Below are 56,147 nucleotides of genomic sequence, written 5' to 3'. Positions count from 1 at the left end.
TGCAGCAGTGCTACGACGAATGGGTCGCCTACAAGCAGCGACGCAACAATGCGCTGAAGAAGCTGCTGATCCGGCCCGAGGTGCCCAAGGGCGTCTATCTGTGGGGCGGGGTGGGGCGCGGCAAGTCCTTCCTGATGGACAGCTTCTACCACTGCGTGCCGGTGGTCAGGAAGACCCGCCTGCATTTCCACGAGTTCATGCGCGAGGTGCATCGCCAGCTCGAGGAACTGCGCGGCCGGCCCGATCCGCTGGACGAGCTGGCCAAACGGATCGCCCGCAAGTACCGGCTGATCTGTTTCGATGAATTCCATGTCAGCGATGTCGCCGACGCCATGATCCTGCATCGGCTGCTGGAGCAGATGTTCGAGAACGGCGTGCAGTTCGTGATGACGTCGAACTACCGCCCGGACCTGCTGTATCCGGACGGCCTGCATCGCGACCGCATCCTGCCCGCGATCGCGCTGCTCGAGCGCAAGCTCGACGTGCTGAACGTCGATGCCGGCATCGATTACCGCAAGCGCACGCTGGAGCAGGTACAGGCCTATTACACGCCGCTGGACGCCAAGGCCAGCGCGGCGCTGCGCGACGCCTTCGCGGCGCTGGCCGGCATCGCCGACGAATCGCCGATCCTGCATATCGAGAAGCGCGAGCTGCATGCCCTGCGCAAGGCCAACGGCGTGGTGTGGTTCGACTTCGCCACGCTGTGCGGCGGCCCGCGTTCGCAGAACGACTATCTGGAGCTGGCCGAGCGCTTCCACACGGTGATCCTGTCGGACGTGCCGAAGATGACGCCGCGGATGTCGTCGGAGGCGCGCCGCTTCACCTGGCTGGTCGACGTGTTCTACGACCACAAGGTCAAGCTGCTGATGTCGGCCGAGGTGCCGCCCGACGAGCTGTATGTCGAAGGCCAGATGGCCAACGAATTCCATCGCACGGTCTCGCGCATCATCGAGATGCAGTCGCGCGAGTATCTGGAGGCGCCGCGGCGCACCGGCGTCACGGAACTGGCCTGAGCGGCCGGAGGGCGTGCGGGCCTGAGCGGTCCGTACGGTCCGTGCGGCCAGAGCCCCCATGACGCCCACAGCGGCCACAGCGGCCATGGCGGCCAGAGCGGCGTGGGCTGCCCGGCCTACCTGAGCCGCTCCCTGGCTGCGACGCCTTGCACGGCGTACCGATTGCGTGCGCCTTGACCGGGATCAAATGGCCGCCCGGCCGCGATCCCTAGAATCGATCGGACATCCAGGACCACGATGCCGATCGCCTTCGCCCCTTCCTCCCACGCCGAACCATCGGCGTCCGCCACATCGGCGCACGCCGCGGCGGACGGCCCGACCGACGCCGCCTGCTGTTTCCATTGCGGACTGCCGACCGGCGCCGCGCGGGACGCGCTGCGCGCGGAGGTCGGCGGCATGCCGCGCGCCTTCTGTTGCGCCGGCTGCCTGGCGCTGGCACAGGCGCTTGATCAGGCCGGCTTCGCCCATCTCTATGGCGGCGAGTTCCGCTTCGGCCGGCCGCTGGACGCGGCGGCACGGGGCCGGCTCGAGCCGGTCTGGCAGGCCTACGACACCGAGGAGCTGCGCGCGCGTTTCGTGCGGCGGCTCGACGGCGCGGCGGAAGCGCGGCCGCAGGAACGATTCGAAATCACGCTGGCGCCCGACAATATCCGCTGCGCCGCCTGTGCCTGGCTGATCGAGCAGAAGCTCGCGCAACTGCCCGGCGTCGAGACCGCGGTCGTCAATCTGGCCACGCGCCGCGTGCTGGTGCGCTGGCGCGGCCGCGCGCTGACCGTGGCCGCTCTGCTGGGCGCGCTCGCCGATATTGGCTACACGGCCTGGCCGTTCGAATTCTCCGCGGCGGACCGGCAGGACAGCGCGGCAAGGCAGGGCCTGCTGATGCGGCTGGCGGTCGCCATGCTCGGCATGATGCAGGTGATGATGTACGCGTGGCCGGTCTATACGCATGAAGGCACCATCGCGGCCACGCATCTGCGCCTGCTGCAATGGGCCAGCCTGGCGCTGACGCTGCCGGTGATCGTCTACAGCGCGGCGCCGATCTTTGCGGGTGCGTGGCGCAGCCTGCGCCAGCGCCATGTCGGCATGGACGTGCCGGTCGCGCTGGGGCTGGCGGCCGCGTTCGGCGCCAGCCTGCTTGCCACCGTGCGCGGCATTGGCGAGGTCTACTACGACTCCGTCACGATGTTCGTCGCCTTGCTGCTGCTGGCGCGCTATCTCGAATTGCGCGTGCGCCAGGCCTCGCGCAGCGGCGCGGAGATGCTGGCGCGGCAGTTGCCGGCCACCTGCGAGCAATTGTTCCCGGACGGCACGGTGCGGCGCGTGCCGGTCGCGCGGCTGGCGCCGGGCGACCGCGTGCGCGTGCGCGCCGGCGAGATCGTGCCGGCCGACGGCGAGATCCTCGAGGGCAGCAGCGATCTGGACGAGTCGATGCTGAGCGGCGAAAGCCGGCCGGTGCCGCGTGGACCGGGCCAGCCGGTGCTGGCGGGCTGCTACAACGCCAGCAGTCCGCTGGTGATCGCCGTGCGGCGGATCGGGGCGGGCACGCGCCTGGCCGAGATCGTCGCGCTGCTCGAACGCGCGCTGGCCGACAAGCCGCGGCTCGCGGTGATCGCCGATCGCGTGGCGGCGTGGTTCGTCGCCGCGCTGCTGCTGATAGCGGCGGCCGTGGGCCTGCTGTGGTGGACCATCGTGCCGGAGCGCGCGCTGATGGTGACCGTCGCGGTGCTGGTGGTCAGCTGCCCCTGCGCGCTGTCGCTGGCGACGCCCGCGGCGCTGGCGGCGGCCGGCGCGGCGCTGTCGCGGCGCGGCGTGCTGCTGACGCGCGGCCATGCGCTGGAAACGCTCGCCGGTGTCACCGATGTCGTGCTGGACAAGACCGGCACGCTGACCGAGGGGCGGTTTGCGGTCGCCAACGTGATCGCACTCGGCAAGCTGGCGCAGGCCGAGTGCCTGGCGCTGGCCGGTGCGCTGTGCCGCGGCGGCGAGCATCCGGTGGCGCGGGCGCTGGTGGCTGCGGCGGAGCGCGCGGCGAGCCCTGGCGGTGTCTCTGGTTTCACCGCCGGCGGCCTGAACTTCGAACCACTGCCGACGCAACTGCGCAATCGCCCGGGGCAGGGCGTGGAGGCGCTGCTCGACGGCCGTCCGATACGCGTAGGGCGGCGCGACTTCGTCGAGGCGTTGGTGCCGCCGGCGCTGGTTCCGTCCGCGCTGGTTCCGTCCACGCTGGTTCCCCCCGCGCTGGTGCCGCCCGCGCCGGAGACGCCGGCGCTGGTTCCGTCAGGTCCCGCCGGCAACGAGGCGGCCCTCGATGCGCTGCGCCACCATCTGCACGACGGCGCCTCGCCGGTGTGGCTGGGCGACGAAGGCGGACTGCTCGCCGTCTTCGTGCTGTCGGACAGCGAGCGCGCGCAGGCGGCCGAACTGCTGGCGCGCCTGCGCGCGCTCGGACTGCGCTGCCATCTGGTTTCGGGCGACAGCCAGCCGACGGTGCGCTGGTGGGCCCGCCATTTCGGCATCGAAGCCGCGCAAGGGCGCATCAGTCCCGAGGGCAAGCGCGACTACGTGGCCGCCTTGCAGCGCGATGGCGCGGTGGTACTTGCGATCGGCGACGGCATCAACGACGGGCCGGTGCTGGCGCAGGCGCAGGTGTCGATCGCGCTCGCCAGCGGCGCGCCGCTCGCGCAGGTCGGCGCCGATGCGGTGCTGACCCACGACGGCATCGCCGACGTCGCCACCGCGCTGGCCATCGCGCGCCGCGCGCGTGCGGTGATCCGGCAGAACCTGGCCTGGGCCTTCGCCTACAACATGGTGGCCATTCCGCTGGCCGCCAGCGGCCATGTCAACGCCTGGATGGCCGGGATCGGCATGTCGCTGTCCTCGCTGCTGGTGGTCGCCAATGCCTGGCGCCTGCTGCGCGTGCCGAAGGTGCGCTAGCGATGGACACGCTGTTCCTGCTGGTGCCGATGAGCCTCGCGCTGGTCGCGCTGATCGCCGCGGCGCTGCGGTGGGCGCTGCGCGCCGGGCAATACGACGATCTCGAGCGGCCGGGGCAGGCGATCCTGCTCGACAACGACCGCCCCGATGCGAAGGCGGGCGCCGCGCGGCAGCCGGGCCGTTGCGATCTTCCCCACTGAGGTTCCCCGGGGCGCCATGCATCTGCACGGCGCTTGATCCGGATCAAGGGCGCGCCGCCCGACCCCCTCTACATTGCCTTCATCGCTTTCTTCTTTCCTGTTCCATATCCATCCTTGGGGGTCCGAATGGATGTCACCGCCGCCGGCCTGACCGGCACGGCCACGCCCGCGCGCGCCGCCGACACCTTCAACTATCACGTCGTGAGGCAATTCGCCGTCATGACCGTGGTCTGGGGGATCGTCGGCATGGCGGTCGGCGTGCTGCTCGCCGCGCAACTGATCTGGCCTGAACTCAATTTCGATACGCCGTGGCTGTCGTTCGGACGGCTGCGCCCGCTGCATACCAATGCGGTGATCTTCGCCTTCGGCGGCAGCGCGCTGTTCGCCACCTCGTACTACGTGGTGCAGCGGACCTGCCAGGCGCGGCTGTTTGCCGCGCCGCTGGCGGCCTTCACCTTCTGGGGCTGGCAGATCGTGATCGTCGCCGCGGCGATCACGCTGCCGCTGGGCATCACGACGTCGAAGGAATACGCAGAACTGGAATGGCCGATCGATCTGCTGATCGCGGCGGTATGGGTGGCCTATGCGATCGTGTTCTTCGGCACCATCGCCCGCCGCAAGACCCGCCATATCTACGTGGCCAACTGGTTCTTCGGCGCCTACATCCTGACGATCGCGATCCTGCATATCGTCAACAACATCGAGCTGCCGGCGTCGCTGTGGAAGTCGTACTCCGCCTATGCCGGCGTGCAGGACGCGATGGTGCAGTGGTGGTACGGCCATAACGCGGTCGGCTTCTTCCTGACCACCAGCTTCCTCGGCATGATGTACTACTTCATTCCGAAGCAGGCCGAGCGCCCGATCTATTCGTACCGGCTGTCGATCGTCCATTTCTGGGCGCTGAACTTCACCTATATGTGGGCCGGCCCTCACCACCTGCAGTACACCGCGCTGCCGGACTGGGCGCAGTCGCTCGGCATGGTGTTCTCGCTGATCCTGCTGGCCCCGTCGTGGGGCGGCATGATCAACGGGATCATGACGATGTCGGGCGCCTGGCACAAGCTGCGCACCGATCCGATCCTGAAGTTCCTGGTGGTGGCGCTGTCCTTCTACGGCATGGCGACCTTCGAGGGGTCGATGATGTCGATCAAGACGGTCAACGCGCTGTCGCACTACACCGACTGGACCATCGGCCACGTGCATTCGGGCGCGCTGGGTTGGGTCGCGATGATCACGATCGGCTCGCTGTACTACCTGGTGCCGCGCCTGTTCGGCCAGCAGCGGATGTACAGCACGCGCCTGATCGAATGGCACTTCTGGATCGCGACCATCGGCGTGGTGCTCTATATCGCCTCGATGTGGATCGCCGGCGTGATGGAAGGGCTCATGTGGCGCGCCACGCAGCCCGACGGCACGCTGACCTACGCATTCGTCGAAGCGGTCAAGGCCAAATATCCGTTCTACCTGATCCGTCTGCTGGGCGGCCTGTGCTTCCTCGCCGGCATGCTGGTGATGTCGTGGAACGTGGCGCGCACCATCGCGGGCCGCCGCGCCTTCGATCCCGTGATTCCGGCGGGGGCGACCGTCGGGACCGCCGTTGCGGCCTCCGCCGGCACCGCCGCCACCGCCGCCACCGCCGCCACCGCCGCCACCGCCGCCACCGCTCCCGCCGCCTGAACGCCATCCGGATTCCATCATGTCCCAACAACGACGCTTCTTTTCGCACGAGACGCTGGAGAAGAACATCGGCTGGCTGATCGTCTGCACCATCGTGGTGGTCAGCATCGCCGGCTTCGTGCAGATCCTGCCGCTGTTCTTCCAGCATTCGACCACGCAGCCCGATCCGGGCATCGTCCCTTACTCGCCGCTGCGGCTGATGGGGCGCGACATCTATATCCGCGAGGGCTGCGTCGGCTGCCATTCGCAGCAGGTGCGCACGCTGCAGGCCGAGGTCGAGCGCTACGGCCCTTACTCGACCGCCGGCGAATCGGTCTACGACCATCCCTTCCTGTGGGGCTCCAAGCGTACCGGCCCGGACCTGGCGCGCGTGGGCGGCCGCTACTCGGACGACTGGCAACGCATCCATCTGCGCAATCCGCGCGATGTCGTGCCCGAGTCGGTGATGCCTTCCTATCCGTGGCTGGCGAAGACCGTGCTGCCGACCGACGACATCCGCCAGCGCATGCGGACGCTGCGCACGCTCGGCGTGCCGTACAGCGACGCCGACATCGAGGCGGCGCCCGACGCGCTGAAGGGCAGGACCGAAGAGGACGCGCTGGTGGCATATCTGCAGGGCCTCGGCACCAATCGCCGCACCGTCGGCATCGAGGTCGCCGGCGTGGACCGCCGCGTAGACGGTAGTGCGGGCAGCAGCGCAGGCAGCAGTACAGACGGTAGCGCGGACGGCAGTGCAGACGGCAGCGCAGACCCCGCCACGGCAGGTGGCGCGCCGAGCGGGAGCCGATGACCATGGCGACCCTGACCGCGTTTTCCACGCTGATCTTCCTCGTCGTCTTTATCGGCATCGTCTGCTGGGCGTGGTCCGGCGGGCGGCGCCATGCCAATCGCGAAGCCGCCCGGTTGCCGTTCGCGCTGCCCGACGAGGCATGCGGCGGCGAGCCCATGGGGGAACGCAAGGACGTGCCGCGCGACGCCGCGCGTCCGCACGCCATCGAGCAGGGACATTGATGTCATGAGCGACTTTATTTCCGATTTCTGGGGCTACTACATCGCCGCCATTGCGCTGGGCGGCATCGTCTGGTGCGTCTGGCTGCTGTTCTCGCAGACGCGCGTGGCCAAGGGCGCGGCCGCCTCGGGCGCTGCCACTTCGGGCGCGGCCGGCACGGCGGGCGGCGCCGACACCGGCGCGGCGGCGCAGGACACCGGCCACGTCTGGGACGACGATCTGCGCGAGCTGAACAACCCGCTGCCGCGCTGGTGGATGTGGATGTTCCTGCTGAGCTGCGTGTTCGCGCTCGGCTATCTGGTGCTGTATCCGGGCCTGGGCGCGTACGGCGGCATGCTGGGCTTCACCAGCCAGGGCGAGCTGGCGGCGCAGCGGCAGGCCGCGCTGCGTGGCCAGCAGGCGGTGTACGGCAAGTACATGGACCTGAAGATCGAACAGGTGGCCGCCGATCCCGAGGCGCGCGAGATCGGCCAGCGGCTGTTCCTGAGCTACTGCGCGCAGTGCCATGGGTCGGACGCGCGCGGCAGCCGCGGCTTTCCCGACCTGACCGACCGCGACTGGCTCCATGGCGGCGACCCGGCCACCATCATGCAGAGCATCGCCAAGGGCCGGCATGGCGTGATGCCGTCGTTCGCCGCCGTCATCGACGAGAAGGCCGCGGGCGATGTCGCGCAATACGTGCGCTCGCTGTCGGGGCTCGCCTTCAACCCGATCCGCGCGGCCCGCGGCGAGCCGGTCTTCAAGACGACCTGTGTCGCCTGCCACGGCGGCACGGGCAAGGGCAACCAGGCGCTGGGCGCGCCCAACCTGACCGACAAGATCTGGCTGCACGGCAGCGCCGAGGCCAATATCGTCAAGGCGATCCTGCAGGGCCACGACAACCGGATGCCCGCGCACGAGGACATCCTGAGCCCCGAGCGCATCCGCATGCTGACCGCCTATGTGTGGGGCTTGTCCGCCGACACCGGCACGATGCCGGCCGCGGGGCGGTGATGGACATCGCTTGCGGCAACGGGTCAGCCATGCGGCCACTGCGAGGACAGCCATGAACGCCCCCGGCATCGATTCGACCGAGGCCTCGCTGTACGAGGTCCGGCGCAAGATCTATCCGCGCGCCGTCACCGGCGCGTTCGCCAGCTGGCGCGTCGCGATGGTGCTGGCCACGCAGCTGGTGTTCTACGGCACGCCGTGGCTGCAATGGAACGGCCGCCAGGCGGTGCTGTTCGATCTGGGCGCGCGCAAGTTCTATCTGTTCGGCCTGGTGCTGTGGCCGCAGGACGTGATCTACCTGGCCGTGCTGCTGGTGATCTCGGCGCTGTCGCTGTTCCTGTTCACCGCGATCGCCGGGCGGCTGTTCTGCGGCTATGCCTGTCCGCAGACGGTCTATACCGAGATCTTCCTGTGGATCGAGCGCAAGGTCGAGGGCGACCGCATCGCGCGCATCCGGCTCGACGGCGAGCGCTGGACCGCGCGCAAGCTGCGCGTCAAGGCCACCAAGCATCTGCTGTGGATCGCGATCGCGCTGTGGACGGGCTTCACCTTCGTCGGCTACTTCTCGCCGATCGATGCGCTGGGCAGGGCGGTGCTGACTCTGTCGACCGGGGCGTGGGAGACGTTCTGGATCGGCTTCTACGCGTTCGCCACCTGGGGCAATGCGGGCTTCATGCGCGAGCAGGTCTGCAAGTACATGTGCCCCTATGCGCGGTTCCAGAGCGTGATGGTCGACAAGGACACCTATGTGGTGACCTATGACGCGCAGCGCGGCGAGCCGCGCGGCTCGCGCTCGCGCAAGGCCGACCCGCGCGCGCTGGGCATCGGCGACTGCGTGGACTGCAGCATCTGCGTGCAGGTCTGCCCGACCGGCATCGACATCCGCGACGGGCTCCAGTACGAGTGCATCGGCTGCGGCGCGTGCATCGATGCCTGCAATCAGGTCATGGACAAGATGCGCTATCCGCGCGGGCTGATCCGCTATACGTCCGAGAACGCGATGCGGCGCGCGTTGTCGGCGGCAAACGCGCGCCGCCGCGTGATCCGCCCGCGCATCGTGCTGTATGCGGTGCTGTGGCTGGCGCTGGTCGGCGGCTTCGTCTGGTCGGTGGCGGTGCGCACGCCGCTGAAGGTGGACATCATCCGCGACCGCCAGGCGCTGGCGCGCGAAGTGGAAGGGCGCTGGATCGAAAACGTCTACCGGCTGCAGCTGATCAACACCACCGAAGGCGAGATGGACATCGCCATCGCGGCGGAAAGTCCGGGATTGCCGGGACTGTCGGTCGAATACGAGCGCGGCGCCGGCCATCTGGCGCCGACCTCCAACCGGCTGCTGCCGCTGCGGCTGCGCGTGCCGCTGGAGCAGGCGGCGTCGGGCACCCATGTGGTCGACATCGTGGTCAGCGGCGCGCGGGCCGAAGCCGGCGCGGGCACGGGTACGGGCACGGACACCAGTGGCGTGCAGGTGCGGCAGTCCACCCGTTTCATCATTCCCGACCAACCTTGACGAGGCATCGACATGTCCCAATGCAAACCGTGGTGGAAGGAACCGTGGCCGTGGCTGCTGATCAGCGGCCCGGCGCTGGCGATGATGGGCTGCGCGGTGACGATCTGGGTCGCGATGCAGCATGCGGATCGACCCATCGTCGACGGCGTGGTGCGTCAGGGGCTGGTGATCCGGCAGGCGGCGACGTCGGCGGGGGCGGTGACGCCGGCAGCTGCGATGGCGGCTGCAATGGCGCCTGCAACCGCGGCCGCAACGGCGGCTGCAACGGCGGCTGCAACGACGGCCGCAGCGGCGGTCGCCACGCAGCACGCGCGCGACGCAGTGAATTCCCACGCGGTGGCGCGGCCATGAAGGCGCGCTGGCTGATGTGGGTGCTGTGGCCCGCCTTCGTCGGCGCGGCGGTGGCGTTCGTGCTGGTGTTCTCGCTGATCGATCCGAGCGAGTTGCGCGTCTTCGGACGGCCGCTCGAGCTGTCGCACGGTGCGATCTACACGATCGGCTTCGGCGTCGCGTGGGCGGTGTGCGCGCTGTCCAGCGCGCTGACGCTGTGCATGCTGCCGGCGTCGATCCTGGCGCCGATGTCGTCGCCGATGTCGGCGGCCGACGAACTGGAGTAGGGCGATGGCGAAGCCGGCGATGCGAGCGAAGCGCGCAATGGGGGCAAAGCTGGCAACGGGGGCAAAGCTGGCAATGGGGGCAAAGCGGGCAAAGCGGGCAATGTGGGCGATGTGGGCGATGTGGGCGATGTGGGCAATGTGGGCGATGGCGGCCGCCAGCGCCATCGCCGCGCGGGCTTCAGCAGGCCGTCTTTCCCAGCAGCTGGCGGATGCCGTCCATGTCGACCAGCTTGACGTGGCGCTGGCGGATCTGGATCAGCCCGGCTTCGGCGAAGCGCGAGAACAGGCGGCTGACGGTCTCGAGCTTCAGGCCCAGATAGCTGCCGATTTCTTCGCGGCTCATGCGCAGCACGAACTCGGACGGCGAATAGCCGCGTGCCGACAGGCGCTCGGACAGGCTGATCAGAAAGCCCGCCAGCCGCTCCTCGGCGCGCATCGAGCCCAGCGTGATCAGCATCATCTGGTCCTGCGTGATCTCCCGGCTCATCAGCCGCATGAACTGGTGCTGCAGCGACGGCAACGAGGCCGACAGCGTCTGGATCTCGTTGTAGCGCACTACGCAGACCTCGGTGTCTTCGAGCGCGGTCGCGTCCGACGCATGCCGCATCTCGGTCAGCCCATCGAAGCCGACCACTTCGCCCGGCAGATGAAAGCCCGTGATCTGCGCGCGGCCGTCTTCCATCGTCACGTGGGTCTTCAGCGTGCCGAAGCGGATCGCATAGACCGCGTCGAGGGGATCGCCGAGGCGATAGAGCGATTCGCCCTTGCGCACGCGCACGCGTTCCTGCACCAGCGTGTCCATCTTTTCGACGTCCTGCGCCGACATGCCGATCGGCAGGCACAGCTGCCCCAGCGAGCAGGTGGAGCAGCGGGTCGATTGGTCGTTGAGGGGGATGGCGTTCAGCAATTGGAATCCGCGCGAAAGGAGGGAGTTGCCATCGGCATCGCGATGGGCGTCAAGCGTGCGGGCATTCTACCGTGCTGCTCCCCGTCGAGGGGAGCGTGAGATGGCAATCGGCGTACTGGCAAGCGTGTTTCTGCTGGCGCTGTTGGGCGGTGTCCACTGTGCGGCGATGTGCGGCGGCATCGCGCTGGTGCTCGAAGGCGATGACGCGCGGCGGGCCGCGCCGGTGTCGTTGTACCGCAGCCGCGCGGCGTGGGTCCGCGAACTGCTGGTGCTGCATGCCGGGCGCCTCAGTGCGTACGCAATGCTCGGCGCCTTGCTCGGCGCGGTGGGCGCGACCGCGTGGAAGACGCAGTATCTGCCCGTGCAGCGCGCGCTGTTCGCGGCCGGCAGCACCAGCCTGCTGCTTGCCGGACTATGGACGCTGGGCGGCGCGCAACTGGTGGGGAAGGCGCCGGGTGTGAACGCCGTGGCGCGGCGTCTGGCGGCAGCCTGGGCGCGTTGGGGCGGAAGGACCATCGCGCGGCAGGACGCGGGGCCGGTTACGCACGGCACCAGCCGGCGTCTGCTGCGCCGCTATGCCGCCGGACTTGCGTGGGGACTGGTTCCCTGCGGCATGGTCTACGCCGCGCTCGCGCTGGCCTTGCTGGCCGGCAGCGCGGCGTCGGGCGCGCTGGTGATGCTGGCCTTCGGTCTCGGTACGCTGCCCAATCTGCTGATGCTGTCGAGCCTGTCGGCCGGCCTGCGCGTGCTCGCGCGCCGCGCGTGGGTGCGCCGCGGGGTCGGCGCGGCGGTGGCGCTGTTCGGCGCGGCCGGTCTCGCGCGGGCCGCGATGCTGCCCGAAACGCTGGCCGCGCACGGCTTCTGCCTGACCCTCTGATGGCCGGCCGGCCCCTGCGTCCCAAGCCCGCGGTTGCAGGCCGGCGCGGGAATGCCATACAATCGCGGGAAGCCACGGCGACCGGGCCGCTTTCGCGCAGGTGTCGTGGTCGCCCGGTCGCGCTTGTTCCAGGCGTCTGTCACGGCACTCATGGGTTTCCATACCCATCTCCCTCCCCGCACTGTCCGGCTAGAACATCCGGTGTCGACATCGGCCAAGAATACCGGCCAGCGGCGTGGCAGCGAGGGGCCCGACAGGCTGCACGCCAGGCCATGACCAAGTTGTCTCGCAATCCGGACGGTCACGACCGCCCGGGCGTGTCGGCCGCAACAGGGGAGACGGCGCGACGCGCTGGTCCTTCCGCCGACCGATATCGGGAGACGGGCGGACGATCTTCTGCCGGACCGGACCGGCAATCGATGCACCGATGAGAAGCGCGCGGACCCGATGCGGCAAGCATCCCGGTCGGCAGCGCGATGAATGGCGGCAGGCGTCCCTGAAGCGGAACGCGCGCCGCTGAATCGACCAATCTCCAGCGCGTCCGGGTGTCACGGACGCAGATGCAAAGACAGGCCGCACACCACAACATGAATACCCAAGAGGCGAAAATCGTCCTCGAGACGGCGCTGATCTGCGCGCAGGAGCCGCTGCGCGTCGCCGATCTGCGCCGCTTGTTCGCCGACGACGTCGGCGCCGACACGATCCGTGTTCTGCTGGAGGAGTTGCGCAAGGACTGGGAGCCGCGCGGTGTCGAGCTGGTGGCGCTGGCAAGCGGCTGGCGCTTTCAGAGCCGTCCGGCGATGCGCGAATACCTGGACCGGCTCAATCCGGAAAAGCCGCCGAAATACTCGCGCGCGGTGATGGAGACGCTGGCCATCATCGCCTATCGCCAGCCGGTGACGCGCGGCGATATCGAGGAAATCCGCGGGGTCACGGTCAGCACCGAAGTGATCAAGAAGCTCGAGGACCGCAGCTGGATCGAGGTCATCGGCCATCGCGACGTACCCGGCAAGCCGGCGCTGTACGCGACCACCAAGACCTTCCTCGACGACCTCGGGCTGCGTACGCTGGACGAACTGCCGCCGCTGGAGGATCCGCAGGCGCAGGTCCAGGAGGCGCTGCTGAAGCAGGGCGCCATCGATTTCGAAGAGGTCGCCACGGCGGCCGGCGTCGACGAAGAGGCCTTTGCCGCGGCGCCGGAAGGCGTGGCGCAGGCCGATGGCATCGACGCCGCTGCGGTTCCTACGGCCGATGGGAGCGAAGGGCTGCATGGTGCCGATGCAGTTGATTCAGCTGATGCAGCCGATGCCGCCGATGCCGCCGATGAGGCGCCCCAGGATGTGGCGCTCGCCGAAGATGTAGCCGCGGCCGGCGTGGCCACCGGGGAAGGGTTCCCTGAGATGTCCGGCGAGGGGCAGCCACAGGCCGATGCCGATGACTCCGCCGAAGCCCCGGCGATGGCCGCGGCGGCGGGGTCCGAGGATGCCGCCGGCGCTGCCGAGGCCACCGACGCTGCCGAAGCCGCCGAAGCGCCCGAAGCCGCCGAAGCTGGCGCGAGTCCGCCGACCAGGCCGACGCCGACGCGCCCCAACTCGATGAACGCGATGCCGACGAGCATGGCACGCGCGTCCCGAACTAACACCAGATGCAACAAGCGAGTGTGAATACTTTGTCCGACTCTATCGATCAAGACGTGCGCGAGGCTGAGACGCCTGCCGAGGGCGCCGCGCCGCGCCGCAAGGGCCTGCGCCGTGGCCTGCGCAATCTGGTGGCCTCGCGCCGCCAGTCGGCGCAGGACCGCGATGCCGCCGAGCCCGTGGCCGGCGATGCCGGCGCGGCGGTGCAGCCAGAAGGCGGCACCGGCGGCGCCACGGCGGCCCCCGCGCCCGGATCGCGAGGCGGACGGGGCAGGCGCGCCAAGCCCGCCGAAGGCGAGGCGCCGCGCGAGAACGCCGGCAAGCGCCGCGGCCGCGGCAATGCAGGCCAGAACGCTGGCCAGAACGCTGGCCAGAACGCCGGCCAGCAAGCCGGCGCCAGGGCCGAGGGCGCACGGCCCGAGGGCGAGGCCGGCAACAACGGCCAGCCGCGTCCGGGCGGCAAGCGCAAGGGCGGCAAGAACGCGGCCCGGCCCGCCAAGGGCGCCGGCAAGTCTGCCGCGCCGACCGCCGACAAGGGCGGCGCCAGGCCGGCCGCGAAGGGCGACAAGAGCGCCGCGGCCGAGGACCTGTTCCGCTTCGTGATCTCGGGCCAGTACGACGCCGATGGCGGCGCTGCCGGGGCGGCGCGCAAGGCCAAGCCGGTGCGCGAGCTGTCCGCCGAGGACGATGCGCCCAAGCTGCACAAGGTGCTGGCCGAAGGCGGTCTCGGTTCGCGCCGTGAAATGGAAGAACTGATCCTGCAGGGCCGCGTGTCCGTCAACGGCCTGCCCGCGCATATCGGGCAACGCATCCTGCCGACCGACCAGGTCCGCGTCAACGGCAAGCTGATCCACCGCCGCGTGACCACCAAGCCCCCGCGCGTGCTGCTATACCACAAGCCCTCGGGCGAGATCGTCAGCCAGTCGGATCCGGAAGGCCGCCCGACCGTGTTCGACAGCCTGCCGCGCCTGAAGACCGCCAAATGGGTGGCCGTGGGCCGGCTGGACTTCAACACCGAAGGCCTGCTGATCTTCACGACATCAGGCGATATCGCCAACCGCTTCATGCATCCGCGCTACGGCGTCGAGCGCGAATACGCGGTGCGCACGCTGGGCGAGCTGGCCGAGGCGGATCGGCAGCGCCTGCTGCACGGCATCCAGCTCGACGATGGCCAGGCCAACTTCCTGCGCATCGTCGACGGCGGCGGCGAGGGGGTCAACCACTGGTATCACGTGGCGCTGACCGAGGGCCGCAACCGCGAGGTGCGCCGCATGTTCGAGGCGGTCGGCCTGACCGTGTCGCGGCTGATCCGTACCCGTTATGGCCAGTTCCTGCTGCCGCGCGGCCTCAAGCGCGGCCGCTGGCAGGAGCTCGAGCCCGAGGAGGTGCGCGCGATGATGGCCGCGATCGGGCTGAAGGCGCCGGCCAAGCAGGCCGGCGCGCCGAAGGGCGCGACCAAGGTGGGCGGGCGCAAGCAGCGCGAGCAGGCCGCGATCGAGGGCAAGCCGATGCCGACCGGCATGGATGGCCTGCCGCGCTTCAACAAGGAAGGCGGCCGCGGCGGCGCCAATCGCGGCCAGCCCGATCCGATGCAGACGTCGATGGGCTATATCACCGCGCCGACGCTGCTGACCTCGCACACGGGCAGGTTCGCGGCGGGCGTCAGCATGCCGCAGCAACCCGGCATGCGCGGTCCGGCCGGCGGTGGCCGCGGCGGTCCGCGTGGCGGTGCGCGCGGCGCGCAGGGGCAGGGCGGCCAGGGCCAGGGACGTCCGCAGCGGCGCGGCGGCGAGCCCAACGGCAATGTGATTCCGAAGGCTGGCAAGCCGAGCGGCCCCGGGCGGGGACGCCCGCGCGGCGGCAAGCGCTGAGGCGCACGCGCGCCCGGCCGCGAGGCGGCACGGGGTGAGGGCGGGCACAATTCGTGCCCCCTTCGCTCGGCTTTGCCTTTTGTGGCCCTAGCGCGTATAATGCGAGTCTATTCAAAAAGTCATCCTCCAGGGGATGGGCGAATGATGGGCGTTCCGCCCATTTTTTTTTGGTTCGTCCGATCGTCCGAACACGCGGAAAATCGCGATGTGGGGCTCCGCCGGAGATGACGGCAGGCAGCCGGCCATTCGCCGCGGCCTTGCCCGGTAGTTTGATGGCCATTTTTCGGAACGACAGTGCATCTGGCAGATTTGATCGAAACCACACTGACCGGCATGGGGTATGAGCTGGTCGAACTTGAACGCGCCCCAGGCGGGTTGCTGCGCGTCTATATCGATCAACCTGACACCGGCATTGCCATCGAGGATTGCGAGAAGGTCAGCCGCCAGCTGACCCACGTGCTGACCGTCGAGAACGTCGATTACGAACGGCTCGAGGTCTCCTCTCCGGGACTGGATCGTCCGCTTAAGAAACTGGCCGACTATGTTCGCTTTGCCGGCGAGGAGGCGCGCGTGACGCTGCGCCTGCCGATCGACGGCCGCAAGAACTTCGTCGGCATCCTGCAGCCGCCCACCGGGGAGCCCGGCGCCGAGAAGATCGGCCTGGAATTCGAGGGCAAGGATGGCCCCGCGCTGCTGGAATTTACCGTATCCGATGTCGACAAGGCGCGCCTGGTGCCGGTAATCGACTTCAAAGGAAATCAGAGAAAAGGGAACAAGCAATGAGCCGCGAAGTTCTGTTGCTCGTCGATGCGCTTGCGCGCGAGAAGAACGTCGACAAGGATGTGGTATTCGGTGCGCTCGAAGCGGCTCTCGCTTCGGCCACCAAGAAGCGTTTCGAGGAAGACGTCGATATCCGTGTGCACATCGATCGGGAATCCGGCGAGCACGAGACTTTCCGCCGCTGGCTGGTGGTGCCCGACGAGCAGGGCCTGCAGGAGCCGGACAAGCAGATCCTGCTGTTTGAAGCCCGCGAGCAGGACCCCAATATGGAACTCGGCGATTTCGTCGAGGAACAGATCGAGTCGGTCGAGTTCGGCCGCATCGGCGCGCAGGCCGCCAAGCAGGTGATCCTGCAGAAGATCCGCGACGCCGAGCGCGAGCAGATCCTGAACGATTACCTGGAACGCGGCGAGAAGATCATGACCGGCACGGTCAAGCGCGCCGACAAGAAGGGCCTGATCGTCGAGTCCGGCCGCGTCGAGGCGTTGCTGGGCCGCGACCAGATCATTCCGAAGGAAAATCTGCGTACCGGCGACCGCGTTCGAGCGTATATCCTGAATGTGGACCGCACCGCGCGCGGCCCGCAGATCGAGCTGTCGCGCACCTCGCCGCAGTTCCTGATCAAGCTCTTCGAGAACGAAGTGCCCGAGATGGAACAGGGCCTGCTGGAGATCAAGGCGGCCGCCCGCGACCCGGGCGTGCGCGCGAAGATCGCGGTGGTGGCGCACGACAAGCGCATCGATCCGATCGGCACCTGCGTCGGCGTGCGCGGTACCCGCGTCACCGCGGTGCGCAACGAGATCGGCGGCGAAGCGGTCGACATCGTGCTGTGGTCGGAAGACCCGGCGCAGTTCGTGATCGGCGCGCTGGCGCCCGCGCAAGTGCAGTCGATCGTCGTCGATGAAGAGAAGCACAGCATGGATGTCGTGGTCGACGAGGAAAACCTCGCCGTCGCGATCGGCCGCAGCGGACAGAACGTGCGCCTGGCGTCCGAACTGACCGGCTGGCAGATCAACATCATGACGCAGGAAGAATCGGCGCAGAAGCAGGCCGAGGAAAGCGAAGTGGTGCGGCGCCTGTTCATGTCCAAGCTGGACGTGGACCAGGAAGTGGCCGACATCCTGATCGAGGAAGGCTTCTCCTCGCTCGAGGAAGTCGCCTACGTGCCGATCAGCGAGATGATGGAGATCGAGGCCTTCGACGAGGACACCGTCAACGAGCTGCGCAATCGCGCCCGCGATGCGCTGCTGACGATGGAGCTGGCTCGCGAAGAGAAGGTCGAGTCGGTGTCGCAGGATCTGCGCTCGCTGGACGGCCTGACGCCGGAGCTGATCGGCAAGCTCGCCGAAGGCGATATCCACACGCGTGACGACCTTGCCGAACTGGCGGTCGACGAACTGGTCGAGATGACCGGGGTCAGCGAAGAAGAAGCCAAAGCGCTGATCATGAAAGCACGGGAACACTGGTTCAACTGAGGGACACGTTCGCATAGAGCGCGCTTTCCGCACAAGACTGTCCCGACGTAGAAACCGAGCATTGAAAGGGTTTGAATGGCAAGCACAACAGTTGCCCAACTGGCCGCAGAACTGAGTCGCAGCGCAGCTGCCCTGCTGGAACAATTGCAGGCAGCTGGGGTGGGCAAGTCCAAGCCTGAGGACGTGGTCACCGAGACCGACAAGGCCAGGTTGCTGGACTACCTGAAGCGTTCGCACGGTCAGGCCGATGACGGCTCGCGCAAGAAGATCACGCTGACCAAGCGCGAAACCTCGGAGATCCGCCAGGCGGATGCGACCGGGAAGACGCGCACGGTGCAGGTCGAGGTGCGCAAGAAGCGCGTGCTGATCAAGCGCGACGAGTCGCCCGCCGATGGCGCGGCCGACGGCCAGGAAGTTTCCGAGCCGGTGGTCGACCAGGCCGAGCTGGCGCGCCGCGCCGAAGAGGAACGCCGCCAGGCCGAATTGCTGGCGCGCCAGGAAGCCGAGCTGAAGGCCCGCCAGGAGGCGGCCGAACGCGAGGAGGCCGAGCGCCGCGCACGCCAGGAAGCGCTGGAGGCAGAGGAACGCCGCCAGGCCGAGCTGGCCGCCCGCAAGGCCGAGGAAGAGGCCGCGGCAACGCGCGCCGCGAGCGAGGCCAACGAGGATTCGGATCGCAAGAAGGCCGAGGACGACAAGACGCGCCTGGCGGCAGAACGCGCCGCCGCGCAGAAGGCCGCCGACGATGCCAAGGCCGCCGCCGACAAGGTGCGCGCCGAGCAGGATGCGGCCCGCAAGCGCCGCGAGGCCGCCGAGGCCGAGGCCCGCGCGATCCAGCAGATGCTCAATGCGCCGGCGCGCGTGCTGAAGGCACCGTCCGAGCGCAAGGCCGAGGAAAAGAAGGCCGAGCAGAGCGGCACGCTGCACAAGCCGGTCAAGCCGGCCGGCACGGTCGAGGCCAAGAAGGACGAGAAGAAGCCCGCGGTGGCTACCACGACGGTCGACAAGAAGACCGGCAAGGTGGTCAAGGGCTCCTCGACCTGGCAGGACGAAGGTTCGCGCAAGAAGGGCGGTGGCCTGAAGACCCGCGGCGATTCGTCGGGCGGTGTCGGCGGCTGGCGCGGCGGCCCGCGTGGCCGTGGCGGCAAGCATCAGCAGGACGATCGCAGCGGCTTCCAGGCCCCGATGGAGCCGGTGGTGCGCGAGGTCCATGTGCCCGAGACCATCTCGGTCGCGGACCTGGCCCACAAGATGGCCGTCAAGGCCTCCGAGGTCATCAAGCAGATGATGAAGCTCGGCCAGATGGTGACCATCAACCAGGTGCTGGACCAGGAGACCGCGATGATCGTGGTCGAGGAAATGGGCCACAAGGCACTGGCGGCCAAGCTGGACGATCCGGAAGCGCTGCTGATCGAAGGCGGCGAGGACCAGTCGGACGCCGAGCAGCTGCCGCGTCCGCCGGTCGTCACCGTGATGGGCCACGTCGACCACGGCAAGACCTCGCTGCTGGACTACATCCGCCGCACCAAGGTCGCGGCCGGCGAAGCGGGCGGCATTACGCAGCATATCGGTGCCTACCATGTGGAAACCGACCGCGGCGTGATCACCTTCCTCGATACGCCGGGCCACGAGGCCTTCACGGCGATGCGTGCGCGCGGTGCCAAGGCGACCGATATCGTGATCCTGGTGGTGGCCGCCGATGACGGCGTGATGCCGCAGACAAAGGAGGCGATCGCCCACGCCAAGGCGGCCGGCGTGCCGATCGTGGTGGCGATCAACAAGGTCGACAAGCCCGAAGCCAACCCGGACCGCGTCAAGCAGGAACTGGTGGCCGAGCAGGTCGTGCCGGAAGAGTACGGCGGCGATTCGCCGTTCGTGCCGGTGTCGGCCAAGACCGGCCAGGGCGTCGAAGAGCTGCTGGAACAGGTGTCGCTGCAGGCCGAAATCCTGGAGCTGAAGGCACCGGTGGACGCGCCGGCCAAGGGCCTGGTCGTCGAAGCGCAGCTGGACAAGGGCAAGGGCCCGGTGGCGACCGTGCTGGTCAGCAGCGGCACGCTCAAGCGCGGCGACGTCGTGCTGGCGGGCAGCGCCTACGGCCGTGTCCGCGCGATGCTCGACGAGAACGGCAAGCCGACCAAGGAAGCCGGCCCCTCGATTCCGGTCGAGATCCAGGGCCTGTCCGAAGTGCCGGCGGCCGGCGAGGAAGTGCTGGTGCTGCCCGACGAGCGCAAGGCGCGCGAAATCGCGCTGTTCCGCCAGGGCAAGTTCCGCGACGTCAAGCTGGCCAAGCAGCAGGCGGCCAAGCTCGAGACCATGCTGGAACAGATGACGGAAGGCGAAGTGCAGACACTGCCGCTGATCGTCAAGGCCGACGTGCAGGGTTCGCAGGAAGCGCTGGTGCAATCGCTGCAGAAGCTGTCGACCGACGAAGTGCGCGTGCAGATCGTGCACGGCGCGGTGGGCGGCATCACGGAGTCCGACGTCAACCTGGCCACGGCCTCGAAGGCGGTCATCATCGGCTTCAACGTGCGTGCCGACGCCGGTGCGCGCAAGCTGGCCGAGAACAACGGCATCGACATCCGCTACTACAACATCATTTACGATGCGGTAGACGAGATCAAGGCGGCGATGTCGGGCATGCTGGCGCCGGAGAAGCGCGAAGTGACGATCGGCCAGGTCGAGGTGCGCCAGGTGTTCCGCGTGCCGAAGATCGGCGCGGTGGCCGGCTGTATGGTCACCGACGGTCTGGTCAAGCGGGGCGCCTTCGTGCGCGTGCTGCGCAACAACGTCGTGGTTTTCTCGGGCGAGCTCGATTCGCTCAAGCGCTTCAAGGACGATGTCAAGGAAGTCAAGCAGGGCTTCGAGTGCGGTCTGTCGATCAAGAACTTCAACGACGTTCAGGAAGGCGACCAGCTCGAAGTGTATGAAATCACCGAGGTCGCGCGCACGCTGTAAGGCGGCGCGCCGCGGCGGCGAACCTTCACCGGTTTGCCGCCGCCGGCCCATCCACGCCGTCGGACCCATCGCCTTCGCTGGCGACGCCGCTGGCAAAGTCGTATCGCATGGCCAAAAAAGGCAATATCTCTTCCCGTAATCTGCGCCTGTCCGAACAGATCCAGAAGGATCTGGCCGAGATGATCCAGCGCGAGCTGCGCGACCCGCGCCTGGGCCTGGTGACGCTGCAGTCGGTGGCGCTGACCCCGGACTACGCGCACGCCAAGGTCCACTTCACGGTGCTGGGCGCCGAACCCGCCGATGCCGAGGCGATCCTCAACGAGAAGGCCGGCTACCTCCATTCGCTGCTGTTCAAGCGGCTCCATATCCATACCGTGCCGACGCTGCGCTTCGTGCACGATACCTCGGTCGAACATGCGATCGAGATGTCGAAGCTGATCGACCAGGCCAACGCCACACGGGCCAAGGACGAGTAAGTCCGTGGCGCCGGCGCGTCCTGCGTCGTCGCCTCTCCCGAGCCGCGCAGCCGGGTGGCACGCCGATATGGGTGGCACGCCGATATGGCAAGCGCATTGCCGCCACCGCTTCCACCGCTCTCGCCGCCGCTCCCGCCGTTTCATTCCCCATGACCGATACCACCGCTCCACGTCCGCCTCGGCTGCCGCGCCGCGACGTGCATGGCGTGCTGCTGCTCGACAAGCCGCTCGGGCTGTCGTCCAACGATGCGCTGATCCGCGCCAAGCGGCTGCTGCGCGCCAACAAGGCCGGCCATACCGGCACGCTCGATCCGCTGGCGACCGGGCTGCTGCCGCTGTGCTTCGGCGAGGCGACCAAGTTTTCGCAGGATCTGCTCGATGCCGACAAGACCTATGAGGCAACGGTGCGACTGGGGCAGCGCACCTCGACCGGCGATGCCGAAGGCGAGGTGGTCGCCGAACGTCCGGTCAGCTGCGATGCCGCGGCGCTGAACCAGGCGCTGGTGCGTTTCGTCGGCCCGATCGAGCAGGTGCCGCCGATGCATTCGGCGCTGAAGAAGGATGGCCGGCCGCTGTACGAATACGCGCGCGCGGGCCAGACGGTCGAGCGCGCGGCGCGCAGCGTGACGATCCACGAGATCGCCTTGCTGAGCTGCGAGCTGCCTGGGGCGCCCGTGTTCGCGATGCGCGTGACCTGCAGCAAGGGGACGTACATCCGGACGCTGGCCGAGGACATTGGCGAGGCGCTGGGCTGTGGCGCGCATCTGACCGCGCTGCGGCGCACCGCGGTCGGCGATCTGACGCTGGACGGCGCGGTCACGCTGGAGCAGCTCGGCGAGCAGGACGACGCGGGGCGTCCGGCCCTGCTGGCGCCGGTGGACGCGCTGCTGCAGCGCTGCGCGCCGGTGACGCTCGACGCCGCGGCGACGCAGCGCTTCCTGCAGGGCCAACGCATCGCCGGACGCGATCTGCCTGCGGCGGTATTCAAAGGTGCGGGATTGCGTGAAGACACGCTGGCGCGCGTCTATGGCGGCGAGCCGGCGCGGCTGCTGGGCGTGGCCAGATGGCGCGAGGGTGCGCTGCAGCCGGAGCGGTTGGTGCGATTGAACGCGCCCGACTGACGACCGCCCGGGATTCCCTCTGCCCGACCCTCTCCCGCGCGCGGGAGAGGGGGAACACCTGGAGAGGAGGGGACGCAGCAGGTTTGCTGCCCTCTCCCGCATGCGGGAGAGGGGCGGGAGAGGGGCGGGAGAGGGGCGGGGGAGAGGGCATGCAGCGGTCGCCGTTCTGCCGAGCCTGAGCGCCCGATCAACGCCTCATCGATGCGCCCTCAGTGCGCCCTCAATGCGCCCCCATGGCATCCGCGGACCCGCCGCCACCGCCCTTGGGCTTTGTCAGCCAGACGAACACGATCAGCCCGAAGAACATCACCCCCGAAATCCAGAAGATATCGTTGGCGCCCAGCATCGACGCCTGCTGCGAGATGGTGCGCTCGATCACGCCGACCGCCTGCATATGGCTCATGCCCTGCTGCATCAGGTGCTCGACCTGGGCGTTGTAGATCGGGTTGTAGGGATTGACCTGTTCCACCAGGTGCGCATGGTGCATCGCCGAGCGGTTCTCCCACACGGTGGTCGACACCGAGGCACCGATCGCGCCGAAGGTGATCCGCACGAAGTTCGACAGGCCCGAGGCCGCCGGAATCTTGTCGGGCGGCTGTCCCGACAGGATGATCGACGTCAGCGGGATGAAGAACATCGCCATCGCCGCGCCCTGGATCAGCGTCGGGATCATCAGCGTGGCGGTGTCCACGTCGATCGTGAACCGCGAACGCATCAGGCTGACGATGCCGAATGTGATGAACGCCGCGGTGGCGACCCAGCGCGGGTCCATCTTCGGCAAATTGCGCCCGATCACCGGCGACAGCAGGATCGCGAAGATGCCCACCGGCGCCATCACGATGCCGGCATCGGTCGCGGTATACCCGACGATCGTCTGCAGCCATAGCGGCAGGATCACCAGATTGCCGAAGAACAGCCCGTAGGCGACCGAGATCGCCACCACGCCCGCGCTGAAGTTGCGGCCGTTGAACAGGCTGATATCGACGATCGGGTGCTTCTCGTAGCGCTCCCACGCCAGGAAGAACAGGAAGCCCACCACCGCGACCACCGTCAGCGTGACGATCTCGGTCGAATGGAACCAGTCGAGCTCCTTGCCCTTGTCCAGCATCAGCTGCATCGAACCGACCCAGATCACCAGCAGCGCCAGGCCGATGGTGTCGATCGGCAGCACCCGCGTCGGCGTTTCGCGCTCGCGATAGATCGCCCAGGTCGCGTACGCGGCCAGGATGCCCACCGGGATGTTGATGTAGAAGATCCACGGCCACGTCATGTTGTCCGAGATCCAGCCGCCCAGCAGCGGACCCATGATCGGCGCGACCAGCGTGGTCATGCCCCATAGCGCCAGCGCCATCGTGCTCTTGTGCGGCGGATAGCTCGACAGCAGCAGCGACTGCGACAGCGGGATCATCGGCCCGGCCACCGCGCCCTGCAGGATCCGCGCGGCCAGCAGCACCTCCAGGTTGGGCGCCACGCCGCACAGCCACGACGACAGCACGAACAGCAGGATCGACGTGACGAACAGTCGCACCGCGCCGAAGCGCGTGGTCAGCCAGCCGGTCAGCGGCACCGAGATCGCGTTGGCGACCGCGAACGAGGTGATGACCCAGGTGCCCTGGTTCGGCGACACGCCCAGGTCGCCGGAGATCGCGGGAATCGACACGTTGGCGATCGACGAGTCGAGCACGTTCATGAACGTGGCCAGCGACAGCGCGATCGTGCCGACGATCAGCTTGGCGCCCGACAGCGGTTCCTGGTGCGCGGGGCGCGCAGGGGCCGCTGGCGATGTGGGCGCGGGTTCGGCGCCCTCGCGGGCGGTCAGGGTATCGGCCATGATCAGGCGTGCGTGGTCGCTTTCTTGGCGGTTGTCGCGGAACTGGCCGTCGACGCGCGGGCCGCCGAGGCCGGCGCCGCCGGCTCGGCGCCCTGGCGGCCGCTGTTGGTCGCGATGATGCGCGCGATCAGCGCATCGGCGTCGTGGCCGACCTTGTCATAGACGTCCGTCTGCATCGGCTTGCTGGCGGTGGTGGTCGTCATCGCCGCGCCTTCGGTCTTGCGCACGTCGACGGTGACGTTCATCGACAGGCCGATGCGCAGCGGATGGTCCTTCAGCTGCTGCGGATCGAGCGCGATGCGCACCGGCAGGCGCTGCACCACCTTGATCCAGTTGCCGGTGGCGTTCTGCGCCGGCAGCAGCGAGAACGCCGAGCCGGTGCCGGCCGAGAAGCCGGCCACCTTGCCGTGGTATTCGACGTCGGAGCCGTAGACGTCCGCATGCAGCGTGACCGGCTGGCCGATCCGCATATGCGTGATCTGGACTTCCTTGAAGTTGGCGTCGACCCAGACCTGGTCGAGCGGCACCACCGCCATCAGCGGCGCGCCGGCGGCCACCCGCTGGCCGACCTGCACCGAGCGCTTGGCGACATAGCCGGTCACCGGCGCCGGCAGCTGCGAGCGCGCGTAGTTCAGGTAGGCGGCGCGCACGTTGGCGGCGGCGCGCTGCACGTTGGGGTGCTTCTCGACGGTGGTCTGGTCGGTCAGCGCCCTGTTCGACGCGAGCTGCTCGCGCGCGGCCTGCAGCGCCGATTCGGCGGCCTGCAGCGTGGTGCGCGCATGGGCCAGTTCTTCGGAGGAAACCGCGCCCGAGCCGGCGATGGCCTGGCGGCGCTTCAGGTCTTCGCGGGCCCGCGCGACATCGGCCTGGCGCAGCGCCACGTTGGCCGCCAGCGAGCCGTTGTTGACGTACAGCGTGCGCACCTCGCGCACCGCCTGTGCCAGCTGTGCCTCGGCCTGGGCCAGCGCGACCTCGCTGTCGGCGCGGTCGAGCTGGATCAGCGGCTGGCCGGCGTTGACCAACTGCGTGTCGTCGGCGCCAATGCCCACCACCGTGCCCGGCACCAGCGGGGTCACCTGGACCACGTTGCCCGCCACGTAGGCGTCGTCGGTGCTTTCGAAATGCCGGGCATACAGGGCCCAGTAGCCGCCGTAGGCCAGGCCCGCGACCACCACCGCGGCGGTCAGCGAGAGCAGCAGGCGCTTGCGCTTGCCGTTGTTGTTGTCGGAGGGTTGCGTGCGGGTGGCCGCGTTCTGGTTCTGTTGTTGGTCGCTCATGATGTCGGTCGCTTGATGTCGGTCGCTTGAACGGTTCGACGTTGTCGTTGTTCTTCGCTGTCGTGTTGTGGCGGGGCGGTGGGGCGCGTCAGCCATGCGCCGCGGCGCGGCGCGGCGCGGGTGCGGCCGTGGTCGTGGCCGTGGCCGGCTTTCCAGCCTGTGCCGGCTCCGGATCGGCGGACTCGCCGGGCTCCTGGTAACCGCCACCCAGCGCCTTGACCAGCGCCATCTGCAGATCCAGCCGGCGCGCCTGCAGATCGGTGGCCAGGCGCCGCTGCTGCAGCACGTTGCTCTCGGCGTTAAGCACGGTCAGCTGCGTGCCCAGGCCCGCCTTGTAGCGCGTGGTCGCCAGCGCATAGGCATGCTCGGCAAGCTCCAGCGCCTCGCGTTGCGTCTGGATCTGCTGATCGACGCTGCGGATGCTGGTCACCGTATCGGCGGTCTCGCGCAGCGCATCGACCAGCGTCTGGTTGTAGTTGGCCACCGCCAGGTCATATTGCGCGTGCTTGCCCTTCAGGTTCGCGCGCAGCCGTCCGCCTTCGAAGATCGGCAGGCGCACCGCCGGGCCGAAGCCGAACTGGCGGCTGATGCCGAGCAGCAGGTTGGACGGATCGAGCGAGGCCAGGCCCGCGAAGGCGCTCAGCGTGACATTGGGCAGGAACTCCGCGCGCGCGACCTCGATGTCCTTCGACGAGGCCTCGACGCGCCAGCGCGCCGCGACCAGATCGGGCCGGCGGCCGAGCAGGTCGATCGCCAGGTTGTCCGGCAGCGTCGGCGTGGCATGCGCCAGCAGCGTCGGCCGCTGGATGGCCAGGCCCCGGTCCGGACCCTTGCCGAGCAGCGCCGCGATCTGGTTGCGCGCCAGCGCGATCTCTTCGTCGATGCGCTGCAGATCGGTGCGGGCCGACGCCACCGTGGCGCGGGCCTGCGTGGTTTCCACCTGCGTGTCGAGCCCGGCCGACAGGCGCTGGCGCGACAGCTCGGTCAGGTCGCCGCGCTGGGCGATGGCGCGCTCGGCCACATCGCGCTGCGCGAACAGCGCGGCCAGCCGCGCGTAGTTGCGCGCCACCGCGGTGGTCAGCAGCAGCCGCGAAGCCTGGCTTTCGGCTTCGGCGGCACGGTCGTCGGACAGCGCCGCTTCCAGCGCCGAGCGGTTCTTCCCCCAGAAGTCGAGGTCGTAGGACAGGCCGGCCTGCAGCCGCGACAGGTTCTGCCACGAGCCGGCACGCGGCGTGCCTTCGTACAGATCGGTCTCGGAGAAGCGCTGGCGCGACAGCGAGGCGTCCAGATCCAGATGCGGATACAGCGCGCTGCGCGTGGCGTCGGCCATCGCGCGCGAGGCTTGCACCCGGGCGAGGGCCGCCTGCAGGTTGGGGCTGTTCTGCACGGCCTCGTCGACCAGCGCGCGCAGTTGCGGATCGCCGAACTGGTCGACCCAGTCCTGCGACGGCCACTGGCCATGCTGGCCCGGCAGCGTCTGCGCGGTGGCCAGCTGCGCGGGCTCGGTCATGACCTGGGTGGTGTGGGAGTTGCCGAAGGCGGCGCAGCCCGCCAGTGCGGCCGCGGCCAGCGCGCTGAGCGCGAAGGCGCCGAGACGGCGGGCCGGTTGCCGCGCCGGAGCGCGGCGGGAAGTGCAAATTTGATGGTTCATGTTGGGCGACAACGAAATGCCGAAAATGCGAGGGCGGCGGTCGGGTGCCGATGGCACGGACCGCGGCGGCGAATCTGGCCGGCTGGCGGCGGGAGGCTGGCTAGGGCGCTATCCGGTGTTGTTGGCGATCACCCGTTGCAACATGTCGCGGAACTGGGCGATCTCGGCCTCGGTGAAGCCGCGGAAGCGCCGGTTCAGCACGCGGCAGAAGATCGCGGGCAGCTGGTCGACCAGCGCGTGGCCGGCCGGCGTGACGCGCAGGTCGACGATGCGCCGGTCGGCGTCGCTGCGCTGCCGCTCGACCAGGCCGCGTTTTTCCATGCGGCTGATCAGGCGCGTGACCGAGCCCATATCGGTGTTCAGCTCCCGGCCCAGATCCGTCACCGTACGGGCGCGGCCGTGAGCCAGCATCACCAGGCAGGAGGCCTGGGCGTGCGTGATATCCAGCGCGCCGACTTCCTGCTCGACGTCGCGCGACAGTTCGCCCTTGGCCCGCGCCATCAGATAGCCGACGCTGTCGCAGATCCGATAGGAGGCGGGATCGAAGGGGAAGGTGTCGTCGGTGCCCGGGGCGTTCATCATTTGCCTATGCAATCTTTGTCGTGGCAAATATATGCACGTGCTGAGAAAACCGCAAGAACGTCAATTCGTCATTTCGGATTTGGAAATAGTGCGCTGCAAGCCCTTGCAGCAACGCAATAGACCGACCGAACGGCCGCCCGCAGTTTTGCGTCGCAACATGCTAGAATGGCGGGTTGAATTTTTGATGCCCAGCTGCAAGCGAGAGCCGCAATGACCCGCGCAATCCGCAATATCGCCATCATCGCCCACGTCGATCATGGCAAGACCACCCTGGTGGACCAACTCCTGCGCCAGGCAGGCACCTTCCGTGAGAACCAGCAGGTTGCGGAGCGGGTGATGGACTCGAACGACCTGGAAAAAGAACGCGGGATCACCATCCTGGCGAAGAACTGTGCGGTCGAGTACAACGGCACCCATATCAATATCGTCGACACCCCGGGCCACGCCGACTTCGGTGGCGAGGTCGAACGCGTGCTGTCGATGGTCGACGGCGTGCTGCTGCTGGTCGACGCGGTCGAAGGCCCGATGCCGCAGACCCGCTTCGTCACGCGCAAGGCGCTGGCGCTGGGCCTGAAGCCGATCGTCGTGATCAACAAGATCGACCGTCCGGGCGCCCGTCCGGACTGGGTCATCAACCAGACCTTCGACCTGTTCGACAAGCTGGGCGCGACCGACGAGCAGCTCGACTTCCCGGTGATCTACGCCTCGGGCCTGAACGGCTACGCCGGCCTCACCGAGGATGTGCGCGACGGCGACATGAAGCCGCTGTTCGAGACCGTGCTCGACAAGGTGCCGGTCCGTAACGACGACCCGGACGGTCCGCTGCAGCTGCAGATCATCTCGCTGGACTACTCGAGCTACGTCGGCAAGATCGGCGTCGGCCGTATTTCGCGCGGCCGCGCCCGTCCGCTGCAGGACGTGGTGGTCAAGTTCGGTCCCGAAGGCAACCCGATCAAGGGCCGCATCAACCAGGTGCTGAAGTTCCGCGGCCTGGAGCGCGAGATCGTGCCCGAGGCCGAGGCCGGCGACATCGTGCTGATCAACGGCATCGAGGAACTGGGTATTGGCTGCACCGTCTGCGCGCCCGATGCGCAGGACGCGCTGCCGATGCTGAAGGTCGATGAGCCGACGCTGACGATGAACTTCTGCGTCAACACCTCGCCGCTGGCGGGCCGCGAAGGCAAGTTCGTCACCAGCCGCCAGCTGCGCGAACGCCTGGACCGCGAACTGAAGTCCAACGTGGCGCTGCGCGTGGCCGAGACCGGCGACGACACCGTGTTCGAAGTGTCGGGCCGCGGCGAACTGCACCTGACCATCCTGCTGGAAAACATGCGCCGGGAAGGCTACGAGCTGGCCGTGTCGCGCCCGCGCGTGGTGTTCAAGGAAATCGACGGCGTCAAGCACGAGCCGTACGAGCTGCTGACGGTCGACGTCGAGGACGGCCACCAGGGCGCCGTGATGGAAGAGCTGGGCCGCCGCAAGGGCGAACTGCTCGACATGGCGTCGGACGGCAAGGGCCGTACCCGCCTGGAATACCGCATCCCGGCCCGCGGCCTGATCGGCTTCCAGGGCGAGTTCCTGACGCTGACGCGCGGCACCGGCCTGATCTCGCACATCTTCGACGACTACGCGCCGGTGCGCGAGGGCGGCCTGGGCGAGCGCCACAACGGCGTGCTGATCTCGCAGGACGATGGCGAGGCCGTGGCCTACGCGCTGTGGAAGCTGCAGGATCGCGGCCGCATGTTCGTCAAGCCGGGCGACCCGCTGTACGAAGGCATGATCATCGGCATCCACAGCCGCGATAACGACCTGGTCGTGAACCCGATCAAGGGCAAGCAGCTGACCAACGTGCGCGCCTCGGGTACCGACGAAGCGGTGCGCCTGGTGCCGCCGATCCAGATGACGCTCGAATACGCGGTGGAATTCATCGCCGACGACGAGCTGGTCGAGATCACGCCGAAGAGCATCCGCCTGCGCAAGCGCTTCCTGAAGGAACACGAGCGCAAGCGCGCGTCGCGCGAAGGCGCATAAGCGCAAGCGATACGCTGCCCGCAAGGGGAAGGGCCGAGTCCTGTGGTGAACGGGACTCGGCCCTTGTCGTTTGTGGGCGCCGAGGCGGGGAGGACGCCGTCCTCAGAGGTGGCAGAGGATGTTCACCAGCCTGCCGAACGGATCGCGTACGAAGAAGCGCCGCACGCCCCAGGGCTCCTCGGCGATGCCGTATTCGATCCGCAAGCCCGCCTGCACGGCCCTGGCGTGGACCTCGTCGAGGTTGTCGACCTCGATCGACAGGTCGGGCACCGGGGTACCGGAGCCGCCCTCGGTCGCGATGCTGATCTGCGGCGTGGTGTCTTGCCCGGTCGCATAGGTCCGGATCCAGCCGTGATCCATCACGACTGCCATGCCAAGCAGGTCGCCATAGAAGGCCTGGGCCGCCTCGATGTTCGGGGCGGCGATGTTTGCGACGACTCGCTTGACGGTCATGGTGGCTCTCCGACGATGGAATCCGGCGATTCTACGGCCCATCGTCCGCTTCGATAAGCCGGCCGCGATGGGCAATGCGTGATGGGCAATGCGCGATGGGCGATCCGATTCGTGCATCCGCCGGATACACAGTCTTTCCTTTCCATGCCGTCAAGGAACGCGCCGGCGCGCCGTTGATAGCGGGGCGGCAAACATGCCGTGATCGCACGATAAGAACGGGGAGCTGGAATGTTTCGCAACACCACCATTGGCGCCAGATTGTGGAGCCTCATTGTCGTTACCAATTTGATCCTGATGATCGTCGGCGCCTTTGGCTGGCTCGGCATGTCGCGCAGCAACGACGCGACGCGCCAGATCCATCAGCATCAGCTGGCCGCCGCGATGCATCTGTCCGAGGCGCGCGCAAACCAGTTGCTGGTGCGCGTGCTGCTCGACCAGGCGACGTTCGCCACCGATCCAGCCGATGCGCTGGCGCGTGCCGATACCGCGGCCGGATTCGCGCGGGCCTCGGAGACGGCGTGGAAGGCCTATCTGGCACTGCCGCGCGGCACGGAGGAAGACCGCGCTGCCGAGCTGGTGTCGGCGCGCCGCGAGGCGCTGCACAAGCAAGGGGTCGAGCCGATGATCGCCGCGCTGAAGGCGGGCGATCGCGAGCGCGTGATGGCGCTGGTGCTCGAGACCATTCCGAAGCTCGATATCGCCTTCACGTCGGCCAATGCCGAGCTGAACAAGCTGCAGACGGCAGCGGCCGAGTCCGTCTATCAGGAGTCGCAACATCGCTATGCGAAGCTGCGCGCGTGGTCGCTGGTGCTGCTGGCGCTGGGCCTGGCGTTCAGCACCATCTTTGCGTGGCGGCTGCGCGGCTCGATCGTCGGCCCGCTCGAGACCGCGATCGCGCGTTTCGAGCGGATCGCGCGCGGGGATTTGAGCGCGGCGCGCGCACTCGATACGCCCGGGCAGCAGGGTCATCGTGCTGCGGATAGCGGGGCCGGCATCGCACAAGAGGTGAGCCGCAACGAGGTCGGCCGCAACGAGACCGGCCGCATGCTCGCCATGCTGGCCCGGATGGAAGCGAGTCTGGCGGGCATGGTCGGCGAGGTGCGTACCGGCGCCGACGCCATCGCCGCGGCGAGCCGGCAGATCGCGCTGGGCAACGCCGATCTGTCCCAGCGCACCGAAGAGCAGGCGGCCTCGCTCGAGCAGACCGCCTCGAGCATGGAGCAACTGACCGGCACGGTACGGCAGACCGCGGACAATGCCCGCGAAGCGAATGCGCTGGCGGGCGACGCCAGCGGGCTGGCGGAGCGGGGCGGGGAAGCGGTGACGCGCGTGGTCGACACCATGCGGGCAATCGACGCCAGCGCCAACCGGATCGTCGACATCATCGACGTGATCGAGAAGATCGCCTTCCAGACCAACATCCTCGCGCTGAACGCCGCGGTCGAGGCCGCGCGTGCCGGCGAGCATGGCCGCGGCTTCGCGGTGGTGGCGGGCGACGTGCGCGATCTGGCGCAGCGTTGTGCGACCGCGTCGAAGGAAATCCGCGGGCTGATCGACGAATCGGTGCGCAATGTTCGCGCCGGCAGCGATATCGTCGCCGATGCCGGCCGCGCGATGGAGGACATCGTCGGCGCGGTGCGCCGCGTCAGCGCGATCGTCGGCGGCATCAGCGCCGCCTCGATGGAGCAGTCGCAGGGCATCGAGCAGGTGAATCAGGCGGTCACGCAGATGGACGGCATGACCCAGCAGAATGCCGCGCTGGTCGAAGAGGCGGCCGCCGCGGCGACCTCGCTGGAGGACCAGGCGCAGCGGCTGACCGGCCTGATGGCGCGTTTCCGTCTTGCCTGAATTGGCCGGCATCCCCAGACATCCCCGGGGTCCCCTGGCATACCTCGGTATCCTCCCGGCGTTACGGACTGCGGGCCGGCATGGCTGGTGTACAGTGGCGGCCTGCATTTCGTCACCACAGGAACAGGAGACATGACCGAGTTTGTTGCAACCGAAGTCGTCGGCGGTGTCGGCTATCTGACGCTGACCCGGCCCCAGGCCCTCAATGCCCTGTCGCTCGACATGGTGCGCGCCTTGACGCAGGCGCTGGACCAGTGGGCGGCCGATCCCGGCGTCGTCGCCGTGGTGGTCGCCGGTGCGGGCGGCAAGGCCTTCTGCGCGGGCGGCGACATCCGTTTCTTCCATCAGGCCGCGCTCGCCGGCGATCCGACGCTGGACCAGTTCTTTGTCGAGGAATACGCGCTCAATCACAAGATCCACCGCTATCCGAAGCCCTATATCGCGCTGATGGACGGCGTGGTGATGGGCGGCGGCATGGGCATCTCGCAGGGCGCGCGGCGGCGCCTGGTCACCGAGCGCACCAAGATGGCGATGCCCGAGACCAATATCGGGCTGTTTCCGGACGTGGGCGGCGGCTGGTTCCTGGCCCGCACCCCGGGCCGCCTGGGCGAGTACCTGGGCCTGACCGGCAACGTGATTCACGCGGCCGACGCGCTGTACGCCGGCCTGGCCGACGCCTTCGTGCCGAGCAACGCGCTGGCCGAGCTGGTGGCGTCGCTGCGCGCCGGCAACTTTGCCAGTGGCGACGAAGTGCTGGCCGCGATCGATGCCTGCAGCGCCGGGCATCGCGCCGCCTGCGATCCGGCCGCGAGCATGCTGGCGCGCCAGCGCGAGGCAATCGACGGGGCCTTCGGCGCCGCCACGGTCCAGCAGATCGTTGCCATCGTCAGCGATGCCAGCGACGACTGGTCCGCTCAGACGGCCGCCGCCTTGCGTACCCGCTCCCCGCTGATGCTGTGCGTGACGCTGGAGCAGATCCGCCGCGCGCGGACCATGGCGCTCGAGGACGAGCTGCGCATGGAGCTCGACATGATGCATGACGTGTTCCGCTACGGCGACGGCGTCGAGGGCATCCGTGCGCTGGCGATCGACAAGGACCACGCGCCGAAGTGGCGGCCGGCCCGGCTCGACGAGGTCGAGCGCAACAAGGTGCTCGCCTTCTTCGACAGTCCGTGGCGCGCCGAGGCGCATCCGCTGGCCGGATTGCAGGCCTGAGCGGACGCGCGCGCCGGTGCGGGCTCCGTGCGCGCCGATGCCCTCGGGGCAGGCGCGCGCACGGCCGACGCCACATCGGGTTAGAGTGTGGTCTGGGCGCCGGCCGGAGATGGCCGGTCCCGCCGTTTTTCGGCAGTCTTTCCTTTCCCCGTCTCTCTCAGAAAAGGAAGCACGATGAGCACTCCACGCGACGTCGCGGTACTGGTGGGCAGTCTCCGCAAGGATTCCTTCAATCGCAAGCTGGCATTGGCGCTGGCGCAGTTGGCCCCGGCCGAACTCAAGCTCGACATCGTCGAGATCGGTCAGCTGCCGCTCTACAACCAGGACGACGATGACAACCCGCCGGCAGCCTGGACCGCTTTCCGCGACCGGATCCGCCGCGCCGACGCGGTGCTGTTCGTGACCCCCGAGTACAACCGCTCGGTGCCCGCGCCGCTGAAGAATGCCATCGACGTGGGGTCGCGTCCCTATGGGCAGAGCGCCTGGGATCGCAAGCCCGGGGCGGTAATCAGCGCCTCGCCGGGCGCCATCGGCGGGTTTGGCGCCAACCACCATCTGCGCCAGTCGCTGGTGTTTCTCAATGTGCCGGTGCTCCAGATGCCGGAGGCCTATATCGGTGGTGTCGACAAGCTGTTCGATGCGCAGGGCAATATCGGCAACGAATCGACACGTGCCTTTCTGGGCAAATTCCTGACGACCTTTGCGGCCTGGGTGGAGCGCAACGCCGCAAGCTGACCGTGACGGCGCGGCCGCCGCCTCGGCCCCCTCTCTCGTAGGGGAGGTCTAAAGATGGCGAAAACCGCGCCGACAATGCTGATATGGATGCAAGCGACAATTCCTCCGACTTCCCGGAAGGTGCGGCCAACGCCGAACTGGTCGGGTGCTGGGCCACTGCCTCGCCGCAGTTGCTGGCCACCGTGCTGAACCACGCCATCGACGCCGAAGACCTGTCCGGCTTCGCGGCGCTGCTGTCCGACATCGCCCGCGACCGCGGGCTCAAGGGCAACCGCGGAGCGCACCAGTCGATCTACGACATGCCGTATTCGAGCCTGCTGCCACGCCAGCAGCACCTGCTGGCCGATGCCTTCGACCTGTTCGTCAAGCTGGGGCTGGAACTGCAGCCGCGGCAGCAGCGCCTGAACGACTGAGCGCGCTGAGCCGCTGAGCCGCTGAGCCGCTGAGCCGTTGAGTCGCTGAGTCGCTGAGCCGCTGAGGGGGCTGAGGGGGCTGAGGGGCGGAGCAGCTTGTGTCACTGCGCCGACTTGCCTCCCGCCGGCGGCGCGGCGGCGCTGTCCCCGGGCGGCCCGTCCGACGCCCATTGCCGCGTGAAGACGGAGGGCGATGCGATGCGCCTCCGGGTGGTAAACTTCCGGGTTTTCCTCGTTCCCGTCGAAGGGCGGGATAGACGACCCAAGTCATGTCCGAATCGCTAGCCGCCAGCGCGGCGCCGGCTTCGGCAGGTCCGCAGAAAGTCAATCCGCGGCGCATTTCGGTGGCGCCCATGATGGACTGGACTGACCGCCACTGCCGCACCTTTCATCGCCACCTGAGCCGCCACACCTGGTTGTACACCGAGATGGTGACGACCGGTGCGCTGCTGCATGGCGAAGTCGCGCGCCATCTGGACTTCGATGCGGCCGAGCAGCCGGTCGCCCTGCAACTGGGCGGCAGCGAGCCGGCCGATCTGGCGGCCTCGGCCCGCCTGGGCGAGCGCTGGGGCTTTGCCGAGATCAACCTGAATTGCGGTTGCCCGTCCGAGCGGGTCCAGCGCGGGGCGTTCGGCGCCTGCCTGATGGCCGAGCCGCAACTGGTGGCGGACTGCGTGCGCGCGATGCGCGACGCGGTGTCGGTGCCGGTCACCGTCAAGCACCGGATCGGCATCGACACGATCGAGCATTACGATTTTGTCCGCGATTTCGTCGGCACGATCGCGGAGGCGGGTTGCCAGACCTTTATCGTCCATGCGCGCAACGCGATCCTGAAAGGGCTGAGCCCGAAGGAGAACCGCGAGATTCCGCCGCTGCGCTATGAGGTGGCCTACCAGCTGAAGCGGGAATTCCCCCAGCTCGAAATCCTGATCAATGGCGGCATCACGCGCTACGACGAGATCGACGCTCACCTGCAGCATGTCGACGGCGTGATGATCGGTCGGGAGGCCTATCACCAGCCGTTCCTGCTGGCGGAGGTGGATCGCCGCTACTACGGCGATACCGCGCCGTCGCCTTCACGTCTCGACGCCGAACTGGCGATGCAGCGTTATATCGGCGATCTGGTGGAGCGGGGCGGTTATATGGGCGCGGCGACGCGGCATATGCTCGGCCTGTATCGCGGCGTGCCCGGCGGGCGGGGCTGGCGGCGTGTGCTGTCCGACGCGCGCCGGATGAATGCAATCCGTACGCGGGACGGTGTCGATGCGCTGTTCGAGGAGGCGCGTAGCCATCTGCATGCGGAGCGGCCGCTGCAGGCGGCATGATTGGCGGCCGGGAGTCCGAGTCGGGAGTCCGAGTCGGGAGTTGGAGTTCGGAGTTGGCAGTCGGTGAGGGGCCGTTGCTGACAGGCAGTCGCTGACCGGTAGTCGATGATAAGGGGCCGCCGGTCACAAGGAGCCGGTGACAGGTACCGGTGACAGGTGATCGGCAGCCGAGCGGTCGGCGCTCGGCGGTCGAGCGGCGGTAGATGGCCGCCGCCGATTGGAGTGCAGATTCTAATTTCGAATCGGGCATGGTCCCGCACCCGCCGTGCCGCCGCGTTGCAGCCACTTTCCACGCCAGTGCAGGCGATGGCAGGCACCAGGAAAGGGATTCCCCTAGATAGCCAAGCCGATTCCGATTTTCTTAAACTGTCTGTGCCCTCGAATACAGGGCTTTCTTCAACTGATTTTGGAGCCCGCCTAGTGCGGGCTTTTTTTGTCCTGGAGCCGGGCGTGTCCGGGGTCGGTCGCCGGTCCTTTCGTTTACCCGAATAGTGCTTGGCGGCGATGACAGTTACATTGCAATTGCCTTCAGGGCATTGAGATCGCAAGAGTTTAAGAGTCCGCCGTGTGCGGACTTTTTTTTGCACCGCATTTCCCCGCCGCTTCCGCCTTCTGCTTTCCCTTCCTCCGCCGTCCGCCCCGTTTCCCTCCCGCCTTGCCGCTGCCGGCGTGATGCCGTCGAGCAACGTCCCCGCGAATCATTCTCGTTTGCCTGCTGCAAAGAGGTGACCCCCCAACCGGGTGATGGCAAGATGTAGCCAAAAACGACAAGAAGGTCTGGCCTCGGAGGGTGGAATGGAAGAAGACGGCTTGTTTGGTGTCGCGTTCGAAGGCTTCCGCGTCGTCTGGGTGGTCGAGCGGTTGCAGAACGGTACCTGGACCGCCCGCTACTGCTGGCATCGCGGCACGGATGCGGCCGCGGCCGCGGCACTGCAGACCGATGTGCTGAACGGCAGGAGCCGAAGACTGCCTGGTACGTATCAGTCCGAGGAAGAAACGATCGAGGCGATCCGCGAGGCGATCCGCCTCGAAGCCCGCTGGTCCTGATGCGCCGTTCGACTACGCACGAAAATTTTTGTGCGTAGTACTAGCCATCGCCAAACGAAGTTTGTATAATCTTGGTTTCCGTCGAGCAGTACTGACGACGGCGCTACGGTGGCTGTAGCTCAGTTGGTAGAGTCCAGGATTGTGATTCCTGTCGTCGTGGGTTCGAGTCCCATCAGCCACCCCAAGATCCCATGCAAACAGCCGCTCATCGAGCGGCTGTTTTGCTTTGTGGCGAGCATCATCGGGCGGGCCAGCGCCTCAAGTCGGTCCTCAAACCAGCCTTGCAGCGGCCTTGGTGATCGTCCACCCAATACCCATGCACAAGGCGATCCAACCCGCTGCGATCAGTGCCACGTCGTGCCAGTTCATGGTGCGGCGACCGGGGCGAAGCAGCTTGACGGTGTCGTCTGACGAAGGCATGGCCGTCTCCTTCGAAAAGCATGGGAACAGGCTAGGCCATGCGTTAACGAATTCACGGTCCGAGTTGTAAGGGTTTGTTGCGATGCGCGAGAGCCGTCGCTTTCGATCGGGCGGCCATATCCCGCGTCTCGCGCGGACGCGCGCGCAGGCGCTCAACGCAGTCGATCTTGTCGCTGCGATCGCACGAACGCGGCTTGCCTCGCACGTTCGAATTCACGCGCCAGACCTCCCGCGCTAGACCGCACGCGATCAACCTCACGCGATCAACCTCACGCATTCAACTTCACCCCCGGCTGATCGAGTTCGAGCATCCGGCAGATCGCCGCCATGCTGCCGACCATGGTGCGGCGCTGCGCGCCCTGGTAGATGCGGACACCTTTGGACTGGCGGAACGGCGTGGGCTTGACGGGGTAACGGGTCAGGGAGCGGTCGGCTTGCAGCATGGTGGTCCTCTTCGGTAAGGCGTCAGCGGAAGTCTTGCGGCAACACGGGGCCCTGCGGCTCGTGTGGCTGCATGACTGAGGTTGGCGCCAAGGCGGCGGCGCCTGCCGGATTGCTTCGTTGGGCTAGAAGCCGGACTGGCGGATCAGTCCGACGGCGATGCCTTCAAGCGAGAATTCCTCGCGTCCGGGCCGCACGATGATGTTGGCGAAGTCCGGGTTCTCGGCGATCAGCTCGATCGCGTCGCCGCGATGCTTGAGCCGTTTGACGGTCACGTCCTCGCCGATGCGTGCCACCACGATCTTGCCGTTGGCGGCATCCTGCGCGCGTTTGACCGCGAGCAGGTCGCCATCGAAGATGCCGGCGTCGCGCATGCTCATGCCGCGTACGCGCAGCAGGTAGTCGGGGCGTTCGTCGAAGACCGAGGCGTCGACCTGGTATTGGCGGTCGATATGCTCGGCCGCCAGGATCGGGCTGCCGGCGGCGACACGGCCGACCAGTGGCAGCGTCAGCTGCATCACGCCGGCCATCGGCAGCGAGAACTGGTCCGGCATTTCGGAGTCGCTGCGATTGACCTTGAGCCGGATGCCGCGCGAGGCGCCGGGCGTCAGCTCGATCACGCCCTTGCGAGCCAGCGCGCGCAGATGTTCTTCGGCCGAGTTCGGCGACGAAAAGCCGAATTCCGCAGCGATCTCGGCGCGGGTCGGCGGAATGCCGGTCTGCCGGATGGTGTTGCGGATCAGGTCGAAGATCTGCTGCTGCCGGGGTGTCAGAGTCGCCATGGCTTGTCCGTGTTGTTGTATCCGGTGGCGGTCCGGCCGGTGGCGCGCGCTGCGAAGCGTGCAGGCCGTCGGTGGCCGCCATGTGCAACACTGTACGTTTGAACAGTGTGCTGTGATTTTATACAGTATCGATCGAAGTGCAAGAGGAATTTGCATCCTCGTCCACTTTCGAGGCCGGACGGTCGGGCTGCGGGGCAGGGCAAGACCGTAGGGGAGCGGGCCGTCGCGGCGGGTACAATCGCCGCCTGTTTACGGATATCTCGTGCCCATGACCTTGCCTCGCGTGATCGTTCTTGCCACTGGCGGCACCATCGCCGGTTCCTCGTCCAGCGCCGCCAGCAGCGCGCGTTATCAGGCGGCGACCGTGCCGGTGTCGGCACTGCTCGAGGCTGTCCCGGCGCTGAAGGACGTCGCGCGGATCGAGGCGGAGCAGGTCGCGCAGATCGACAGCAAGGACATGTCGTTCGGCCTGTGGGCGCGGCTGGCGGCGCGGGTCCACCACTGGTCCACGCAGGACGACGTGGCCGGCATCGTGATCACGCACGGCACCGATTCGCTCGAAGAAACGGCGATGCTGCTGCATCTTGCCGGCGTGGCCAGCGTGCCGGTGGTGCTGACCGCGGCGATGCGGCCGGCGACCTCGCTGTCGGCCGATGGCCCCCTGAACCTGCTCGATGCCGTACGCGTCGCGGCGCATCCTGACGCGGCGGACAAGGGCGTGCTGGTGGTCATCAATCAGGAGATTCACGCAGGACGCGACGCGGTCAAGGCGCACACCTCGGCCGTCGACGCGTTCGCCTCTCCGGGCACCGGGCCGATCGGGCTGGTGCAGGACGCGCTGGTGCGCTTCACGCGTGCGCCGCTGCGTCTGCCCCGGCAGGCCCTGCCGCTGCCGCAGAACTGGCCCGCGGTCGAGATCGTCGCCAGCTATGCGCAACCGGGCCGCGTGGTGGTCGATGCGCTGGTCGGCAGCGGAGTGCGGGGCCTGGTGGTCGCGGCGGCCGGCAATGGATCGATCCACGAGACGCTGGTGGCGGCGCTTGTCGACGCGGCGCGCGCCGGTGTCGCGGTGGTGCGCAGCACGCGCACCGGTGCCGGTAATGTGATCGCCCCGGCGCAGCCCAATCCGTCGGCGGGCGCCTTCGTATCGGCCGGCGATCTGAATCCGTACAAGGCCCGGGTCGCGCTGCTGCTGGCGCTTGGCGCCGATCCCGCGCTGGCCGGCGATCCGGTGCGTTTGCAGCAGTTCTTCGCGCAGATCTGATGTAGGCGGCGCAAGCCAGAGCGCCGCAGATCCAGCCGGGACCTCATGCGGCTTGCCGCCGTGGCCGTTCCGGGCTATACTCGCGGGCTATTTAACCCTTGCTGCACCGGACTTGGCGCCCGGGCGGCTTATCCCAAAAGGAGCGTCAATGCGTCATTACGAAATCGTATTCATCGTCCATCCGGACCAGAGCGAGCAAGTGCCGGCCATGATCGAGCGTTACAAGACGCTGGTCACGTCGCAGAACGGCCAGGTGCACCGCGTGGAAGACTGGGGCCGTCGTCAACTGGCCTACATGATCCAGAAGCTGGCCAAGGCTCACTACGTTTGCCTGAACATCGAGTGCGGCAAGGACACGCTGGCTGAGCTCGAGCACGCGTTCAAGTTCAACGACGCCGTGCTGCGCCACCTGATCGTCCAGACGAAGAAGGCCGAGACCGGCCCGTCGCCGATGATGAAGGAAGTCCAGCGCGAAGAAGCCCGCAAGGCTTCGCAGCAAACCAGCGAAGGCCAGGCCGCCTGAGTGCGGTCTGCTGTGTGCGGTTCGCTCCGGCATGACCGGGGCGGCATGCGAGAGGCGGTGGCGCGATGAACCAGCTGAGGCTGCACGCCACCCTCGTCGAGCGCGACGCGTTGCGCTACACGCCGGCCGGCATCCCCGTCGTCAATTGCCTTCTGCAATACGGCGGCGAGGTGGTCGAGGCGCAGACGCCGCGGCAGGTCGAGTTCGCGATCGCCGCGATGGGCGTCGGTCCGGTCGGCCAGCACCTGGAGCGCACGCCGCTCGGCACGGTGCTCGACTGCGAAGGCTTTCTCGCCCGCAGGCACCGCAACAGCAAGGCTCTCGTCTTTCACATCACTGGATGTAAAGCATTCGTAAAGGATTGAACCATGGCATTCGTCAAACGTGACAACAAGAACAAGAAGCGCTTCCAGCAGCAGAACCCGCTGTTCAAGCGCAAGCGCTTCTGCCGCTTCACCGTGGCCGGCGTCGAACAGATCGACTACAAGGATCTGGAGACGCTGAAGGACTTCATCGGCGACAACGGCAAGATCACGCCGGCTCGTCTGACCGGCACCAAGGCGCACTATCAGCGTCAGCTCGACACGGCAATCAAGCGCGCCCGCTTCCTGGCGCTGCTGCCGTACACCGACCTGCACAAGAACTGATCGCCTGGTCGCTAAGGAGAAAACACGATGCAAGTCATTCTGCTGGAAAAAGTCGTCAACCTGGGCAACCTGGGTGACATCGTTCGCGTCAAGGATGGTTACGCCCGTAACTTCCTGATCCCGTCCAAGCGTGCCCGCCGCGCGACGCAGACCGCCATCGCCGAGTTCGAGGCCAAGCGCGCCGAGCTGGAAAAGGCCGCCGCCGAGAAGCTGGCCGCCGCGCAAGCCGAAGGCGAGAAGCTGAGCGGCCTGACCGTCCAGATCACGCAGAAGTCGGGCGTGGACGGCCGTCTGTTCGGCTCGGTGACCAACGCCGACATCGCCGAAGCGCTGGCTGGCCAGGGCTTCAAGGTCGAGAAGGCGCAGGTTCGTCTGCCGAACGGTCCGCTGAAGATGGTCGGCGACTATCCGATCAGCGTGTCGCTGCACACGGACGTCGCGGTCGACATCACCGTCTCGGTGCTGGGCGAGCACGTCTAAGCCTGCCGGCCGCGACCGGCGCGACATCCGTTCGCGCCGCCGCGGCCCGGCCAGGCCAGCAAAAGGCAGGAGCAGGCTGACAGCCGCTTCTGCCTTTTTTCTTTGTGGCGCCCGCACGCATGCGCGTTGTGCGCGGCGCCACCATCATCGGGTCCTCCGCCGGCCGAGATTCGCTCGGCCATGCGCGGGCGGGCCGCTATAATTGCCCCCCATGAACGCGCCCGTCGCCGATCCCCAACTCGACAATCTCAAAGTCCCGCCGCATTCCATCGAGGCCGAGCAATCGGTGCTGGGTGGCCTGCTGCTGGATAACGCGGCCTGGGACCGCATCGCCGATTTCCTGTCAGAGGCGGACTTCTATCGCTTCGACCACCGGATGATCTTCCAGAGCATCGCGCGGCTGATCTCGGACACCAAGCCGGCCGACGTGATCACGGTCTACGAGATGCTGCAGGTGGCCGGCAAGGCCGAGGAGGTCGGCGGTCTCGCCTATCTGAACTCGCTGGCGCAGAACACGCCGAGCGCGGCCAATATCCGCCGCTACGCCGAAATCGTGCGCGAGCGCTCGGTGCTGCGCAAGCTGGTCACGGTGGCCGACGACATCGCGACCTCGGCCTTTGCGCCGAAGGGCCGCGAGGTGCGCGAGCTGCTGGACGAGGCCGAATCCAAGGTCTTCGCGATCGCCGAGGAAGGCTCGCGCGGGCAGAAGGGCTTCCAGGAGATCCAGCCGCTGCTGACGCAGGTGGTGGAACGGATCGACGAGCTCTATCACCGCGACACCAATACCGATGTCACCGGCGTGCCGACCGGCTTTCTCGACCTGGACCGGATGACCAGCGGCATGCAGCCGGGCGACCTGATCATCGTCGCCGGCCGTCCGTCGATGGGCAAGACCGCGTTCTCGCTGAACATCGGCGAGCACGTCGCGGTCGAGCAGGGCCTGCCGGTGGCGGTGTTCTCGATGGAAATGGCCGGCACGCAGCTGGCCATGCGTATGCTGGGCTCGGTCGGCCGCCTCGACCAGCATCGCCTGCGCACCGGCCGGCTGCTCGACGAGGACTGGCCGCGGCTGACGCATGCGATCCAGCGGATGAACGACGCGCAGCTGTTCATCGACGAGACGCCGGCGCTGAACCCGATGGAGCTGCGCGCGCGTTCGCGCCGGCTGGCGCGCCAATGCGGCCAGCTTGGCCTGATCATCATCGACTATCTGCAGCTGATGTCGGGCTCGGGCGGCGGCGAGAACCGCGCCACCGAGATCTCGGAAATCTCGCGTTCGCTCAAGGGCCTGGCCAAGGAGCTCAACTGCCCGGTGATCGCGCTGTCGCAGCTGAACCGCAGCCTGGAGCAGCGTCCCAACAAGCGTCCCGTGATGTCCGACCTGCGCGAATCGGGCGCCATCGAACAGGATGCCGACGTGATCCTGTTCATCTATCGCGACGAGGTCTACAACCCGGACTCGCAGGACAAGGGCACCGCCGAAATCATCATCGGCAAGCAGCGTAACGGTCCGATCGGTACCGTGCGGCTGACCTTCCTGGGCCAGTTCACCAAGTTCGACAACTTCAGCGGCGGCCCGGCGTTCTTCGACAACGATACCTGACCGCGCGGGCGCGGCAGGCGGGTGGCGCGCTGTCGTGTTGCGCCACACAAAGCGTACGTCACGCGCCGACTACCCTGTAGAATATTGCTTTTCCGTGACAGCCGGCGGCAACGCCGGCTGTTGCGCAATCTCTCCCGCAATCCAGTCATTCCCAACGAGACGGCGCGCCAGCGCGCCGCGACAAGGAACAGCCATGTTCGGCCGATTCATGCCCACCGAGGGCAAGTTCTTCGAATACTTCAACCAGCACGCCGACTGCGCGGTCACCGCATCGCGCGAACTGGAAACGCTGATCAACGATCTCGGCAATGCCGAAGCCCACGCGCGGCGCGTGCAGGCCACCGAGAAGAAGGCGGACCGGATCACGCACGACACCATCGATCTGCTGCACAAGACCTTCATCACGCCGCTCGACCGGGACGAGATCCACAAGCTGATCACGACCATGGACGACATCCTCGACCTGATGGAGGACGTGGCCGAGACCATCACGCTGTACGACGTCACCAGCCTGACCGACGAGGCCCGCAAGCTCGCCTCGATCTGCGTGCAGTGCTGCGAACTGGTCAAGATCGCGGTCGGCCTGCTCGAGGACATGGGCAACGCCAGCACGATCCTGAAGACGGCCCAGCAGATCGATCAGCTCGAATCCGAGGCTGACCGGTTGATGCGCGGGGCGATTTCCAAGCTGTTCCGCGACGAGACCGACGTCAAGCGGCTGATCAAGATGAAGGCCATCTTCGAGCAGCTCGAGACGATCACGGACAAGTGCGAGGACGTGGCCAACATCATCGAAGGCATCGTGCTGGAAAACGCCTGAGCGCGCCCACCGGAACTCCGCATGCAGACTGTACAAATGAGCTTGTGGGTGATCGTCCTGCTGGTGACGCTCGCTCTGCTGTTCGATTTCATGAACGGCTTTCACGATGCCGCGAACTCGATCGCGACCGTGGTATCGACCGGCGTGCTCAAGCCCCATCACGCAGTGGCGCTGGCCGCCGTCTGCAACGTGATCGCAATCTTCGTCTTCCATCTGAAGGTGGCGGCCACGGTCGGCACGGGCACCATCGACGTCAATATCGTCGACCACTACGTGGTCTTCGGCGCCCTGGTCGGGGCGATCGCGTGGAACCTGATCACCTGGTATTACGGCATCCCGTCCTCGTCCTCGCACGCGCTGATCGGCGGCCTGGTGGGCGCCGCGGTGGCCAAGGCGGGCACCGGCGCACTGGTCGCCAGCGGCCTGCTGAAGACCGTGGCATTCATCCTGATCTCCCCGCTGGCGGGCATGCTGCTCGGCTCGCTGCTGATGCTGGTGGTCGGCTGGACCTTCTTCCGTACGCCGCCGTCGCGCGTGGACCGCTGGTTCCGCCGCCTGCAGCTGGTGTCGGCCTCGCTCTACAGCCTGGGCCACGGCGGCAATGACGCGCAGAAGACCATCGGCATCATCTGGATGCTGCTGATCGCCAGCGGCCACGTGATGCAGAGCGACAGCGCGCCGCCGACCTGGGTCATCGTCAGCTGCTACGTCGCGATCGGCATGGGCACGCTGTTCGGCGGCTGGCGCATCGTGCGGACCATGGGCCAGAAGATCACCAAGCTCAAGCCGGTGGGCGGCTTCTGCGCGGAGACGGGCGGCGCGATCTCGCTGTTCCTCGCTTCCACGCTGGGCGTGCCGGTCTCGACCACGCATACGATCACCGGCGCCATCGTCGGTGTGGGCTCGGTGCGCAAGACCTCGGCGGTGCGCTGGGGCGTGGCCGGCAACATCGTCTGGGCCTGGGTGCTGACCATTCCGGCGTCGGCCTTCATGGCGGCGATCGCCTGGTGGATCGGGCGGCATCTGCTGTGAGGCTTGCCCGCAAGGGCAGGCGATGAAAGACAAGGCCAGGCATTTGCCTGGCCTTTGTCATTGGGACTCCGTTTTTCGGCTGGGCGCCGGTCCACCGGCTCAGTGTGCCGTGGGCCAAGGCCAAGCGGCTCAGCGATTGGCGAAGGCGGCGATCGGATCGTCGTCTTCCGGGACCGGCGCCGGGGCGGGCGCCGGCGAAGGCGCTGCGGGCGGCGGCGGGGAGACGGGCACAGCCGGCACCGCCTGCGGAACCGGCGTGCTCGGCGCGACCGGTACCGCGGCGTTGGCGATGCGCCGCGCGCCGTTGTAACGCGACGCCCAATAGGACTTGGTCATGTCCTCCAGCCGCACGGTGCCGCCGCTCGACGGCGCGTGCACGAAGCGGTTCTGGCCGACGTAGATGCCGACATGCGAGTTCGCCCGCCCCGTGGTGTTGAAGAACACCAGATCGCCCGAGGCCACCTGATCGCGCGATAGCGGCGTGCCGCGCGTGCCCATCGCCTCGGTGGTGCGCGGCAGATTGACGTTGGCCGCGCGCGACACCACGTAGCGGACCAGGCCGCTGCAGTCGAAGCCGGAATCGGGCGTATTGCCGCCGTAGCGGTAGGGCGTGCCGACCAGCGACATCGCCTGGATCGAGATCTCTTCGAGGCCGGCGCTCGGCTCGACGATCGGCGCGCGCGGCGTGTTGCGGGCATGGCCGCCATGGCGCGAGGGCGGCGTGCTGGCGCAGGCCGCCAGCAGCAGGGCGAGGGCGCCCACCAGCAGCCGGCGCGTGTCAATCACCGCGGATCGAATCGACGACAGCGTCGAGGGAAGCGTCGAGGGAAGCGTCGAGGGAAGCGAAGAAGGAAGGCCGGTGCTGGTCGATCGCATGGACTGGTGGGCCAGCCGGTGCGGTCCTTCGACCGGGGCATCGCTGCGCGATGCCCGGATGGCTACCAGCGCAACTGCGCGTCGTAGGTGCCGGTGCCGACGGTCATGGACTTGGGCTGGCCGTTGTAAGTGGCGTGCACATTGTAGCGGCCCTCCGGCGCCTTGATCAGGCAGCGCGGCCCTTCGGTACGAAATCGCGCCACTTCGTGGCCTTTGCGCATCAGTCGGACCTCGACATCGGCCAGGTATTCACCGGTCGCGCCCTGCGTAAACAGCACGCCCATGTTGAACTGTTTCTGGCGTGCGGCCAGCCGCCGTTGCTCGTCCTCGCCGACGCCGCCGCAGACATAGCTGACCGCGCCGACGGTGCGGATCACCGGCTCGTTGACCGGTGGCGCGACCACTGGCGCAGGGGCTGGCGTGGGCGGCTGAACGGATGGCGGTACCGCGCCGGGCGCCGGCGCGGTCGCGCCCGGGGGCGGCGCCGCGGCCGGTTCGGAGATGGCCTGCGCACGCAGCAGCCCCGGCGCGGTGACCGCGCTGGCCGCCATCAGGCAGGGGATCAGCGCGCCGGAGGCGCGCTGCCAGCGATCGCTTCGCATCGCTTGCCTCCGTCCGCTCACAGCACGTCCGCCGCGTGGTCGGCCAGGCGCGAACGCTCGCCGCGCGCCAGCGTGATATGGCCGCTGTGGCTCCAGCCCTTGAAGCGGTCGACCACGAAGGTCAGGCCCGACGAGCCTTCGGTCAGGTACGGCGTGTCGATCTGCGCGATATTGCCGAGGCAGACGATCTTGGTGCCAGGGCCCGCGCGCGTGACCAGCGTCTTCATCTGCTTGGGCGTCAGGTTCTGCGCCTCGTCGATGATGACGAACTTGTTGACGAAGGTGCGGCCGCGCATGAAGTTCATGCTCTTGACCTTGATGCGCGAGCGGATCAGTTCCTGCGTGGCGGCGCGCCCCCATTCGCCGGCGCTGTCGTCGCTCTTCTGCAGGACCTCGAGGTTGTCGTCGAACGCGCCCATCCACGGCTGCATCTTCTCTTCCTCGGTGCCCGGCAGGAAGCCGATGTCCTCGCCGACCGGCACGGTCGCCCGCGTGACGATGATCTCGTTGTACAGCTTCTGGTCCAGCACCTGCTCCAGCCCCGCGGCCAGCGCCAGCAGCGTCTTGCCGGTGCCGGCCTGGCCCAGCAGCGTGACGAAGTCGATGTCGGGGTTCATCAGCAGGTTCAGCGCGAAGTTCTGCTCGCGGTTGCGTGCGGTCACGCTCCAGACGTTGTTCTTGTGGTGCGTGTAGTCCTTCAGCGTCTGCAGCAGCGCAGTCTTGCCGTTGATCTCCTTGACCTGCGCGTACAGCGGCAGGCTGCCGTCCATCGGTTCCAGGTAGACGAACTGGTTGACGAGGAAGGAGGGTACCAGCGGGCCGGTCAGCCGGTAGAACATCGCGCCGGTCTTCGGGTCCTGCCAGCTCTCGACGCCCTTGCCGTGCCGGGTCCAGAAATCGTTGGGCAGCACCATCACGCCCGAGTACAGCAAGTCCTTGTCCTCGAGGACCTGGTCGTTGAAATAGTCCTCGGCCGGCAGGCCCAGCGCCCGGGCCTTGATCCGCATGTTGATGTCCTTGGACACCAGCACGACGTCGCGTTCCGGATGCTGCTGCCGCAGCGCGCTGACCACCGCCAGGATCTGGTTGTCGGCCTTGCCCTCGGGCAGCCCTTCGGGCAGCTTGGTGTCGTTCAGCCGGGTCTGGAAGAACAGCGTCCCCTGCGCGTCGCGGTTGCCCAGCTTGGCCAGCGGCAGGCCTTCGTCGAGCACGCCGTCGGTGCCGGCCACCAGCGCGTCGAGCGTGCGGCTGACCGCGCGCGCGTTGCGCGCGACTTCGCTCATGCCCTTCTTGTGGTTGTCCAGCTCCTCGAGCGTCATCATCGGCAGATAGATGTCGTGCTCCTCGAAGCGGAACAGCGAACTCGGATCGTGCATCAGCACATTGGTGTCGAGCACGAACAGCTTGGCTGGGCCGGTGTCCTTGCGCTGCCGGCGGCTGGTGGTGCCGGTGCTGGTCTTGACCAGCGACACGGGCGAGGCCGGCGTCGTCGACACCGGGGCGCTCGGCACGTCTTTCGCGCGGGCGCGCGTGCCGGCGGCACGGGCCTCGACCGCGGGCGCGGCGGCTTCGCTGGGTCCGCTTTCAAGCAGGGCCACGCGTTCCAAGGCCGGAACGGGCTTTCTTGCCTGCGTCGCGGACTTCGGCAACCTTGCAACCGGAGCGAACTCGCTCGGGTCCAGCAGTTGTGCAGGCTTGGCGGGCATGGTCGGCAGCGGCATGCTGGGCGTTCCTTTCAGGGGGAGGGGAAAACGGGCGGGGCCGCGCACAGACGAAAAAGCCGCCGGGCCCGTTGAGCGGGCGAGGCGGCTTGTCTTGTGCGGGCGGACGGCACGGCAGTTCCGCTACCGGCCCTGGGCATCGTGCGCCTGGGCCGGAGGGGAGAAGCAGCGTGGCAACCAGAATCTGAACTCATTACGGGGCAATGTATCCGAACGATTTCCGTTTGGCAATTGCCCTGTGAAGGTCACATCGCGCGCACCAGTTCGAGCACTTCGTCGACGTGGCTGGGCACCTTGATGCCGCGCAGTTCATGGCGCAGCTTGCCCTTGCCGTCGATCACGAAGGTGCTGCGCTCGATGCCGCGCACTTCCTTGCCATAGAGTTTTTTCATCTTGATGACGTCGAACAGTTGGCACAGCGCTTCGTCGGCATCGGAGATCAGTTCGAAGGGAAGCTCCAGCTTGGCCTTGAAGTTCTCGTGCGATTTCATGCTGTCGCGCGAGATGCCGAACACCACCGCGCCGGCGGCCTCGAAGGCCTCGTGCTGGTCGCGGAAGTCCATCGCCTCGTTGGTGCAGCCGGGGGTGTTGTCCTTCGGATAGAAGTACAGCACCACCGTCTTGCCGCGGTAGTCGGCGAGGCGGAAGGTGCCGCCGGTGGCCGGTGCGCTGAAATCGGGAACGGCCTGGTTGAGACTCACTGTCATTCTTATGGCTCCTGGAGGAAGCGGCGCTGGGGAAATCGGCTCGCCGGGGACCGGCCCCGCGCCGGCTCGGGCGAGGGCCGGTCGCGGCGGGCGGGGATCGCGGGCATGGCCGTGCTCACGGCAAATGAGGGCGCGTCGGCATAGTTCAAGCGTGGCGTCGGGCAGACATCGGCCGACCGCAGGGACGGCCGCTTCAGCCGCCTGCGGCCGCGTCTTCGAGCAGCAGCACCGCCGCCACCTTGCGGCCCTCGGCCATCAGGATGTTGTAGGTGCGGCAGGCCGCCGGCATGTCCATCGCATCGACGCCGATATGGCGGCGGGACAGGGCCGCGGTCAGGCGCGGATGCGGAAAGCGCAGGCGGTCGCCGGTGCCGAGCAGCACCACCTCGGGGGCATGGTCCAGCAGGCCCTCGAACTGGTCCGCGGCCAGGTCCTCGAAGCGCTGGACGGGCCAGGGCCGTACCTCGCCCTCGGGCATCACCAGCACCGACATGGTGTAGCGCACCTTGTTGATCTCGATATAGCCCGGGCCATACGCCGTGACGGTGTTCATGGCGTTGGGCTGGTCGGCATGGAGTTTCACGGGGGAACCTTGTGGGGAAACTGGTCGGGGAGTTGGGCGGAGAACTTGTCGGGGAGCTTGTCGGAGAACTTGTCGCAGAACCGGCGCCGGGAAGGCGCGGACCGGGGCGGTGGCGAGCGCGGTCCGGCCGCGCTGCATCGCAAGATCCCTGCCGAAGTCTGTCATAATCCGCTAAATTATAGCCTTTGCCTTCCTGCCGGCCGCGCTGCCCTCGCATCGCCCCGCAGTGCAGCGAAGCGCGCTCCGGACGACCCCCTGTTTTACGCAGATTTCCTGTTCGCCGCCGCACGAACCGGCGGCCCCATGCTCCCTTTGTCCCTGCCAGACTCCTGCCCGACCACGCCGTGAAACCGATCCAGAAATCCAACAAGCTGAACAACGTCTGCTACGACATCCGCGGCCCGGTGCTGGAGAAGGCCAAGCAGATGGAGGAAGAAGGGCACAAGATCATCAAGCTCAATATCGGCAACCTGGCCGTGTTCGGCTTCGATGCGCCGGAGGAGATCCAGCAGGACATGATGCGCAACCTGCCGAACTCGGCGGGCTACTCGGATTCAAAGGGCATCTTCGCCGCGCGCAAGGCGATCATGCACTACACCCAGCAGAAGAACATCCACGGCGTCGGCCTGGAAGACATCTATGTCGGCAACGGCGCGTCCGAGCTGATCGTGATGTCGATGAACGCGCTGCTGAACAACGGCGACGAGGTGCTGGTGCCCACGCCGGACTACCCGCTGTGGACGGCCGCGGTCAGCCTGTCGGGCGGCACCCCGGTGCACTACCTGTGCGACGAGGCCAACGACTGGATGCCGGACCTGGACGACATCCGCGCGAAGATCACGCCGAACACCAAGGCCATCGTCGTGATCAACCCGAACAACCCGACCGGGGCGCTGTACTCGGACGAGCTGCTGCGCGAGATCGTCGCGATCGCGCGCCCGCACGGGCTGATCATCTTCGCCGACGAGATCTACGACAAGGTGCTGTACGACGGCCATACGCACACCTCGATCGCCGCGCTGTCGACCGACGTGCTGACGGTGACCTTCAATGGCCTGTCGAAGAACTACCGCTCGTGCGGCTACCGCGCCGGCTGGATGGTGGTGTCGGGCGACAAGCGGCCCGCGCACGACTATATCGAGGGCCTGAACATGCTGTCCTCGATGCGGCTGTGCGCCAACGTGCCGGGCCAGTGGGCGATCCAGACCGCGCTCGGCGGCTACCAGAGCATCAACGACCTGGTGGCCGAGGGCGGCCGCCTGCGCCGCCAGCGCGACCTGGCCTACGAGCTGATCACGCAGATCCCGGGCATTACCTGCGTCAAGCCGAAGGCGGCGCTGTACCTGTTCCCGAAGCTCGACCTGTCGATGTATCCGATCCAGGACGACCAGGAATTCATCTACGAGCTGCTGCAGGAATCGAAGGTGCTGCTGGTGCAGGGCAGCGGCTTCAACTGGGCCAAGCCCGACCATTTCCGCATCGTGTTCCTGCCGCACGAAGAAGACCTGCGCGAGGCGATCGGCCGCGTCGGGCGCTTCCTCGAGTCCTATCGAAAACGACACGGCGCGACGGCCTGACTCCGGCCGCGGCCGGCTCCGAACGCACGCACCGTCGCGCTCCCCCATTTGCAAACTGGAATCTGATTGACCATGAACCCCATCAAAGTAGGCCTGCTCGGCATCGGTACCGTCGGTAGCGGCACGTTCGACGTGCTCAAGCGCAACCAGGAGGAGATCCGCCGCCGCGCGGGCCGCGGCATCGAGATTACGATGGTGGCCGACCTGAACACCGAGCGCGCACGCGAGCTGACCGGTGGGCAGGTCGAGGTGGTGGCCGATGCGCGCGAGGTGGTGAGCCATCCCGACATCGACATCGTGGTCGAACTGATCGGCGGCTACGGCATCGCCCGCGAACTGGTGCTGCAGGCGATCGCCAACGGCAAGCATGTGGTGACCGCCAACAAGGCGCTGCTGGCGGTGCACGGCAACGAGATCTTCGAGGCCGCGCGCAGCAAGGGCGTGATGGTCGCGTTCGAGGCCGCGGTGGCCGGCGGCATCCCCATCATCAAGGCGCTGCGCGAGGGCCTGAGCGCCAACCGCATCCAGTGGATCGCCGGCATCATCAACGGCACCACCAACTTCATCCTGTCGGAGATGCGCGACAAGGGCCTGGACTTCGACACCGTGCTGAAGGAGGCCCAGCAGCTGGGCTATGCCGAGGCCGATCCGACCTTCGACATCGAGGGCATCGACGCCGCGCACAAGATCACGCTGATGAGCGCGATCGCCTTCGGCATGCCGGTGCAGTTCGACAAGACCCACGTCGAGGGCATCACGCGCCTGTCCGCGATCGACATCCAGTACGCCGAGGAACTGGGCTACCGCATCAAGCTGCTGGGCCTGACCCGCCGCCGCGAGGACGGTATCGAGCTGCGCGTCCATCCGACGCTGGTGCCGGCCTCGCGCCTGATCGCCAACGTCGAGGGCGCGATGAACGCGGTGCTGGTGCAGGGCGATGCAGTCGGCGCCACGCTGTACTACGGCAAGGGCGCCGGCGCCGAGCCGACCGCCTCGGCGGTGATCGCCGACCTGGTCGACGTGACCCGGCTGCATACCGCAGATCCGGAGCACCGCGTGCCGCATCTGGCGTTCCAGCCGGACGAGCTGTCCAGCGTGCCGGTGCTGCCGATCGAGGAAGTCACCAGCAGCTACTATCTACGCATGCGCGTGTCGGACCAGACCGGCGTGCTGGCCGATATCACCCGCATCCTGGCCGATTCCGGCATCTCGATCGACGCGATGCTGCAGAAGGAGTCGCGCGAGGGCGAGCCGCAGACCGATATCATCATGCTGTCGCACCTGGCCCGCGAGAAGCAGGTCAATGCCGCCATCGCCAGGATCGAGGCGCTGCCGACGGTGCTTTCGGGCGTCACCCGCCTGCGCATGGAAGAACTGAACTGAAGCCTTGCCGATGGCCGCGCCGCCGCCCCACCCGGGCGCTGGCGCGGCCCGGCGGCCACCATCACGATGAACTACAAGTCGACCCGCGGCCATGACGTGCCGCAAACCTTCTCCGAGATCCTGCTGGGCGGCCTGGCGCCGGACGGCGGCCTGTACCTGCCGCAGCAATATCCGCAGGTCAGCGCCGACGAACTCGAATCGTGGCGCAAGCTGTCGTACGCGGACCTCGCCTATGAAATCCTCGCCAGGTTCTGCGACGACATCCCGGCCGAGGACCTGCGCGCGCTGACGCGCAAGACCTATACCGCCGAGGTCTATTGCAACGCGCGCGCTGGCGACAACACCGCCGACATCACGCCGCTGCGCAAGCTCGGCGACGAGGCCGGCGCGCCGCTGTACCTGCTGGGCCTGTCCAACGGCCCGACGCTGGCCTTCAAGGACATGGCGATGCAGCTGCTGGGCAACCTGTTCGAGTACGCGCTGGCGCGCGCCGGACAGGAGCTCAACATCCTGGGCGCGACCTCGGGCGACACCGGCAGCGCGGCCGAATACGCGATGCGCGGCAAGCGCGGCATCCGCGTCTTCATGCTGAGCCCGCACAAGAAGATGAGCGCGTTCCAGACCGCGCAGATGTTCAGCCTGCAGGATCCGAACATCTTCAATCTGGCAGTGCAGGGTGTGTTCGACGACTGCCAGGACATCGTCAAGGCGGTCTCCAACGACCTCGAATTCAAGTCGCGCCAGAAGATTGGCACCGTCAATTCGATCAACTGGGCGCGCGTGGTCGCGCAGGTGGTCTACTACTTCAAGGGCTGGCTGCTCGCCACCGATGGCCCCGGCCAGAAGGTCTCGTTCTGCGTGCCGTCGGGCAACTTCGGCAATGTCTGCGCCGGCCACATCGCGCGCATGATGGGTTTGCCGATCGACAAGCTGGTGGTGGCGACCAACGAGAACGACGTGCTCGACGAATTCTTCCGCACCGGCGTCTATCGCGTGCGCAAGTCGGCCGAGACCTACCACACCTCCAGCCCGAGCATGGACATCTCGAAGGCCTCCAACTTCGAGCGCTTCATCTTCGACCTGCTGGGGCAGGATGCCGGCAAGCTGGCGCAGCTGTTCCGCGATGTCGATACCAAGGGCGGCTTCGACCTGTCCGGCACGCCGGACTACGAGCGCATCCGCCAGTTCGGTTTCGTCTCGGGCCGCAGCACGCACGACGACCGGGTCGCGACGATCCGCGATCTGTCCTCGCGCTATGGCATCACCATCGACACCCACACCGCCGACGGCGTCAAGGTCGCGCGCGAGCACCTGTCGGCGGGCACGCCGATGGTGGTGCTGGAAACCGCGCTGCCGGCCAAGTTCGCCGACACGATCCGCGAGGCGCTGGGCCACGAGCCCGAACGTCCGGCCGCCTTCGAGGGCATCGAGGCGCTGCCGCAGCGCTTCGAGGTGATGCCGGCCGACGCGGCGCAGGTCAAGGCGTACATCGCCCGGCATACCGGGCTGTAATCCGGAGACCGGCCGCCGCGCCTGCCTGCGCGGCGGCCGCCGAGTCATTACAATCGGCTCGTACAATCGAGCTGGTACGAATCGAATCAGCCGCTTGCCGCCGCCGCCCGACGCCGCGGCCGCAAGCGCCGCCTCGCGCAGGCGGGGCCTGTCCGGACACTGCGTTCCCGCCTGCGCGGGCCGCGACGACAACGCACCTCGCATGGAAAATCGTCCCCCGATGCTGACCCTGGCGCAGGCGCTCGACGCGCTGCTGGCCGGCGCCCAGCCGATCGCCGAAAGCGAACGCGTCGATACGCTGCAGGCCAATGGCCGCGTGCTGGCCCAGCCGGTTACCAGCACGCTCGACGTCCCGCCCGCCGACAACACGTCGATGGACGGCTATGCGCTGCGCTGCGCCGACGTGCCGATGCCCGGCGCGCGGCTGCGGGTCGCCCAGCGCATTCCGGCCGGCCATGTCGGCGTGCCGCTCGAAGCCGGCACGGCGGCGCGCATCTTCACCGGCGGACTGATTCCGGCCGGCGCCGATGCCGTGGTGATGCAGGAGCAGTGCCAGGCCGACGGCGACTTCGTCGTGGTCAACCATGCCCCCGGACCCGGCGAGTGGATCCGCCGCGCCGGCGAGGACATCATGGCCGGCGCCGTGATCCTGCCCACCGGCACGCGGCTGACGCCGCAGGCGCTGGGACTGGCCGCCTCGGTCGGCCAGGCGCAGGTGGACGTGGTGCGGCGCCCGCGCGTGGCGGTGTTCTTCACCGGCGACGAGCTGGCAATGCCGGGCGAGCCGTTGAAGCCGGGCGCGATCTACAACTCCAACCGCTTCACGCTGCGCGGCCTGCTGGAAAACCTCGGCTGCGAGGTCACCGATTTCGGCATCGTGCCCGACACGCTGGGCGCCACGCGCGACACGCTGCGGCGCGCGGCGCAGGGCCACGACCTGATCCTGACCTCGGGCGGCGTCTCGGTCGGCGAGGAAGACCATATCAAGCCGGCGGTGCAGGCCGAAGGGCGGCTGGACCTGTGGCAGATCGCGATCAAGCCGGGCAAGCCGCTGGCGTTCGGCCATGTGGCGCGCGGCTGTGCCGGCGGTACCGCCGCTACGGGAGATGCAGCGAGCGTCGCCGACAGCGCGGCCTTCCTCGGCCTGCCGGGCAATCCGGTGTCCAGCTTCGTCACCTTCCTGCTGTTCGTGCGGCCCTTCCTGCTGCGCATGCAGGGCGTGACCGACGTCGCGCCGCGGCGCATCCCGATGCGGGCCGACTTCGACCTGACCAAGTTCGATCGCCGCAACGAATTCCTGCGCGTGAAGATCAACGAAGGCGGCGGGCTGGACCTGTTCCCGAACCAGAGCTCGGGCGTGCTGACCTCGACGGTCTGGGGCGACGGCCTGGTCGACAATCCCCCCAACCAGCCGATCCGGCGCGGCGACATGGTGTCGTTCCTGCCGTTTGCCAATCTGGTGGCCTAGCCCCGGCGAGGGCGGCCGAAGCAGTCGAGAGAAGAGGGTAGCGATGCAGATCGAATTGCGGTTCTTCGCCAGCGTACGCGAGCAACTGGGGGTGGCCCAGGAGCGCGTCGAGCTGCCGGACACGGTCGCCACCGTGGGGCAGGTGCGGCAGTGGCTGCGCGAGCGCGGCGGCGTCTGGCAGGAGGCGCTGGCCGAGGGCCGGGCGCTGCGCATGGCGGTGAACCATGCGGTCGCGCGCGCCGATACCGCGGTGGCCGACGGCAGCGAAGTGGCCTTCTTCCCGCCGGTGACCGGGGGCTGAGATGAGCGTCAGGGTACAGCGCGAGGATTTCGACCTCGGTGCCGAGGTGGCGGCGCTGCGCGCGGGGCGTCCGGGCATCGGCGCCGTGGCCAGCTTCATCGGCACGGTGCGGGACGTCAACGACGGCAGCCCGGTGCAGGCGATGGAGCTCGAGCACTATCCGGGCATGACCGAGAAGGCGCTGGAGCGCATCGAGGCGGTCGCGCGCGAGCGCTGGGCCCTCGAAGGCGTGACCATCATCCACCGGGTCGGCCCGCTGCAGCCGCAGGACCAGATCGTGCTGGTGGCGGTGGCCTCGGCCCATCGCGGCAATGCCTTCGCCGCCTGTGAATTCATCATGGACTACCTGAAGTCCGAGGCGCCGTTCTGGAAGAAGGAATCGACGCCCGAGGGCGCCCGCTGGGTCGATGCGCGCGTCACCGACGAGGCCGCGCTGGCGCGCTGGGGCGTGCGCTCGCTCAATGCCAGCGGCGATGCCGGGGAGGGCGAAGGCCAGCCCGGAGCCCCGGCTTGAGCCCGCTCGGCTTCGTCGCGGTCGGGGTCGGCGCGGCGATCGGCGCCTGGCTGCGCTGGCTGTTCTCGCTGCTGTGGAATGCCGCCAACCCGGCGCTGCCCTACGGCACGCTGGCGGCCAATCTGCTCGGCGGCTTCCTGATCGGCGTCGCGGTGGGCTTCTTCGATACCCATGCCTCGCTGCCCCCAGCCTGGCGCCTGCTGGTGATCACCGGCTTTCTCGGCGGGCTGACCACCTTCTCGACCTTCTCCAGCGAGCTGACCGCCAATCTGCTGGCCGGCGACTACGGCGCCGCGGCGCTGCACGTGCTGCTGCACCTGGGCGGCTCGCTGCTGCTGACGCTGTTCGGGCTGTGGAGCTATCGGGCGCTGGCCTGAGCCGGACGATCCTGCGCCGATCATCCGCCGATTATCCGCCGATCATCTGCAATAACGCCGCGT

The 56,147-nt window shown here is 67.8% G+C and carries 54 protein-coding genes, 1 tRNA gene and 1 pseudogene (2 of these 56 cut by a window edge); 41 read left to right on the top strand and 15 right to left on the bottom strand.

Annotation, left to right across the window (positions count from 1 at the left end):
* The 10 genes and pseudogenes from zapE to KZ686_RS12905 all read left to right on the top strand — a co-directional run.
* On the top strand, nt 1–1,013 hold the 3' portion of the coding sequence (gene zapE, locus KZ686_RS12950; RefSeq protein ID WP_149319123.1) for a cell division protein ZapE. The gene continues 85 nt to the left of window position 1, outside the view; the window shows 1,013 of its 1,098 coding nt (coding positions 86–1,098); its start codon lies beyond the left edge, outside the window; it ends in the stop codon at nt 1,011–1,013.
* 237 nt (nt 1,014–1,250) lie between these two features.
* Nucleotides 1,251–3,947, top strand: a complete 2,697-nt coding sequence (locus KZ686_RS12945; protein ID WP_265632581.1) for a heavy metal translocating P-type ATPase — start codon at nt 1,251–1,253, stop codon at nt 3,945–3,947.
* A 2-nt stretch (nt 3,948–3,949) separates the two neighbouring features.
* On the top strand, nt 3,950–4,147 hold the full coding sequence (gene ccoS, locus KZ686_RS12940) for a cbb3-type cytochrome oxidase assembly protein CcoS (protein ID WP_150082455.1): 198 nt from the start codon (nt 3,950–3,952) through the stop codon (nt 4,145–4,147).
* A 126-nt stretch (nt 4,148–4,273) separates the two neighbouring features.
* A complete protein-coding gene (gene ccoN, locus KZ686_RS12935; protein ID WP_265632580.1) occupies nt 4,274–5,824 on the top strand; it encodes a cytochrome-c oxidase, cbb3-type subunit I in 1,551 nt (516 codons plus the stop codon).
* Between the two features lie 19 nt (nt 5,825–5,843).
* The gene (gene ccoO / locus KZ686_RS12930) at nt 5,844–6,614 is read left to right on the top strand and encodes a cytochrome-c oxidase, cbb3-type subunit II (RefSeq protein ID WP_265632579.1); all 771 of its coding nucleotides are present in this window, start codon (nt 5,844–5,846) and stop codon (nt 6,612–6,614) included.
* 2 nt (nt 6,615–6,616) lie between these two features.
* A complete protein-coding gene (locus KZ686_RS12925; protein WP_149319120.1) occupies nt 6,617–6,835 on the top strand; it encodes a cbb3-type cytochrome oxidase subunit 3 in 219 nt (72 codons plus the stop codon).
* Between the two features lie 4 nt (nt 6,836–6,839).
* Nucleotides 6,840–7,826, top strand: a complete 987-nt coding sequence (ccoP, locus tag KZ686_RS12920) for a cytochrome-c oxidase, cbb3-type subunit III (protein ID WP_265632577.1) — start codon at nt 6,840–6,842, stop codon at nt 7,824–7,826.
* 52 nt (nt 7,827–7,878) lie between these two features.
* Nucleotides 7,879–9,330, top strand: a complete 1,452-nt coding sequence (ccoG, locus tag KZ686_RS12915; RefSeq protein WP_265632576.1) for a cytochrome c oxidase accessory protein CcoG — start codon at nt 7,879–7,881, stop codon at nt 9,328–9,330.
* A gap of 12 nt (nt 9,331–9,342) precedes the next feature.
* A pseudogene (locus tag KZ686_RS12910) lies at nt 9,343–9,519 on the top strand (FixH family protein); the annotation flags it as partial.
* Between the two features lie 158 nt (nt 9,520–9,677).
* Nucleotides 9,678–9,947: a hypothetical protein gene (locus KZ686_RS12905; protein WP_265632573.1), complete on the top strand. Its 270-nt coding sequence runs from the start codon at nt 9,678–9,680 to the stop codon at nt 9,945–9,947.
* Nucleotides 9,948–10,125: 178 nt separating this feature from the next.
* Here the strand turns inward: KZ686_RS12905 and fnr are convergent, their stop codons facing one another.
* On the bottom strand, nt 10,126–10,854 hold the full coding sequence (fnr, locus tag KZ686_RS12900; RefSeq protein WP_149319116.1) for a fumarate/nitrate reduction transcriptional regulator Fnr: 729 nt from the start codon (nt 10,852–10,854) through the stop codon (nt 10,126–10,128).
* 100 nt (nt 10,855–10,954) lie between these two features.
* Between fnr and KZ686_RS12895 the strand changes: the two genes are divergently transcribed.
* The 8 genes from KZ686_RS12895 to truB all read left to right on the top strand — a co-directional run bounded on the left by KZ686_RS12895 (nt 10,955) and on the right by truB (nt 22,043).
* Complete coding sequence (locus tag KZ686_RS12895) at nt 10,955–11,731, top strand: sulfite exporter TauE/SafE family protein (protein WP_265632571.1); 777 nt, start codon at nt 10,955–10,957, stop codon at nt 11,729–11,731.
* 587 nt (nt 11,732–12,318) lie between these two features.
* Nucleotides 12,319–13,395, top strand: coding sequence for an SMC-Scp complex subunit ScpB (gene scpB / locus KZ686_RS12890; RefSeq protein WP_265632570.1), 1,077 nt, complete (start codon nt 12,319–12,321; stop codon nt 13,393–13,395).
* A complete protein-coding gene (rluB, locus tag KZ686_RS12885) occupies nt 13,377–15,239 on the top strand; it encodes a 23S rRNA pseudouridine(2605) synthase RluB (protein ID WP_265632568.1) in 1,863 nt (620 codons plus the stop codon). Before scpB ends, rluB begins: the two co-directional genes overlap by 19 nt.
* A gap of 294 nt (nt 15,240–15,533) precedes the next feature.
* Nucleotides 15,534–16,022, top strand: coding sequence for a ribosome maturation factor RimP (rimP, locus tag KZ686_RS12880; RefSeq protein WP_053822015.1), 489 nt, complete (start codon nt 15,534–15,536; stop codon nt 16,020–16,022).
* Nucleotides 16,019–17,494, top strand: a complete 1,476-nt coding sequence (nusA, locus tag KZ686_RS12875) for a transcription termination factor NusA (RefSeq protein WP_149319112.1) — start codon at nt 16,019–16,021, stop codon at nt 17,492–17,494. The genes rimP and nusA overlap by 4 nt, the downstream gene beginning before the upstream one ends.
* A gap of 75 nt (nt 17,495–17,569) precedes the next feature.
* On the top strand, nt 17,570–20,446 hold the full coding sequence (infB, locus tag KZ686_RS12870; protein ID WP_149319111.1) for a translation initiation factor IF-2: 2,877 nt from the start codon (nt 17,570–17,572) through the stop codon (nt 20,444–20,446).
* Nucleotides 20,447–20,553: 107 nt separating this feature from the next.
* A complete protein-coding gene (rbfA, locus tag KZ686_RS12865; RefSeq protein ID WP_265632565.1) occupies nt 20,554–20,922 on the top strand; it encodes a 30S ribosome-binding factor RbfA in 369 nt (122 codons plus the stop codon).
* A gap of 149 nt (nt 20,923–21,071) precedes the next feature.
* Nucleotides 21,072–22,043: a tRNA pseudouridine(55) synthase TruB gene (gene truB / locus KZ686_RS12860; RefSeq protein ID WP_265632563.1), complete on the top strand. Its 972-nt coding sequence runs from the start codon at nt 21,072–21,074 to the stop codon at nt 22,041–22,043.
* A 220-nt stretch (nt 22,044–22,263) separates the two neighbouring features.
* On the opposite strand, the gene KZ686_RS12855 is transcribed toward truB, so the two are convergent.
* The 4 genes from KZ686_RS12855 to KZ686_RS12840 form a co-directional block, all read right to left on the bottom strand.
* Nucleotides 22,264–23,874, bottom strand: a complete 1,611-nt coding sequence (locus KZ686_RS12855) for a DHA2 family efflux MFS transporter permease subunit (protein ID WP_265632562.1) — start codon at nt 23,872–23,874, stop codon at nt 22,264–22,266.
* A gap of 2 nt (nt 23,875–23,876) precedes the next feature.
* The gene (locus KZ686_RS12850; protein WP_265632560.1) at nt 23,877–25,151 is read right to left on the bottom strand and encodes an HlyD family secretion protein; all 1,275 of its coding nucleotides are present in this window, start codon (nt 25,149–25,151) and stop codon (nt 23,877–23,879) included.
* 88 nt (nt 25,152–25,239) lie between these two features.
* Nucleotides 25,240–26,802 carry an AdeC/AdeK/OprM family multidrug efflux complex outer membrane factor gene (locus tag KZ686_RS12845; RefSeq protein ID WP_265632559.1) on the bottom strand — a complete coding sequence of 521 codons (1,563 nt, stop codon included), beginning with the start codon at nt 26,800–26,802 and terminating at the stop codon, nt 25,240–25,242.
* Nucleotides 26,803–26,910: 108 nt separating this feature from the next.
* On the bottom strand, nt 26,911–27,384 hold the full coding sequence (locus KZ686_RS12840; protein WP_149319105.1) for a MarR family winged helix-turn-helix transcriptional regulator: 474 nt from the start codon (nt 27,382–27,384) through the stop codon (nt 26,911–26,913).
* A 210-nt stretch (nt 27,385–27,594) separates the two neighbouring features.
* Between KZ686_RS12840 and typA the strand changes: the two genes are divergently transcribed.
* Nucleotides 27,595–29,415, top strand: a complete 1,821-nt coding sequence (typA, locus tag KZ686_RS12835) for a translational GTPase TypA (RefSeq protein WP_023264592.1) — start codon at nt 27,595–27,597, stop codon at nt 29,413–29,415.
* A 102-nt stretch (nt 29,416–29,517) separates the two neighbouring features.
* Here the strand turns inward: typA and KZ686_RS12830 are convergent, their stop codons facing one another.
* Complete coding sequence (locus KZ686_RS12830) at nt 29,518–29,868, bottom strand: VOC family protein (protein ID WP_149319104.1); 351 nt, start codon at nt 29,866–29,868, stop codon at nt 29,518–29,520.
* A 228-nt stretch (nt 29,869–30,096) separates the two neighbouring features.
* Here KZ686_RS12830 and KZ686_RS12825 point away from each other — a divergent pair, with 228 nt between their 5' ends.
* The 7 genes from KZ686_RS12825 to KZ686_RS12795 all read left to right on the top strand — a co-directional run bounded on the left by KZ686_RS12825 (nt 30,097) and on the right by KZ686_RS12795 (nt 36,635).
* Nucleotides 30,097–31,716 carry a methyl-accepting chemotaxis protein gene (locus KZ686_RS12825; RefSeq protein ID WP_265632554.1) on the top strand — a complete coding sequence of 540 codons (1,620 nt, stop codon included), beginning with the start codon at nt 30,097–30,099 and terminating at the stop codon, nt 31,714–31,716.
* Nucleotides 31,717–31,848: 132 nt separating this feature from the next.
* Nucleotides 31,849–32,931, top strand: coding sequence for an enoyl-CoA hydratase/isomerase family protein (locus KZ686_RS12820; protein ID WP_149319102.1), 1,083 nt, complete (start codon nt 31,849–31,851; stop codon nt 32,929–32,931).
* A gap of 174 nt (nt 32,932–33,105) precedes the next feature.
* Nucleotides 33,106–33,666: an NADPH-dependent FMN reductase gene (locus KZ686_RS12815; protein WP_149319101.1), complete on the top strand. Its 561-nt coding sequence runs from the start codon at nt 33,106–33,108 to the stop codon at nt 33,664–33,666.
* Nucleotides 33,667–33,749: 83 nt separating this feature from the next.
* The gene (locus KZ686_RS12810) at nt 33,750–34,079 is read left to right on the top strand and encodes a hypothetical protein (RefSeq protein WP_149319100.1); all 330 of its coding nucleotides are present in this window, start codon (nt 33,750–33,752) and stop codon (nt 34,077–34,079) included.
* Between the two features lie 269 nt (nt 34,080–34,348).
* The gene (gene dusA / locus KZ686_RS12805) at nt 34,349–35,404 is read left to right on the top strand and encodes a tRNA dihydrouridine(20/20a) synthase DusA (RefSeq protein ID WP_265632553.1); all 1,056 of its coding nucleotides are present in this window, start codon (nt 34,349–34,351) and stop codon (nt 35,402–35,404) included.
* A 795-nt stretch (nt 35,405–36,199) separates the two neighbouring features.
* Entirely contained in the window at nt 36,200–36,451 is a 252-nt protein-coding gene (locus KZ686_RS12800; protein WP_149319098.1) for a hypothetical protein, read from the top strand.
* Nucleotides 36,452–36,559: 108 nt separating this feature from the next.
* Nucleotides 36,560–36,635: transfer RNA gene (locus KZ686_RS12795), tRNA-His, on the top strand.
* Nucleotides 36,636–36,721: 86 nt separating this feature from the next.
* Here the strand turns inward: KZ686_RS12795 and KZ686_RS12790 are convergent.
* The 3 genes from KZ686_RS12790 to lexA all read right to left on the bottom strand — a co-directional run bounded on the left by KZ686_RS12790 (nt 36,722) and on the right by lexA (nt 38,094).
* Nucleotides 36,722–36,871: a hypothetical protein gene (locus KZ686_RS12790; RefSeq protein WP_265632552.1), complete on the bottom strand. Its 150-nt coding sequence runs from the start codon at nt 36,869–36,871 to the stop codon at nt 36,722–36,724.
* 269 nt (nt 36,872–37,140) lie between these two features.
* Nucleotides 37,141–37,314 (bottom strand): hypothetical protein, encoded by a 174-nt coding sequence (locus tag KZ686_RS12785; protein WP_023265037.1) that lies wholly within the window; start codon nt 37,312–37,314, stop codon nt 37,141–37,143.
* 123 nt (nt 37,315–37,437) lie between these two features.
* The gene (gene lexA / locus KZ686_RS12780) at nt 37,438–38,094 is read right to left on the bottom strand and encodes a transcriptional repressor LexA (RefSeq protein WP_149319097.1); all 657 of its coding nucleotides are present in this window, start codon (nt 38,092–38,094) and stop codon (nt 37,438–37,440) included.
* A gap of 268 nt (nt 38,095–38,362) precedes the next feature.
* Between lexA and KZ686_RS12775 the strand changes: the two genes are divergently transcribed.
* From KZ686_RS12775 to KZ686_RS12740, 8 genes are all read left to right on the top strand, one after another.
* Entirely contained in the window at nt 38,363–39,358 is a 996-nt protein-coding gene (locus tag KZ686_RS12775; RefSeq protein WP_265632550.1) for an asparaginase, read from the top strand.
* 148 nt (nt 39,359–39,506) lie between these two features.
* Nucleotides 39,507–39,881, top strand: coding sequence for a 30S ribosomal protein S6 (gene rpsF / locus KZ686_RS12770; RefSeq protein ID WP_149319095.1), 375 nt, complete (start codon nt 39,507–39,509; stop codon nt 39,879–39,881).
* 65 nt (nt 39,882–39,946) lie between these two features.
* Nucleotides 39,947–40,246, top strand: a complete 300-nt coding sequence (priB, locus tag KZ686_RS12765; protein ID WP_149319094.1) for a primosomal replication protein N — start codon at nt 39,947–39,949, stop codon at nt 40,244–40,246.
* Nucleotides 40,247–40,249: 3 nt separating this feature from the next.
* Nucleotides 40,250–40,528: a 30S ribosomal protein S18 gene (gene rpsR, locus KZ686_RS12760; RefSeq protein WP_265632549.1), complete on the top strand. Its 279-nt coding sequence runs from the start codon at nt 40,250–40,252 to the stop codon at nt 40,526–40,528.
* 27 nt (nt 40,529–40,555) lie between these two features.
* Nucleotides 40,556–41,008: a 50S ribosomal protein L9 gene (gene rplI / locus KZ686_RS12755; protein WP_149319093.1), complete on the top strand. Its 453-nt coding sequence runs from the start codon at nt 40,556–40,558 to the stop codon at nt 41,006–41,008.
* Between the two features lie 211 nt (nt 41,009–41,219).
* On the top strand, nt 41,220–42,611 hold the full coding sequence (locus tag KZ686_RS12750; RefSeq protein ID WP_149319092.1) for a replicative DNA helicase: 1,392 nt from the start codon (nt 41,220–41,222) through the stop codon (nt 42,609–42,611).
* A 193-nt stretch (nt 42,612–42,804) separates the two neighbouring features.
* Nucleotides 42,805–43,431, top strand: coding sequence for a DUF47 domain-containing protein (locus KZ686_RS12745; RefSeq protein WP_006575384.1), 627 nt, complete (start codon nt 42,805–42,807; stop codon nt 43,429–43,431).
* A 21-nt stretch (nt 43,432–43,452) separates the two neighbouring features.
* Nucleotides 43,453–44,463, top strand: coding sequence for an inorganic phosphate transporter (locus tag KZ686_RS12740; protein ID WP_149319091.1), 1,011 nt, complete (start codon nt 43,453–43,455; stop codon nt 44,461–44,463).
* 129 nt (nt 44,464–44,592) lie between these two features.
* Here KZ686_RS12740 and KZ686_RS12735 read toward each other — a convergent pair whose 3' ends face one another.
* The 5 genes from KZ686_RS12735 to KZ686_RS12715 form a co-directional block, all read right to left on the bottom strand.
* Nucleotides 44,593–45,339, bottom strand: a complete 747-nt coding sequence (locus tag KZ686_RS12735; RefSeq protein WP_149319090.1) for a C40 family peptidase — start codon at nt 45,337–45,339, stop codon at nt 44,593–44,595.
* 62 nt (nt 45,340–45,401) lie between these two features.
* A complete protein-coding gene (locus KZ686_RS12730; RefSeq protein WP_265632547.1) occupies nt 45,402–45,941 on the bottom strand; it encodes a hypothetical protein in 540 nt (179 codons plus the stop codon).
* Between the two features lie 17 nt (nt 45,942–45,958).
* Nucleotides 45,959–47,662 (bottom strand): PhoH family protein, encoded by a 1,704-nt coding sequence (locus tag KZ686_RS12725; protein WP_149319089.1) that lies wholly within the window; start codon nt 47,660–47,662, stop codon nt 45,959–45,961.
* A gap of 245 nt (nt 47,663–47,907) precedes the next feature.
* Nucleotides 47,908–48,369 carry a peroxiredoxin gene (locus tag KZ686_RS12720; RefSeq protein ID WP_150084645.1) on the bottom strand — a complete coding sequence of 154 codons (462 nt, stop codon included), beginning with the start codon at nt 48,367–48,369 and terminating at the stop codon, nt 47,908–47,910.
* Between the two features lie 193 nt (nt 48,370–48,562).
* Nucleotides 48,563–48,952, bottom strand: a complete 390-nt coding sequence (locus KZ686_RS12715; RefSeq protein ID WP_149319087.1) for an Mth938-like domain-containing protein — start codon at nt 48,950–48,952, stop codon at nt 48,563–48,565.
* A 344-nt stretch (nt 48,953–49,296) separates the two neighbouring features.
* On the opposite strand from KZ686_RS12715, the gene KZ686_RS12710 reads away from it, so the two are divergent.
* The 7 genes from KZ686_RS12710 (at nt 49,297) to crcB (ending at nt 56,084) form a co-directional block, all read left to right on the top strand.
* Complete coding sequence (locus tag KZ686_RS12710) at nt 49,297–50,529, top strand: pyridoxal phosphate-dependent aminotransferase (protein ID WP_265632545.1); 1,233 nt, start codon at nt 49,297–49,299, stop codon at nt 50,527–50,529.
* 72 nt (nt 50,530–50,601) lie between these two features.
* Nucleotides 50,602–51,912: a homoserine dehydrogenase gene (locus tag KZ686_RS12705; protein ID WP_149319085.1), complete on the top strand. Its 1,311-nt coding sequence runs from the start codon at nt 50,602–50,604 to the stop codon at nt 51,910–51,912.
* A gap of 66 nt (nt 51,913–51,978) precedes the next feature.
* A complete protein-coding gene (gene thrC / locus KZ686_RS12700) occupies nt 51,979–53,424 on the top strand; it encodes a threonine synthase (protein ID WP_150084646.1) in 1,446 nt (481 codons plus the stop codon).
* Nucleotides 53,425–53,644: 220 nt separating this feature from the next.
* Entirely contained in the window at nt 53,645–54,892 is a 1,248-nt protein-coding gene (locus tag KZ686_RS12695; protein ID WP_265633483.1) for a molybdopterin molybdotransferase MoeA, read from the top strand.
* 43 nt (nt 54,893–54,935) lie between these two features.
* A complete protein-coding gene (moaD, locus tag KZ686_RS12690) occupies nt 54,936–55,193 on the top strand; it encodes a molybdopterin converting factor subunit 1 (protein ID WP_053821618.1) in 258 nt (85 codons plus the stop codon).
* Nucleotide 55,194: 1 nt separating this feature from the next.
* Nucleotides 55,195–55,707 carry a molybdopterin synthase catalytic subunit MoaE gene (gene moaE / locus KZ686_RS12685; protein ID WP_149319083.1) on the top strand — a complete coding sequence of 171 codons (513 nt, stop codon included), beginning with the start codon at nt 55,195–55,197 and terminating at the stop codon, nt 55,705–55,707.
* Nucleotides 55,704–56,084 carry a fluoride efflux transporter CrcB gene (gene crcB / locus KZ686_RS12680; RefSeq protein ID WP_149319082.1) on the top strand — a complete coding sequence of 127 codons (381 nt, stop codon included), beginning with the start codon at nt 55,704–55,706 and terminating at the stop codon, nt 56,082–56,084. The genes moaE and crcB overlap by 4 nt, the downstream gene beginning before the upstream one ends.
* A 31-nt stretch (nt 56,085–56,115) precedes the next feature.
* Here the strand turns inward: crcB and KZ686_RS12675 are convergent, their stop codons facing one another.
* Nucleotides 56,116–56,147, bottom strand: the final stretch of a protein-coding gene (locus tag KZ686_RS12675) for an alpha/beta fold hydrolase (RefSeq protein ID WP_265632543.1). The gene runs 736 nt beyond the window's last position; 32 of the gene's 768 nt are visible here — the last part of the coding sequence; its start codon lies beyond the right edge, outside the window; it ends in the stop codon at nt 56,116–56,118.

The organism is Cupriavidus cauae (assembly GCF_026210475.1).
Lineage (GTDB): Bacteria > Pseudomonadota > Gammaproteobacteria > Burkholderiales > Burkholderiaceae > Cupriavidus > Cupriavidus cauae.
Note: the sequence above shows the minus strand (reverse complement) of the source record. Positions and strands in the feature narration are given on the sequence as shown.

Excerpts from the sequence above, each read along its gene's own strand:
- KZ686_RS12720 (WP_150084645.1), bottom strand. The coding sequence starts at position 48,369 with ATGACAGTGAGTCTCAACCAGGCCGTTCCCGATTTCAGCGCACCGGCC.
- dusA (WP_265632553.1), top strand. The coding sequence starts at position 34,349 with ATGTCCGAATCGCTAGCCGCCAGCGCGGCGCCGGCTTCGGCAGGTCCG.
- KZ686_RS12925 (WP_149319120.1), top strand. The coding sequence starts at position 6,617 with ATGGCGACCCTGACCGCGTTTTCCACGCTGATCTTCCTCGTCGTCTTT.
- KZ686_RS12845 (WP_265632559.1), bottom strand. The coding sequence starts at position 26,802 with ATGAACCATCAAATTTGCACTTCCCGCCGCGCTCCGGCGCGGCAACCG.
- KZ686_RS12830 (WP_149319104.1), bottom strand. The coding sequence starts at position 29,868 with ATGACCGTCAAGCGAGTCGTCGCAAACATCGCCGCCCCGAACATCGAG.
- KZ686_RS12855 (WP_265632562.1), bottom strand. The coding sequence starts at position 23,874 with ATGGCCGATACCCTGACCGCCCGCGAGGGCGCCGAACCCGCGCCCACA.
- scpB (WP_265632570.1), top strand. The coding sequence starts at position 12,319 with ATGAATACCCAAGAGGCGAAAATCGTCCTCGAGACGGCGCTGATCTGC.
- KZ686_RS12785 (WP_023265037.1), bottom strand. The coding sequence starts at position 37,314 with ATGCTGCAAGCCGACCGCTCCCTGACCCGTTACCCCGTCAAGCCCACG.
- nusA (WP_149319112.1), top strand. The coding sequence starts at position 16,019 with ATGAGCCGCGAAGTTCTGTTGCTCGTCGATGCGCTTGCGCGCGAGAAG.
- ccoO (WP_265632579.1), top strand. The coding sequence starts at position 5,844 with ATGTCCCAACAACGACGCTTCTTTTCGCACGAGACGCTGGAGAAGAAC.
- KZ686_RS12895 (WP_265632571.1), top strand. The coding sequence starts at position 10,955 with ATGGCAATCGGCGTACTGGCAAGCGTGTTTCTGCTGGCGCTGTTGGGC.
- truB (WP_265632563.1), top strand. The coding sequence starts at position 21,072 with ATGACCGATACCACCGCTCCACGTCCGCCTCGGCTGCCGCGCCGCGAC.
- rpsF (WP_149319095.1), top strand. The coding sequence starts at position 39,507 with ATGCGTCATTACGAAATCGTATTCATCGTCCATCCGGACCAGAGCGAG.
- KZ686_RS12840 (WP_149319105.1), bottom strand. The coding sequence starts at position 27,384 with ATGATGAACGCCCCGGGCACCGACGACACCTTCCCCTTCGATCCCGCC.
- KZ686_RS12825 (WP_265632554.1), top strand. The coding sequence starts at position 30,097 with ATGTTTCGCAACACCACCATTGGCGCCAGATTGTGGAGCCTCATTGTC.
- rluB (WP_265632568.1), top strand. The coding sequence starts at position 13,377 with ATGCAACAAGCGAGTGTGAATACTTTGTCCGACTCTATCGATCAAGAC.
- typA (WP_023264592.1), top strand. The coding sequence starts at position 27,595 with ATGACCCGCGCAATCCGCAATATCGCCATCATCGCCCACGTCGATCAT.
- KZ686_RS12775 (WP_265632550.1), top strand. The coding sequence starts at position 38,363 with ATGACCTTGCCTCGCGTGATCGTTCTTGCCACTGGCGGCACCATCGCC.
- KZ686_RS12820 (WP_149319102.1), top strand. The coding sequence starts at position 31,849 with ATGACCGAGTTTGTTGCAACCGAAGTCGTCGGCGGTGTCGGCTATCTG.
- KZ686_RS12750 (WP_149319092.1), top strand. The coding sequence starts at position 41,220 with ATGAACGCGCCCGTCGCCGATCCCCAACTCGACAATCTCAAAGTCCCG.
- KZ686_RS12740 (WP_149319091.1), top strand. The coding sequence starts at position 43,453 with ATGCAGACTGTACAAATGAGCTTGTGGGTGATCGTCCTGCTGGTGACG.
- KZ686_RS12705 (WP_149319085.1), top strand. The coding sequence starts at position 50,602 with ATGAACCCCATCAAAGTAGGCCTGCTCGGCATCGGTACCGTCGGTAGC.
- moaE (WP_149319083.1), top strand. The coding sequence starts at position 55,195 with ATGAGCGTCAGGGTACAGCGCGAGGATTTCGACCTCGGTGCCGAGGTG.
- KZ686_RS12725 (WP_149319089.1), bottom strand. The coding sequence starts at position 47,662 with ATGCCGCTGCCGACCATGCCCGCCAAGCCTGCACAACTGCTGGACCCG.
- priB (WP_149319094.1), top strand. The coding sequence starts at position 39,947 with ATGAACCAGCTGAGGCTGCACGCCACCCTCGTCGAGCGCGACGCGTTG.
- KZ686_RS12945 (WP_265632581.1), top strand. The coding sequence starts at position 1,251 with ATGCCGATCGCCTTCGCCCCTTCCTCCCACGCCGAACCATCGGCGTCC.
- moaD (WP_053821618.1), top strand. The coding sequence starts at position 54,936 with ATGCAGATCGAATTGCGGTTCTTCGCCAGCGTACGCGAGCAACTGGGG.
- infB (WP_149319111.1), top strand. The coding sequence starts at position 17,570 with ATGGCAAGCACAACAGTTGCCCAACTGGCCGCAGAACTGAGTCGCAGC.
- thrC (WP_150084646.1), top strand. The coding sequence starts at position 51,979 with ATGAACTACAAGTCGACCCGCGGCCATGACGTGCCGCAAACCTTCTCC.
- KZ686_RS12905 (WP_265632573.1), top strand. The coding sequence starts at position 9,678 with ATGAAGGCGCGCTGGCTGATGTGGGTGCTGTGGCCCGCCTTCGTCGGC.
- ccoN (WP_265632580.1), top strand. The coding sequence starts at position 4,274 with ATGGATGTCACCGCCGCCGGCCTGACCGGCACGGCCACGCCCGCGCGC.
- KZ686_RS12850 (WP_265632560.1), bottom strand. The coding sequence starts at position 25,151 with ATGAGCGACCAACAACAGAACCAGAACGCGGCCACCCGCACGCAACCC.
- KZ686_RS12815 (WP_149319101.1), top strand. The coding sequence starts at position 33,106 with ATGAGCACTCCACGCGACGTCGCGGTACTGGTGGGCAGTCTCCGCAAG.
- KZ686_RS12745 (WP_006575384.1), top strand. The coding sequence starts at position 42,805 with ATGTTCGGCCGATTCATGCCCACCGAGGGCAAGTTCTTCGAATACTTC.
- ccoP (WP_265632577.1), top strand. The coding sequence starts at position 6,840 with ATGAGCGACTTTATTTCCGATTTCTGGGGCTACTACATCGCCGCCATT.
- KZ686_RS12735 (WP_149319090.1), bottom strand. The coding sequence starts at position 45,339 with ATGCGATCGACCAGCACCGGCCTTCCTTCTTCGCTTCCCTCGACGCTT.
- lexA (WP_149319097.1), bottom strand. The coding sequence starts at position 38,094 with ATGGCGACTCTGACACCCCGGCAGCAGCAGATCTTCGACCTGATCCGC.
- KZ686_RS12810 (WP_149319100.1), top strand. The coding sequence starts at position 33,750 with ATGGATGCAAGCGACAATTCCTCCGACTTCCCGGAAGGTGCGGCCAAC.
- KZ686_RS12800 (WP_149319098.1), top strand. The coding sequence starts at position 36,200 with ATGGAAGAAGACGGCTTGTTTGGTGTCGCGTTCGAAGGCTTCCGCGTC.
- rplI (WP_149319093.1), top strand. The coding sequence starts at position 40,556 with ATGCAAGTCATTCTGCTGGAAAAAGTCGTCAACCTGGGCAACCTGGGT.
- ccoS (WP_150082455.1), top strand. The coding sequence starts at position 3,950 with ATGGACACGCTGTTCCTGCTGGTGCCGATGAGCCTCGCGCTGGTCGCG.
- KZ686_RS12730 (WP_265632547.1), bottom strand. The coding sequence starts at position 45,941 with ATGCGAAGCGATCGCTGGCAGCGCGCCTCCGGCGCGCTGATCCCCTGC.
- rbfA (WP_265632565.1), top strand. The coding sequence starts at position 20,554 with ATGGCCAAAAAAGGCAATATCTCTTCCCGTAATCTGCGCCTGTCCGAA.
- KZ686_RS12695 (WP_265633483.1), top strand. The coding sequence starts at position 53,645 with ATGCTGACCCTGGCGCAGGCGCTCGACGCGCTGCTGGCCGGCGCCCAG.
- KZ686_RS12790 (WP_265632552.1), bottom strand. The coding sequence starts at position 36,871 with ATGCCTTCGTCAGACGACACCGTCAAGCTGCTTCGCCCCGGTCGCCGC.
- rpsR (WP_265632549.1), top strand. The coding sequence starts at position 40,250 with ATGGCATTCGTCAAACGTGACAACAAGAACAAGAAGCGCTTCCAGCAG.
- ccoG (WP_265632576.1), top strand. The coding sequence starts at position 7,879 with ATGAACGCCCCCGGCATCGATTCGACCGAGGCCTCGCTGTACGAGGTC.